The sequence below is a fragment of the Absiella sp. AM29-15 genome (assembly GCF_003434225.1).
Taxonomy (GTDB): Bacteria; Bacillota_I; Bacilli_A; order Erysipelotrichales; family Erysipelotrichaceae; genus Hoskinsella; species Hoskinsella hominis.
In genome coordinates, this window is the sequence record NZ_QVFL01000006.1 from 57,672 (window position 1) to 115,342 (window position 57,671).

A 57,671-nucleotide genomic window follows, 5' to 3' on the forward strand; every position below is an offset into this window, starting at 1 on the left:
TTTCGCATCGCATTTTCCAATGAGGCGTTTTCTTTCACAAATACAACGCCCATACTCATTGTCACATCTACGTTTTTTGCATCTTCATATTTTTTCTCATGCATTTCTTTTAATGCCCGCTCACATAGAAGTGCAATCTCTTCCTTATTGGTATTCTGGATAAACAATAAGAATTCATCTCCGCCAAGGCGTGCAACGATTCCTTCATGGAATACATGTTTTAATATCGATGCAGTTTCAATCAATACATGATCTCCCGCAAAATGACCAAATTCATCATTTACTTGTTTGAATTTATCTAGATCTGCCATAATGATGGCACCACCCTGTTTGGATAATGCATGATTGATTTCTTTAAATCCTCCAGCACGATTATAGATGCCTGTCAAAGAATCCGTCGTGCTTTCTTTATACAACTGTTCCTTTTCATTGATCTGCTGCTGGATATCTAAAATCTTGCCAATCGCATAAACTGGTCGATGTCCATAGTTTCCTATATCATAAATAATTTTAATTACCAGCTGATACCAGCGTTCACTGCCATCCAGCATACGTATCAAAACTTCTTCATGACGATCTAACGCATTTTCCAGATATTCTTCTAATACCGTCAATACCATATGTTCATTGGTTTCCTGTTTTGCGGATTCATCTTTGAAATGCTCAATCATTTCTTCATTTGCAATCTTTCCGATGCCTTCTTTACTGATTTTCATTGTATCTTTTTCAAAATCATATTCAAAGGTCATTTCTCCAGTGATTATCGATAACATCTGATATCGCTGATATTCCAATTCAATGGCACGCTGTACTTCAAAACGATGCCGGTAATACATAAAGATTGCGCCAACAATTCCCGCAATCAACAATAATGCGACAAAACTAACACCGGCGATATGCTCATTCAAAAAATCCTTTAAATGAAAGCTTTCTTCCACGTAGGCATTCTTATAAATATAGCGGTTTAATTTTTCACTGTCTATCGTACGTATCCCTTTATTTAAAATACTGATCAGACGGGAATCTGTATTTTTAGATACCCCGAATGCATATTGATTCAATAAATATTCCGGTACAGAAAAAGTACTGAGGTTGTCCAAATGCAGCTTGTTGGTATAATACGTCAGCTGATATGGATTGATATATGCATAATCAACTTCCCGCTCATTTAATGCTTCTAATAAATCTTCGATATTGTTGTAGCGTTTATCTTCGTTTGCTTCCGCAATTGCGGGTGTATTTAAATAGGTGGTCCCTTTGATTTTGTCCTTTAATTCATTAGGATCCAGATTTTTATTCATAACCAGCATGATATCACTTACTAGCCATGGAGAAGTAAATGTGACATCCAATGTTTCTGCCTGCGATGCATCAAATGGTAATCCCATCAAAACAGAGGCTTCTCTGTTTTTTATTTTATTTTTATATTCTTCATATGTTTTTACCATTTCATATTCAAATTTCATTCCCGTATTTTCAGAAATAAAATCCAGAATATCCTTGCCGATTCCTACCGCTTCTCCATTTTTAGAATCTTCAATCGGCGCATTGTTTTCAAGTACCAATACCTTGATGGTACCATTTTCTTTGATGAATTCTTTTTCTTTGCTGTTTAGATGAATCTCCCCACACATATTTTCAAAATAACGATTATACAGTGTGGTTGTCAATAATGGATTCATTTTAGAAAGATCTAGAATTGCCTGATTCAATTCCGTTACGATTTCTGTATTTCCTTTGGTCGTCGCAAAATAGAATGCATCCGGTGAAAAGCGTGAAATACTTCGATAGTCCTCCGTATTTTCTAAATCTGTAAGCAGATAGGCATCCGCTTCTTCATTTTCGATTTTTTTGATTAAATCCTCTGTATCTAATGCCTCAATCTTGGTATAGGTAAATCCATTCATCGCCGCAAACTGATCCAGCTTTTCAATTCGTGTTTTCGCATTTTTATTAACGGCAATCTTTAAATCCTTTTTGGTTGCTAATGATTCCAGATTGACAAGATCACTATCATCTTTGACCGCAATAATATTATATGCATAACCATATGGCTCACTTGGATAATCATACATTTTGGCGAGTGCATCATTGTAACGCATACAGCCCAGCAAATCAATTTCCCCATCTTCCAGCTGTTTTGTTAATGTGGTCAACTGTTCATTTAAATCTCCCTTTGCTTCTACAAACTCATATTCCCAATCATTGTATTGGGCAATCTGCATCAGATAATCATAAGTATATCCATAACGATTGCCATTTTCATCCTTCATCGTCAATCCTGACTGTATCGGATATCCTACTTTAATGACCCTTCGACTTGATGCATGCATTGGCAGCATAGAAATTGTCGGCAGCAACAAAATCAGCAGAATCAATATTGTATTGCGTATGTGCTTTTTAATTTTCATTGTATTGCATCCTCCTGATTATAATAAAAAGGCTGCCAAAACAGCAACAAAAAAAAGAACATTTTTTTTGCAACTGGCTATCCCCGTGGGACCCTGTAGTTTTGCGTCTCTATCTTGCGGTAGATTTGCCTATTTATATTTTCAAATTAATTATAACCTTTTTAGGAAAAAAAGGGAATATTTTTCCTACATTCGTAGAAAATATATTCCTTTTTATCCTTTATTTATCATTTTTTATCATCAATTCTATAATTTCTTCATCGGTTCCCTTCATTCCCTTACGGGCAAGCTCTCCTACACTTTCTATTGTGGCCTTGATTCCCTTTTGAACAATGCCTTCTCCACAATAAAACTGCTTACCGCATTGATACATATAACAGCCCATAATCCCCGCATCAACGGCACTGGCGATCTTTGCGGCACAGCTTGGTTTTGCCCCATCACAGATCATACCGCTTGTAATTGCTAACGCATTGACAATCGTATGCGTAATGTTTTCATAGTTGCCACCCAAAAGATATGCAATCCCAGCACCTGCGCCAGCACCTGCACTTACTGCCCCACAATATGCAGACAATCTGCCAATGAACTGTTTTTGATAGATTGTGGATAGATTACTGATCAATAATGCCCGATATAATTCTTCTTTGCTTTTTTGCAGCTCTTTCGCATATACAATAACCGGTAAAGAAGCACTCATGCCCTGATTGCCGCTTCCACTATTAATGATGACTGGCAATTCACAACCACTCATTCTTGCATCAGAACCGGCTGCAGCCATTGCTCTTGCCTTCACCTGTACACTGTCCCCATATACTTTCAACAGCATATTGGCAATACCTGCCCCATAGCCTTTTTCAATGCCTTCCTTTGCAATCGCTGTGTTGTAATCAATCTGACGCTGCAAAATATCTTTAACATCATCTAAATCAGCGGTTAATGCGAAATCATAGATATCCTCCATGGATAAGGAAGCGTATGCTTCATCTTTTTGTTCCTTGCCACAGATACTTTTTTCAAACAGGATTTCCTGATCTTTTTCAATCAATACCACATTGCTGTGCTCCTGTGCTACTTTTACTTTACAATAAGACTTTTCATTAGATACAATCACTTCTAGCTCTAATGCATTTTCACATTTTAAAGGATGTACACGAATGCATTTTTCCTTCATGAAGGTATCAATTGCTGCACGCTGTTCTTCGCTTACCTCGCTGATAACTTCAAGATTTTTACTCGCATCTCCTGCGATAATCCCCACCACTGCCGCTACTGGAATACCTTTTCTACCACCGGTATTTGGTACGATTACACTTTTTACATTCTTGATGATGTTGCCACTGGCATAAATATCCACGGCATCAATTTCCTGATTAAATTTTTCTTTCGCAAGTGCTGCCGCAAATGCGATGGCGATTGGCTCCGTACAGCCCATTGCAGGAACCAGTTCCTTCTTTAAAATACTTACATAATCCTGATATCGCTGATCTTTTTTATCCATAATTCTACTCCTCTTCTACCTTAGTATATTTTAACATGGCAGAAAAAAAAGATATAGCCTTCTATATCTTTTTTGTGGATTTTTTCATTCGTTTTAATTCATAGATTTCATCCGCACAGGCAGCGACTTCTTTAGAGTGCGTTACCATAATGATACAATGACCCTCTTTTGCCAAGGACTTAAATATTTCAAGAATCTCAGCCTGTGTTTCCATATCCAGATTGCCTGTTGGCTCATCTGCCAAAATCACTTTTGGCTCATAAGACAAGCATCGTGCGATGGCAACTCTTTGTTGTTGACCTCCGGATAGTTTCAATATTCTGCGATTCATTTCTTCTTCATCTAATCCAACTTTTTCCAGCAGCTCTCTTGCAATCATTTTGCGGTTTTCTTTCTTACCGGCAATTTCCATGGATAATACTACATTTTCTAAAGCGGTTAAATGCATTAACAAGTTATAGTTCTGAAAGATTACACCAACATATTGACTTCGATAATGATATGGATCCATATCTGTAATATCTTTTGCATCATATAAGATTTTGCCTGATGATGGTTTGGTCAGTAAACTCATCATGGAAAGCAGCGTTGTTTTCCCTGCACCGCTTTTTCCTACAATGGCATAAATTTTTCCCTGTTTAAAGGATAAGGATACATGTTCAATAACATTTGTTTTTCCTGTATACGTATAACTAACATCTTGTAATTGTAAGATTTCCATATGATACACCTACTCTCTATCTGATAAAATCTTTAAAGGTTCATAACGTAAGATGCTCATAATCGCAACACCGCCAGACACCATTGTCAACAATACCGCAATGCCACATACTTCCAATACCACGATGATATCTGTAGCACTGCTTACTTCACGAATATATTGTTTTCCCTGTGCCATCATATCCTTTGACATTTCTTTATGATCACCTGTATCTTCTGGCATATCTTTCCCAAAATTTCCAGGACGATCATTTTGTGTTATGGTAGTGTTTTCTAACAACATATTGGTAACTGGTACACTGATACACGCACCTATGCCACTTCCTATCAGCATGGATACCATTGTCACAACAAATATCTCCAATACAAACTGACAAGCAATTTTGCGCTTATTCATGCCTATAGCCGCAAGTACACCAATTTCATATTTGCGCTCACGGATATGATATATATGAAGAACCACCAGAATCAAGCCTGCAATCACAAGTACCACAACTAAGAAAATTGTCGCATATCCACTCAGGCTTTCCAAAGGTTGAAGACTTTGTTCATATTGATTCAGGTTTTGTGATTGTATCGTATAATCATCTGATAATCCAAGATCTCTTGCCTGTGCTTCAAAAGCTTCATATGCTTCTACATTTTCAAACAGATAAGTCCCTGATACACTTGCCTTTAAAGCTTTATCACTATCCGTTTTATTTGATGCTTCCACAATCGTATCTATGGTTGTTGTACTTGTATATATCTGATTTGCAGGATCACTTCTCATAAATCCTATATCACTACTTGTTTCATTTAAGCTATAAATTCCACTAATTTTCAATTCTGTTACATCTTTGGTATTATCTGGATTTATCAGTTTTATGGTATCTCCAACAGCCAAAGTGTTATATTCTGCTAATTCTTCAGAAATGATACATGTGTCTTGATCACTTTCCAGAAACATCGTGCCCTTAGTTATACTGGCATTGCCTTCCGCAAAATTCGTCATTGCCTCCTGGGTGCTATAGCCAATAAGTGAAAAATCTGCACTGCTCATTTCTTTACCGCCAAAATTCTTTCCCATATCCGCCATATGCTCATCACTTGATGATAGTGGCTCTATGCCTTCTGCATTCATTGACAAAGTTTCTATATAGTAAAAATCTTTTACGCTTTCAGCTTTCGCATATGTTTGTAACTCTTCTAAAGAAAGTGAATGGATATTTGACAACATTTCTTTAGGATTCACATCCTCTGGATTCTCTTTGTTTCCCTGTTTCATAACAGACATACGATCAATGCCAATCGTTGCGTTAATGGTAAGCTCATCTAAGCCGGCAGCTCTTTGTTTTGCTGCTGCTTGATGAATGGATAATGAAAGGCAACAAGATAATCCAATGACGAGTGCAATGATGCCAAGCAATATATTCTTTCCCATATTTCGGCAGATGTTTCGCCATGCATTCTTTATGATATACATAATATTCCTCCTTATGCTCACCCATTATATAGAAGGAATGTGATGAAAACATGAAGAATATATGAAAAAAATAGAGATTTCAATGAAACCTCTATTCAATCGGTACCTGATAGAATCTGCCTTCGACATATTCTGTCTTTGTGACATTGATAAAACTTGATGTATCAATTTCTCTGATTCGAGTCACCAGACCTTTGACGGAATTAGAATCCACAACTGTATACAGCATCGTTCTTGGCTGTCCATAATATGTACCAATGCCATCTAAACGCGTGACTCCATGATGGGTAGAATTCTGTATTTCTTCCACAACGATTTCCGGGTTGCTGGTAATAATGAAAATCGTCATTTGTTTATAACGTTTATGAACGGTATTGATGACCTGTGTACTACAGAACTGAAAGATGATGGAATATAAAGCTTTATTCCAGCCAAATAAATATCCTGCTGCCACAAGCATTACCGCATTCATTCCCAAGATGAAATTCCATGCCGGCTGACCAGTCTTTTTACTGATCCACATAGCGATAAAATCCGTACCTCCACTACTGGCATTGCCACGAAGTGCAATACCCAAAGCGATACCCTGCAAGATACCACCAAAAATCGTAATCAACAGGATATCCTCTGTGATATTGATACTTGGCATGATATCCGCAAATAGACCGGTTAAAAATATCATCAAACAGGAAAAAATCGTAAATTTCTTTCCTACCATTTTATAGCCGATAAATGCTGGAATGGCATTTAATAAATAATACACTGGTGAATATGGAATAGCGATATCAAGATATTGATCAAAGTATCGCTGAATAAAAACCGTTAAACCTGTAAAACCACCCGGAAACAAGCCCCCAGCATTAATAAATGTATTAATGTTTACTGCACATAGAAATGACGCAATCACCACTAAAACAAACGTGGAGATATCCTTTCTATTAAACGTATCCTTCATGTCTTAACTTCTCCTTTTTCTTGTAAGCATATTTATTATACACTCATTTATATTTAATTCTACCTATCTGTACATGTTTTCACTGTCATATTTTGTTTTTGTATATCATACACTGAAACGAAAGGATGCGATCAAATGAAAGAGTATTTATTTATTAAAAATCAGAACATTGATGCCATGCATACCCACTTTGCTTCTCTTGTGCATATGCAGGATATGTGGCTGTGTGGTTTTGAGGAAATCAGTTATGCACGTAAGAACTATGCCATCGTGGTAGATGGTGAGGTATATAACGAAAAACAAATCAAAGAAGAGTTACATGAAGCACAGTTTCCCCCTATTGCATCATTAGAAGAATTGTTTTTATATGCCTATTTACACTGGAAAGAAGATTTGATGAAGCATATCGAAGGAGCCTATGCCTTCGTGTTGTATCATGATCATCAAATACTAGCTGCTAAAGATCCTTTGGGACTTTCTGTTCTATATTATTATGAGGATGATCACCAGCTTGTCATCAGTAATCGTATTTCCCTCATGCTGGATAATGCTGCTATTACACCAAAGCTGAGTAAAGAAGGCGTTATGGACCTGTTTGCCTTTGGTCCAGGTATTCCTGAAAACAAAACGATTCTTGATGGCATCCATCAATTAGCCATGGGACAATATTTTACGTATAAAGATAAAGTAGCATTAAAAACATATTATCGTTTACGTGCGAAAAAACATGAAGATGATATTGATACGACCGCAAAACATGTCTATGAACTTGTGGAAGCCTCTATCAAACGACAGATGGACCAAGTGCATGCTTCTTTTTTAAGCGGTGGTTTAGACAGCAGTATCATCACAGCGGTATGTGCAAAGGAAACAGCAGACTGGCATACCTATTCCCTTGCCTATGAAGGCAATAAAGAAAACTTTAAAGGCAACATGTATCAGGTATCTTTAGATGATGATTATATCAAACAGATGTGTGAACGCTATCCTTTACAACATCAGGAATTGATGATTACACAGAAACAATTGCGTGATGAATTAAAAAATGCCATGCTGGCACGTGAATTTCCTGGCATGGCAGATATCGACAGTTCCCTATTATGGTTATGTGAACAGGTATCACAAAAAGAACGTGTGATTTTCAGTGGAGAATGCAGTGATGAAATCTTTGGCGGCTATCCTTGGTTTTATCGTAAAGAATTAAAAGATTTAGAAACATTTCCATGGCTAAGAAATGTAAATGATCGTATTTCCTTGTTGCATGAGGATATCAAGCACTTTGATTATCAGGGCTATATTAAGAAAAACTATGCGGATAGTATTGCGGATATGGATTATCTATCTGATGATAGTAAAGAAGACCGCCAAGCAAGGATTCACAGTGTTTTATGTCTGCACTGGTTCATGCAGACTTTGGTAGTACGTCAAATCACCATGGCAAATTGGGCAAACATCACGATACGAGCACCATTTGCGGATGTAAAAACATTGGAATATGTATACAATATCCCATGGGATATGAAGTTTTATAAACAAAATGAAAAAGGTATCCTACGTAAGGCATTTGAGAAACTGCTGCCAAAAGATGTTTGTTGGAGAAAGAAAAATCCTTTCCCTAAAACCCATAATCCCCTATACGCCGATCTGGTCGCTGATTTATTAAAGAAACGATATGATGATCCATCCTCTCCCCTTCATCGTTTATTTGATGACGCCACATTAAAAGAACTAATTGAAAGCAAAGGTGCATCTTATACCCTTCCATGGTATGGCCAGTTGATGAGTGGACCACAGCTGTTAGCTTATCTTTATCAGATTGATCAATGGATCTTAACGTATCATGTACAATTGGATTTTTAAAAAGAAAACAGATCATTGATCTGTTTTTTCTAGTTTTACCTCTTCGATTTCATGGAATCGCTGTATCATTTTATCCGTTGTGATCTGCATTAGTTTCATATCTTGATAACATTTATCAAAATCATGATAGATCGTCTGATAACGTTTCTCGAAACGTTCAAATTCCACCTGCAGCTTTTTTAATTCCTGCTGGATACTGATCATATTTTCATTACGTTCAATGCCCAGATAAATTGCTTTTATAGCGGTAATATAAGCCATCAGCGTCGTTGGTGACACTAAATATACCTTTTGTTCATAAGAATATTGAATGATTTCTTCACAATTACCATAAATATAGGAGAAAACGGCTTCCGCTGGCAGAAACATATAGGCAAATTCCGCCGTTTCTTCAGGCAGGATATATTTATCATGAATCGTTTTGATATGCTTTTTTACATCACTCACAAATACCCGATGTAGTCTTGCCTTTTCTTCCTTGCGTGTTTCTTCCATACAACGATTATAATTTTCCAAAGGAAACTTTGAGTCGATACATATCATGTGTAAAGGTGCTTTCGCAAAGACCACTGCATCCGCAATACTGCCATTGCTTAATTTATATTGTTTCGCAAAACGCTTTTGATCTAAACCAAATGCATTTTCTAACAGTGTATACAGCTCAATTTCCCCAAAGATTCCTCTCGTCTTTTTATCCGTCAATACGTTTTGGATACTGGCTATTGACATACTGACTTCTTTTAGATTCTTCTGGCTTTCATCCAGCTTTCCCATCTGTTCCATCACTTTGCCAAATGCCTGATTGGTAGAGGTATAGCCTTGTTGAAGATGATTATTTACATTCTTTTCAATAGAGAACAAACGTTGGGTGGTCGTTTCCCTTAAATCCATCATATCCGCTTTTAAAGAAGATGTCATTTCTTTTTGGAAATACTGCAGCTGTTCATTCATCTGTTTTTGAAGATTCCATAAACCAGCCTGTTGCTGTTTTTCACTTTCCGCTAATAATAAGCGCATTTCTTTTTTGTTGTTGGTGGATGGGCGCATCATAAAAAACATGACAATGATGACACCCACCAGTAATAAGACACATATCAATAAAAAATATTCCATAAAAAACCTCCAATTTGCCTATACAAATAAAAGTAAATTAATAGTAGCATAAAATCAAGAATCCTGCTTATAAAAATTATGTGAAATTACATAATTCCATCATTTCATAAGACTGTTTAAAAACATCTTACATATAGTCTGTTGGCGTTTAATGCCTCGGATATCTTTATGTAAGGTAATCGTTTTTCCATCTTCAAATAGGATACATACACTGTCTTTCTTTGTTTTCACGGAAATGATTGCACGATAATTCAACCAGATACATTCATCCTTTCGTATATCAGATAATGGAAATAAGATATCCTTTGTCTTCTCAGATAAAAGAATCGGTATTTTTTGATGAATACCACAAACCTTTTGACATGCCGCTTTTCTTCCTTCATAGCTACTGCCATATCGTAAGCACCAGCGATCAATCAATTTGACACTATGTGTGTCTTTGAAACAGTGTACACCCTTTTCACTTAAACAATATACATCCGGATATTTTTCATACAATAAATAGATCATTCACATCACCAAGTATGGTTATACCATAAATAGATGAAAAAATCATAAAAGTGTAAAATAATTATAGAAAATACGAAAAAAAGATGTTTTTTTTACATCTTTTCCTGTTTAAATTGATTTCCAGTCATTTTTACGCTGCTCACACAGTCCTGCTTTTTCTTTCATATCATCATACATTTGAAGCAGTTCCTGTTTTAAATCCTCACATGTTTTTTTGATTGCCCGTACATGAAGTTCTAAGATATCTTCAATATGTACATGGTGTGCTTTCAACAGTTTTACCAGTTCTGGCACTTGGGAAAAAGCAGATGTTTCTAATTGGTATGATGCAACCGGATACCCCATCTTCATATAGATGATGATATCTAATACCAGTTTATTGCCTACACCTTTTTCAGTTCTTGCGATGGTAAAGCGAACATGATCCATATCCTCATAAGCAATCATGACTCTTCGATCACGTGATGTTAATTTGTTTTTCACATAACGGAAATAGATTTCCTCTGAATCAAAGATCATCGCATATTGATCCTCAAAGCAACAATGAAAACCTCCAAGATAACTGCTGAAATGTGGAATCCGCTGATTGTTTAGATACACATCACATGGCAAAATCTTATGTTTTGCGATTTCGTTAATATCTAATATAAAGTTCATAGCTCCTCCTTGTCGTAAATCCACTTATAGCTTACCATACTATTGAAAAAGAAAAAAGAGGCATTTTGCCTCTTTCATAAAGCTTTACTAGCAGCAGCCTCCATCACAGCCACCGCCACAGCTTGAGCATCCACTCTGCTGTGCAGCATACTGCTGTTCGTATACCAATGTATCGATAACGAAACATTCGATTTCAACTTTTACATCCTTAGGAAGACGTGCAACCTGTACACAGCTTCTTGCTGGATATGGTTCTTCTAAATAAGAGCCATAAACTTCATTTAATTTATCGAAGTCATTTAAGTCTGCGATATAAATGGTTGTTTTCATAATGTGTTTGTAGCCAAGTCCCATATCAGCTAATACAGCACCGATATTTTTCATAACCTGGTGTGTCTGTTCTTCAATTGTTGTACCTACTACTTCACCAGTTTCTGGATCTAAAGGAATCTGTCCTGACAGATATACGAAATCACCTAACTTTGTAGCTGGTGAATAAGGTCCTAATGCTTTTGGTGCATTTTCTGGTTTTACTGCTTTAATAAAGATATTCATGTTCATTTCCTCCATTCATCTATTAATCCAGCAATTCTTCATCATCGTTATAGGATAGAATCGTAAGTTCAATTCTGGATGCCATTCCATCTTTTGTATCCAGTACTTTAATTTCAAAGTTCTCAAATTCTATTTCACGGCCCTTGCGAACCTTACGATGGTTATTCAGTTCATAAATCCATGCGGCAAATGTTCTGGCTTTGGTATCAGGAACATCCTGATCCTCCATATAAGTATCAAAGAAATCAATCAAGGAAACTTTTCCATCAATCTCAAAGGTATGTAAACCAATCTCTAATACATGATTTGGCAAAGGATCATATTCATCATAGATCTCTCCTACCAGTTCTTCCAAAACATCCTCCAGGGTAACGATACCAACGTAAACATGGGATGTCTGTGATTCTTCAACGATAGCGATATGCTCTCTTGATTTTTGTATATCTTCTAATACTGCAGGCAGCTTCTTACGCTGAGTCACAAATACCGGTGGCTGCATCAAATCTTTGATTACCACTTCTTTGCCCTCCAATAATGCATCTAATACATCACGTACACGCAGAATTCCCACAACCTGTGTTGTTTCATAGGATATGACTGGTAAACGTGAGAGTTTATGATCATGTAATGTTGTTTTTAACTGATCATACGTTGCATTGTCATATAAGAATACAACCTGATCTCTTGGCACCATGATATCACGAACGTTTTTATCATCAAATTCGATGACACTTTCAATCAGTTCACGTTCTTCCTGTTCCAAGACACCTTCCTGTTCAATCGTACTGACGATTTCCAGCAGTTCATCTTCTGTCGCAGTGACATTTTCGATTTGAAGCTTTTCTTCCCAATGCTGTTCAATCTTTTCAACCACAAAAGAAATCGGGCGTAACACCGTTACCAGAATGCTCAATGGCTTAGCCATCAATAAGGCGATATTTTCAGCTTTCGCTTTCGCAACGATTTTTGGTGTAATTTCACCAAACGCCAAGATCAATACCGTCATCACACCAGTTGCTACCGCAACACCAGCAGCTCCTTTGATCAGTTCTGTCGCAAGACTTGTCAAAATTGATGTCGCAAGAATATTCACCACGTTGTTTCCAATCAAAATCGTTGTGATTACAGCGGTAAAATTCTTTGCATTAGCATATGCAGTTTTCGCTTTTTTATTTCCGCTTTTCGCCATCTGTTTCAAACGTATGACATTCAAAGAGGAATACGCTGTTTCTGCTGAAGAAAAACATGCCGATAAGGCAATTAGTATTACAAGTAAAATCAATAGGCCTATATGCGATCCGTCCAAAAAAAACCACTCCCCATACATATTGTTTTGCGAATCATAAACAGGAAATCAAATTTCCCGCCTCAGTAGTATTATATACGAAAATCAAAAAAATTCAATGGATACGCACATTTTTAAAATACATCTTATGAAAAAAGGAAGGACCTTTTTTCCTTCCTTTCCTGAATCATTCTAATGGTACACCCATTAATCGTTTTATAATATGTTCGATCATGGTCGCATTGCGATATGTCAACAGGTATTGTTTGGTGAATGATTGTCCATGGTAATGGATTTCCAAACAAAATGATGGCACCTCATCATCCAGAATCAACGACATGATCATTTTTAATTCATTATAATAATATGCTTCTTCATCTATAATCATACGATCACTTTTAAAGCGAATATGAAAATTATCATCACGCTCACGCATCGTTCTCAATTCTTCTAACACATCTTCTCGAAACTGTATTCGGATATGGGATGGATAATCTTTGAAACGCTCTTTCATAACTCTTGCAAGTCGTAAGCGCTGTTTCAAGGCAACCTCCTGTTGTTTCTTAATCTTGCGATTCACGATTGCCGCAATCTGCGTCATGTTTTGTGGCTTGCGTAAACAATAAGCACGATGAACTTCCATTAAATCAATTGCATCACTTAAGGCGTTGTGATCTACCGCTCCATGTATATCATAAGCACTCTTTAAATCATCTAAGGAGAGTGTGGAGGATATCAGCTGTTCTTGAAACTTCACAGATGGTGATATTTCCTTTTGAAGATCTTTCATATCCTTAAAAAATTCCATATCCAGATCATAATAGCGACAATTCTGTATCAATGTCCTTCGATCATCTGGTCCAAAGCTGTAGAATCTCACATTATCCATATCCTTTTCATAGCGATGAATCCATCGCATAAAGATTTCCATCACTATTGGTAGTGCTTTGGCATGTTCAATTTGATGAGTATTCAAATGTGTCATACGATAAACCACAGAAGTTAACCGTACAAAATTCATTGGTCTAACAAGAGAATAAAACTGATCCAGTTCTTTCCCATTATCATCCAGCATCACAGCCCCAATCGATATGATTGCCTGTTGAAATTTCCCTTTAATTTTTACCGCATCAAATTCGGCATCTAAATAAATATGTAACATAATCGTACCTCTTAACATGCTACATTATAAAGGCAAATGCATAAAATGACAAGGCTGTTTATATTTACAGATATTGCATCACGAGGTATTCATGATCACAATATCAAAAATTGATATCATCTTTTAATTGCGAAAAAGCAGGTGTATCTCCACTATTTAAATAGATATATTCTTTTTCTGTCACATAACCTTGATGCCCATGCATGTTCATAAGCATACATGACTTTTTCTTGTTGTAAGATTTCACACAAATGCTAAAATCATGATATTACGCCTTACATAAACGCACCAGCACCAGCTGTGGATGGTTATGTATACGTAAAGGTGCCTTGCTATTGCCCAGTCCTCTGGATACAAACATGGTGGTATCACCCTTTACATAGCGTCCATTTGTATATTTGGGAAATATTCCCTGATTGGGAGCATACAGCCCACCTATCTTAGGCAAGCGAATCTGTCCACCATGTGCATGTCCGCAAAAACAGATATCAAAGCCACAGGCTGCATAAAAATCAAAATATTCCGGACGATGTGATAACAATATATGAAATTGATTGTCACTCATCTGTTTTAGAGTCTGAAGATTATGTTGAAAGCGCTGTGGTTCATGAATATAAAATTTTGGATCCTTTACACCAATCAAGGTAATGGCTTCTTCGTTTCTACTTAATTCCACCATGCTGTTGCCTAATACCTCAACTCCATATGCCAATAATCGTTCCTTTAGATATGGATAGATTTCACTTGTGGCTTCATGATTGCCTGGTACATAATATACAGGAGCAATCTTGACTGCTTCCTTTACAAAACGTAAGGCTGGCTGAATATTATTTTTACGACAGCGTCGTTTATCTATTAAATCACCACTAATCAAAATGATATCCGGACTTGCTAGTTGAATTTCCTTTATTAGTTTTTTCTGATGAAAGCCAAAGCGTGCATTATGCAGATCAGATACCTGCAAGATGCGAAAACCATGAAAACTTCCTGGCAGTTTTTCATTGTGATATACAAAAGAGCTGATATCCAGCTGATGATTTTGACGATATGCTGCACGTGCCAATAAAGCAGTTGCTACCGCACCACTTACCATTTGTATTGTTCTTTTTGTTTGTTTTTTCATTGTCGATCACGTCCGTTCTGTAGTAAGATGATACCATACATTCGATGTAAAAAAAAGAAAGGATTGATGAATTTATGAAACCGCATATTGCGATAATTGGTTCATGTACCACCGATGTCATTATAGAAATTCCCCACCTACCTGAAAAGGAAGAAGATATTCATATCCGCACACAAACATTTGCCCTTGGCGGTTGTGCCGGTAACGCTGCCTGTATGTTGGATCTGTTTCATGTAGATTATCATTTATGCACACCCATTGGTACTGGAATCTATGCTGATTTTGTACGAAAACAACTTAAAAAACGTCACCAGACTCCCTTTTTCCCGGATAGTGAAGAAGAAAACGGCTGCTGCTATTGTTTTGTAGAGGATGATGGAGAACGTAGTTTTTTAGCCCTGCATGGTGCGGAATACCATTTTCAGAAGCAGTGGTTTGATCAGCTGGCACAGGAAGAAATCGATACAGTTTATATCTGTGGTTTGGAAATTGAAGAAGAAAGTGGTATTTATATCATCGATTATTTAAAAGCACATCCTGATATCAAAATATATTTTGCCTGTGGTCCCCGCATTATGCATATTGAACAGGAAAAATTAGATACGTTGTTTTCCTTATCCTGTATCTTACACTTAAACAAGCAGGAGGCACTTGCTTTATCTGGAAAAGACAACATAGAAGATGCCGCAAAAGCTTTATATGCGAAAACGCATCAAAGTGTGATTATTACTCTTGGTAAAGATGGCTCCTATCTATATGAAAACGCACATGGCATCTATTTACCTGTACAGACAAAAATCCCAGTAGATACGATTGGTGCCGGAGATGGTCATATAGGCAGTATTATTGCATTGACTTCCCTTGGCTATGATATGGCAAGTGCTATTCAAATCGCCAATCATATCAGTCGTGCAATCATATCAAAAAAAGGCGCCTGTTTAACAAGTGATGAATTTGATGCCTGTATGAAAGAACTATCTCTGTTTCAATTCTGTTCGATAAACATATAGAAATCCAAAACCAAAGCATGCCAGTAAAAGTGTGCTTAAGATCCATAAAGATGGATCTTCTTTTTTTTCTTCTATCCTTCGAGGATTTAAACAGATCTGTAAGATATAAGTACGATCATAATTTCCCTGAGTGATGGAAAACTGCGTTGAAGTGTTCCCTTTGCTTAATGTATACGTGGCAAGTGGCAGATGCTTCATTTGACAATATCCTTTTTTATCACTGGTATAACTTTTTTGGAAATGATCAGATGTCAGTGTAAAGGTTGTATCCGCCATTGGCTTTTTTTCATCATTCAGCAATTGTATGGTAACATCTCCACATAATCTTTGATTGATGACATCTTTTAATACCATTGCTTTGCCTTCCTCATAAGAAAAACTTATATCTTCCTTATATATGTCATATCCATCCATGGTTGTTTTCTGTTTTAGATGATATACACCTGTTTCTAAATCCATCACTTTGACATTTCCCTGTTCATCACTTGTAATATCTTCTTTTATACAGATATCTTCCTGATACAAAGAAAAAACGGCACCTCTTACTGGCAGATGATCATTTGTATATACATGAAAGCTTACATCGATATGAGCACTATGTATGGGCATGATCAGATAAAAGAAACAACACAACATCATAAAAAGCTTTATTTTCATAACCTCACCCCCCATTTCATTATATGAATGACAATAAAAAATATTGTCATCTATAGGCAGATGTATCATTGCTTATTGTCATTGCCCCATATACTGTAAGGAAAGGGGGATCATGATGAATAACACGTTTGGTCCATTACAAGTTGGTAATGTTGGCATTGCGGTCAATAAAATGCAGGGATATTTGAATATCATGCAAGGAAGAGGTTTTACTAAAACACGTGTCAAAGAAGATGGCAAATACGGTGTTGATACCGCAGATGCTGTAAGAGAATGGCAGGCATATGCCAATCTACCCATCAATGGCAAGATTGGCTTAGATACATGGAACAGTATTGTTAATCAACTTCGTGAGCTTGGCATCATCACCAATATTCCAGTATATTCTCGTTCCTATTATTTAACGCAGGGCAATCAGGGACTGGATGTATTTAAAATGCAGGAGTATTTAAATGAAATTGCCGCAAAAAATAATTGTTTACGTCCGATTCCATTGGATGGAACCTTTGGTCCAAGAACAACAACGATGGTTCAGCAGTATCAGTATTTATATGATCTGACGATTGATGGTGTGATTGGAAAGAATACATGGGATTCTATTATCAACGAAAGAAACGCTTTATAAGTGGAAAGTCTGTGAAACAATCACAGACTTTTTTCGTAAGTTATGCTATAATAAAAGTAATATATAGAAGCAAGAGGTGTCATTATGGATTTACAGGAATTAGATCAACAAACAGAACAATTGGATGTTAAGGAAAGCGTTTCACAACTTTATGAAGAATTTATAACGCAGCCTTCCTTTCAAAACGCCATCATGGAAAAACTTCATGCATTGATGAAACAGATGAAAGAGCCAATCGATACGCAAAGCTATGTACATATTCAGTATATGGAAGGATGTCACTATGAAGCAAACGGCAATAAAAACGCTGCACGTTATTGTGCAATGCGTATATTGCATGTCAAAGAATGCCTGATGCATCCAAAATATAAACGATCCTCCATGATTGTTTATGAACCATATGCTATAGAGGGTGAAGAAGCAGCTTTTATGATGCGCTATACAGATTTTATTCAAGGGGTATATCAAAGTATTAATAAAAAACTGCTGTTGATTTCTTTTGGCATATCTACCGTTTTATTTGTGGTGATTGCCTTATTGTTTAAAGTAAATCCTATGATTGCAGTAGTAGAAGCATTATTGATCGGATTGATCAATTATCTGCTTCAGAAAAGAAAAATGCCACAAATGTTTCAAAAGAACCAGACAGATGCCAGTGGGAAGTACATTGACAATGATTTAGAAGAGTTTGAAACAAGATTCCGTTATTGATGTAACGATCAAGGAGGGATGACTGTATGGGACCTTGCAGGGAGAATGAATTGACAGAAAAAATCAAGATGCTGGAAAAAGAACTTGATTACTACAAGAATTACGACGCTTTAACAAACATCTACAGTAAACAATCGTTTTATGAACATGTCGGAGATATTTTAAAACAGGCATCCCCTTCACAATATGAATTGATTTGTGCAGATATTGAACATTTCAAATTGATCAATGATGTATATGGTACAGATTTAGGCGATATTTTATTGAACAGGATCTCCATAAAGCTGCAGGAAGCTTTTGGAAAAGAAGCCTGTTATGGAAGAATCGGTGCTGATATTTTCGCTATCTGTTTACCACGGGTACAAGGTGGAGATAAAGCCGCAGAAACAATCAATGAAATCTTTCACTCATTTTCAAAGGATATGGAAGTAATCCCAAGTATTGGTATCTATGATATCAAAGTATTGGATATTCCCGTATCATTGATGTGTGATCGGGCTATCCTTGCCGCAAAATCAGTCAAAGGCATTTATATGAAATACTATGCCTATTATGACAACAGCATGCGCAATGTTTTATTAGAGGAGCAAGAACTGATCAATGGCATTGATAAATCTTTAGAGAATGGTGAATTTGAGATATATTTTCAACCAAAGTGTAATATGAATACCAATAAGATCACTGGTGCTGAGGTACTGGTACGCTGGAATCATCCACAAAAAGGAATGATTTCTCCGAAAGATTTTATTCCTGTCTTTGAGAAAAACGGATTCATCAAAAAACTGGATCAGTTTGTTTGGGAAGAAAGTGCCAAATGGCTGCATAAACATGCAAAAGAACATAAAATCTTACCAATTTCCGTGAATATCAGTCGCATTGATATCTTTGGATTAGATGTACAGGATATCTTTCAAAATCTAGTCAAACGCTATGAACTGGATTCATCATGGATGCAGCTAGAAATCACAGAAAGTGCATATTCTAGTAGAAGCGATGAAATCATCTTTGTGATCAACCGCTTAATGAATCATGGATTTACTGTATTGATGGATGATTTTGGCAGCGGTTATTCTTCTTTGAATATTTTAAAAGATATCAATATAGATGTTTTAAAGATGGACATGCGTTTTCTTGATAAACAAGACCGTAAAAGTCAGGATATCATAGAGTCTGTTATTCGTATGGCAAAATGGCTGAATTTAAAAATCATTGCGGAAGGTGTAGAAAGCAAGGAACAAGTAGATTTTCTTTTGAAAATCGGCTGTTTGTATGCACAGGGTTTTTATTATTATAAACCTATGCCCATGGATGCCTTTGAAAAATTGCTGGAAAACCGCGATTTGGTAGATTTTGAAGATAATAAAATGATGCTTGCCAACGATATCTCCTTAATTAAGTTAAAGGATCTTTTTCATGATGATATCGTATCTGAAATTTTACTTAATAATATATTAGGCGCTGTGGCGATTTATCGCTTTGATGGTAACAATGTATATGTCCAAAAAGCCAATGAAGCATATTATAAGCTGCATAAGTTCTCTATGCATAATAAAAATATTCTGGAAGTCATGCATCCCGATGATCAGCAGTTGTTCATGGATGCCTTAAAACATTCTTTAAATCAAAGGGATTCTGGCACAGATACGACTGTGCGCTATTTATATAATGAACAGATTTTGTGGCTTCACGTTCGCCTGTTCTTCTTATCTGATACAGCAAATGGAAAAATTCTTTATGCTTCCATCAATGATGTCAGTGCTTATATGAATGCTTTAGAGGAACTGCAAATGTGTGAACAGAGTTTTCGTATTGCTATGGATACGGATAAAATCACAATATTTGAACTGGATATCGCCAGTCATATGGTCACATATTCTAAGCAGACACAACGTGCTTTTGGCCTTCATGATTGTGCTATGCCCGCTCCTGAAGGATTCATTAACCATGGTACAGTCTGCAAAGGCTATGAAGAGGTCTTTGCCAAAACATATGAAAAAATATATAAAGGTGAAGAACACGCATCCTGTGTCATCAAGGCGCGTATGGCAGACAAGAACATCGTATGGAATCGAATCACGATGACCGCTATTAAAAACAAGAGTGGGAAATCCATTAAAGCGGTTGGTGTCGTGGAACAGGTGGATTATTAAAAGCTTTTTGATTCATCATGTAACATAAATGATCTATGGACATATCGCATAAAATCGATACATGTAAATCTTTAAGATTCACAGGCATCCGCCTTGAGTTCATTGTAAGATTTTCATATACTAAATATCGAATGCATATGTCATACAATACAAAAAAAGATAAGCAGGTGAAGATTATGAAGCAAAAACTGAAGTCGGCCATTACACTATGCCTTGTTGCCATCATTATGATTTCTATGTGTCCTTTCGTTCATGCCCAACAACAAAAAGTGATCCGTGTCGGCTGGCCAATACAAAAGGGGTTAACAGAAAAAACAGAGGGTGGGTATAGTGGATATACCTATGATTATTTAAAAGAACTTGCCCAATACACTGGCTGGACATATGAGTTTGTCACAGTGGATGGCGATATAGATGAACAGTTGTCAAAGTTGTTGCAAATGCTGGAAAAAGGCGAAATCGATTTGATGGGTGCCATGTCCAATAATGAACAATCCGAAAAACTATATGACTTTCCAAGTGAGAATTATGGCAATGCCTATAGTGTATTAGCGGTAAATAAAAAGGAAGCAGAAATTGATGAATTTAACATTTCTGATCACAAATCCATTAAAGTCGCACTGTTGAAAAAAGCAACGAATCGAAATGACTTGTTTTTTCAATATGCCGATTTGAATGGCATCAATTATGAAATCGTATGGTGTGATGATGACGTTGATCAGGCAGAAAAAGTCAATGCACAAAAAGCCGATGCTTTATTGACGGTTAACTTATCCATTCCTGATGATATGCGCTCCATTATCAAGTTCTCCCCTGTTCCCTTCTACTTTGCAACAACCAAAGGCAATACGGAAGTAGTCAGTGAATTAAATCAAGCGATTACCTACATCAGTGAAGTGTATCCAACATTACAATCCGATTTATACAATCGTTATTTCAATAAACAAGATGGAGATATCTATCTGAACAGTAAGGAACAGGCTTATATTGAAGAACATCCAAAATTAAAAGTGCTTGTCCATGATGGCTTTGGGCCGATTGAATATCTGGATAAAAACAATAAAATACATGGAGTAGCTTATGACATTCTCAATGATATCACAGAGAATATCGGCGGCAGTCTAGAATATGTCTATGCGAAATCTTATGAAGATTATCTAGATAAAATAAATAAACATGAAGTCGATCTGGTACTTTCCGTTGATTATGAATATGATTACGCTTTAAAAGATACATTACTATTATCGACCCCTTATCTTGAAACAGAAAAAGTCATGGTTGTAAATGAAGATGTGAATGTACAGGACTTAGATAGCAAAATACAGGCGATTTATAAAGGTGAAAAAAACAATAATGATCCTAAACAGGCAGTTTATTTTGATTCGATTGAAGAAACATTAAATGCAGTAGAATCTGGCACCTGTGACTTTGCCTATTCCAACAGTTATGCGGCTTCCTATTATCAATATCGCAATCATTATGAACATACCATTATTTATCCAAAAACCATCAATGATACCGTTCGCTACAGTATTGGGATTGCAAATAAGAATGATAAAATACTTTCTACGATTATCAATAAAGGTATTCGTTCTATTGAACCTAATAGACTGGAAAAATATCTATATCAAAATGCTCAGCAAAACCATGAATTTATGTTGTCACAGTTCTTTAAAGAGAATCCTCTCTTCGTGGCAATGTTTGTTATTTCTTTCTGTGCCTTTATCTTTATTGTTTTATTCCTGTATTATAAAAACAAGATTCGACTTGGCAAACAATTGGAATTAGAAAATACCCGCTATCGCTATTTGTCTGATATGATGCGAGAAGTAACATTTACTTATAACTATATCCAAGATGAAATCACACTTTCCAAGGAAGGTCAGATCTTATTTGAAACAGATGAAACCATACAGCCATTCTCAAAATATCACTATAAAGTAAAGGTAAACAATGGAAAAGACTCCATCTATCAACTGCTTATGAGAAAAGAAGATATAGATGAAGAAATGAAATTATACTTCCCTCATCAGGATCCCCAATGGTATCATATCATCACAAAAGTGATTTATGACCAGAACAAACCAGTATCCATCATCGGACGTTTCCAGAATATCCATGATCAAAAATTAGAAAAAGATAAGTTGTTGGAAACTAGTCGTATCGATGGTCTAACAAAGGTATTAAATTCTAATACATTCAAAAAAGATATTTCTGATTTACTGGAAGCAAGTGATGAACAATATGCATTTGCCATTATTGATATTGATGATTTCAAAAATGTAAACGATACGTATGGTCATTATGAAGGTGATCAGGTATTGATTACTGTCGCAAATGCAATGAAAGAGATTTTCCAGGAAAATGCCTTTATCGGGCGTCTTGGCGGAGATGAGTTTAGTGTATTCTTAAAATATGAAACCAGAGAACGTCTGGAGGAATTAATAAAAATGTTATTCCAGGAATTAGCTTATCTCAACAAGAGCGCAAAAACACCAATTCCAACCTTAAGTATTGGCGTTTCTATCCGTCATAAAGAGGATAACCTAAGAACTCTTTATCAAAGAGCGGATTCCCTGCTTTATGAAGTAAAAAATGATGGAAAGAATAATTATAGAATTGAAGCTTAAAGGATTGTCAGCAAACAATCCTTTTTGTTTGATCCTGATATGAAAAAGAACCCATTACAATAGATTTGTAATAAGTCCTTATCGTTATTTACTGACTTGTTCTTTTGATACTTCCCCATTGCCGCTTACGTTTACGATAAGATATAAAAGAGAAGATTCTAACAAATGATAGATAAAAGCGAAAGAATATTGCCTCAAAAATACATGCTATTATTGCTTTTATAAGATCTGTAAAGTGCAGATGCATATGACTGGTATAAATACGTTGTAGAAACGCTGTCAACGTTAAAATACTTCCATAAAATGCATATAACAGGAAGAAAAATATCATAAATTTGACGTTGATCAATCCTGTATAAGAAGCTAAAAGTATCGTAAATATACCAAAAACTTCAATCACTGGTGATAACAGCTCATAAAACAAATAATACATATAAGAAATCAGACTGACAAAGCCAAAGCGCAGATTTACAAACATTGCTCGGTATTTTAACATACATTGAAAAAGCCCTAAATGCCAGCGTCGCCTTTGTTTGCCTACATCTCTTAAGTTATGCGGTGCCTGTGACCAGCAGATTGCATTGGATTCATAACACATTTTATAAGAAAGCTGATTATTCCTACAAAACACATGTAATTTCACAGCTAATTCCATATCTTCACCTAAAGTATCATGATCATATCCTCCAGCAGCAATTACGATATCTTTCTTAAATAAGCCAAAAGCTCCAGAAATAATCAGATTACCATTATACTCATTCATCAAAATACGTGATGCAAGAAAGGACCGGTCGTATTCTACAACCTGCATACTTAAAATGATATTCCAAGGCATGTGATAATCTTTAACACGTCCCTGTTCCATCTTTACACATTGTGCAATTCTAATAAGCCCCGCGACTGCAATGACATCCTCCTGTTCCAGTACCGGCTGCATAATTTTCTCTAAGGAATCCTTTTGCAGCATACTGTCCGCATCCATACAAACAAAATACGGAAATTCACTAGCATTGATACCCATATTTAAAGCATCGCCTTTACCGCCGTTTTCTTTTTTGATCAATGTTAGTTTTATATTTCCAATATGCTTTTCATATACCGCTTTTACAGGTGCACAAGACAGCCTTTTATGAATCGGCCGATCCACCTGCCTTAAATCATAGGCCTGGATCAATTCTTCTGAAGTATGATCTGTAGAACCATCATCAACCACAATGATTTCATATAATCGATAATCCAGTTCCAACAATGATTTTATAGAAGAAACAATTGTCACTTCCTCATTATATGCAGGAACCAGGATAGATACAGGTAGATAATATTTATGTTTAACTTCATTTCGTATCTTGCTCATACGATTTTTACGATATAATCTAGTACCGCCAATCAATACAGATAAAAACAGATAAGATGCATATCCAATCATATACAAGATATAAAATACACCAACAGCATCTAAGAAATGTTGGATTGCGATCATCAGATACCACCATCCTTTTCCTGCATGGTATAAAACAGCATATCCTTTGCGTAAGGATCATTCCCTTGTAAGATTTCCTCTATATCTATTTGATTTGCCATTTTTAATAAACTTGCTGCGGCATTCTTCCTAACATACCAGTTAGAACTGGATAATGCTTTCTTTAACACAGTTTTTGTTTCTAAGGATTGATATATATCCAAAGTTGTACATGCGACGATACAGCACTCAATTTCATAAGTACCCTTTGCACATTCTAAAATCACTGGATATGCACCCAAATGAACATATTTTCGATAATAACGAAGTATTGCCAGACGTACCTCAAGATTTGAAGAACTGTCTTTTAATACAGGATAAAATTCATCTCCAAAATTAGGAGAAACATAGCGAATATAATCAATGATTGCTGCCATCATTTCCGGTTTCCAATCATCATAATGCTGCCATAAGCGTCTTGCCAGTTCTTCATGATTTCCCTGAAACTTCAATAATCCATCACTGATTAGTTTTCCATGGTGAAATTCCCGCTGTTCACTGATAATGGAAAATGCTGCTTCTATTCCCATGATATCACCTAAACGATAAAGTGCTGATAAAGTATTTTCACGACAATAGATTGTAGAGCCATCCAAATAAGGCAGCAGCATCTTCGCAAGTCGTAATGTTTCTTTATTAATATCCTCATATAAATCAGCAATTACCCAGCAGAAATATGCCTGTTCCATTTCATTATGTTTTAAATATTCAATGGATAATTCCTTAAACATAGGAATCATTTTATACAAATAAGTATTTAACAAAGGCTCTTTTTTAAATCGGATACAGGCATCATGAAATGCAATTAAATACTGATTTTTCTTCAGATTGCGCTGCATCATTGCCGCATGCAGCTCATCAATTTCTCCGCCTAGATATAACTGCATTAGCTGAAAATACATTTGCCTTGCATAATTATCCGTATCAAAACGCTGCTTCTTGCTCATAAGCCAATCAAAAACTGCATATGCGATATGATACAAAATCAAAGAAAGACAAATGAATATATATACACCAATCAGGGTTGTAATATTCCATCCGATCATGGCTGTTTCCTCCATGCTTCTTTTACAATATCATAAGATTGTTTCTTTCGCTCATGCGTTTCTGCTTTGTTCCATCGTTTTAATGTGACATCTTGCATTGGAATTTGTTTATCATTGATGGTCCCTAGCCCAACATATAGCTTAGATATTGTTTTCGTTTCTACACCATAATGCTCATAATAGTCTTGATGAATTTCCAGATTGGCAGGATTAGAAAAATTTAGCAATTGCCAAGGTATACGAATTTCTATACCATCTTTTCCAATCATAAAGTCACTTAAAGAATAATAGTCCTTAGATTCTGGGTTGCCATTTCCATATATTAGTTTTCCTGTTTCTTTTACTTCTGAATATACTGGTTTAGAATTCGTCACATTTTCTCGTATTTTCATTTTCTTTTGAATCATATTGATTGCCACAAATGCTGAATCATCTTTTTTAGGAGGATAAATAAATGGATCTTCCCCATCGATCATACTCAAAAAATTTTCACGAAGTGACTCATAGCGGCTCTGTACAAGCATCTGCGCCTTTATACCTTCTAGTTCTAAAATAAAATCCGCAGGTCTTTCAAATGTTGTTTCATGATCCTTCCATATTCTACTACCGCTTTCTGAAGTAATATCTATTGGAAGTATTAAATGATCAGATAATTTATCTTGGTTGCCATGAATAAAGAAATAGATTCCTTGTTCATCCTGCTTCATAGATAATTTTAATCCATCGTTGATATAAACAACATCATCTTCCTCCCATTCTTCATGAATGCCATCGATATATACCTTACGTTTTTCTTTTCCAGGATCAAATGCCAGTAATCCATATCCATGATTCATAGATTGAATATCATCCCAATAAATTGATTCATCCACATTGACTGCATAATTGGTATTCCATGTACGATTGCCCCATTCATCCTGCCAATGATGAATGATTGCGCCAGCACAGCCACTTTCCATAAAATCATCATAGGTTTCCATTAATGCCTTTCCCTGTGCCTTTTCATCTAGTGATTCTTTTGTATCACTTCCACGGGCACTGGAAAATCCATAATTACTAATTAATACTGGTACATCATAATAAGCATTTAATAAATCCACATAACCATTCAGGTAATGGGATGGATTCATCTGTGAAATTTCATTCTTTAATGTTTTCTTTGTATCTTCAGAAAAATATGTCATGAAATCACTTGGAACTTCAAACATATGATAAGACGCAATAATACCAGACTTCAAAGCATCTGTTGGCAGAATATGTGAAACATCAATTTGAACTGTTTTAGATAACTGTCCAGCATAAAATCCATCATATGCGAATGGGTCATTACCTGGATCATTAATAAAACTAATCAAAGATTGTCTGCCATATTTTTCACCTTCATACCGTAATCCATCATCCATCAAAGACGCTAACAGCGCCTCAAATGCATTAGCATCTTTATCTGTTTTTACATAAGTACCAGAAAATTGTGTAGTATTATGATTATGATTGGTATATGCAACTGTGTTATTATTCCAAGAATCACCAATTTGATATCCTAAAACCCATGAAGATATATCTTTTCGATAGGTACCCAACCCACGCCCACGATTCAATAAAATATTTTTCTTTCCATGAACGATATCAATTGCACTTCGTAAGTCCTGTTTCAGGATATCATAAAATTCTGAATCATATGCATCAAATGGTGTATTGTTTCCATAATCACTTACTCGCACGCCTTGAAACAGATAGAGCGGTTGATCTTTATGACCCTGATTAAATTCATACAGTGCATTATAAAAGTCATCATCCATTAATGTAGAAACATGAATTGTATTAGCACCCATTTCATGAATATCTTTCATCCATCGCATATAATCTGCTTGATCTGCCGCATAATCAGAAAAACGATAATTTGGCATTGACGCTGACATTTGCACACCTTTTACTTGAAATAACTCTCCATTGACATAAATCTGATTATCTTTCGTTATCACATTAGAGTTTATTTCATCTATTTCATATACATGAAAAATCAAGCCTGATTGATATTGTACATATTGGTAAATGACAATGCCTGCCACGAGGATAAACACTGCCCATAAATATTTTTTCATAGCCTCATCCTCACTTTAATAATGAATCTTTATTTTTAGAATCATGACAATACTGATACAATGTATCAATATGTTCATCCAGCCATGTTCCTCGTTCATGGATATATGTTTTCATTTGCACAACCGCTTCTTCCCAGCTTTTCACATTTCTTTCATCAGGTGAAAGCTTTTCAGTTTTAGGCAATAAAGATGCATCAAAACTATATCCCCATACTTCAAAATTTTTATCAATTTCTGTTCCTAAAAAAGCACATACTTCATCAATATAAGAATATAAATAAGCTTCATCTAATACATTTTTGCGTAATTGTTCATAGCGATGGATTACTTTATTCACAAAATCTTCATCTTTTAAAAGCATGCGATACCAATACAAATCATGAAACTGCATCGTATCCGTTGGCTGCTTTAGAAAGAAATTATCCATGGCATTATTAAAATCCCATACTGGTCCCATTGTCAGCTTTCCTTTTCCATCCTTATAAAGATATGTTGATCTTCTGCCAAAATCACTGATTCCAAAAAATTCCATAAAGACATACATATCCACAAAGCTGTCAACATCAATATACGCACGATATCCATTTTGCTGATCCATAAAATCGTATGAATACAATGCTTTTTCAAATCGAGAGATATCATCCTCAATATATGTTTTCCATTCATCTTTTAAATTTTTCGTACCAGGATAAACTACCCCAAAACGAGTATTCGTATCCTGTGTCATAAAGGTATAATAACCAAAGGTGTCTAATGCTTTTTGATTTTTAGAATCACTATCCATACGGATAATATAACTGATATATAAATCATCATCACTATTCTTTTTGATATTGACACGCTGTTCACCACGTCGGATACTTTCCATCATCAAATATAGTCCCTGATAATTACCATCTACATATAAACGGCAAAAACGTACATCTGGTGTAAATGGCATTACCTGACCGATCACATTCATACAAAGATAATTACGCATCAATGTTTTATCTAAGAATGGTCCATGCAATACCCATTCACTTTCTTTTCCCATGCCCATAACATCCAAATCGTGATCTCCATCGTCTTGTACAAAACGGAGTAGATATCCTTTCTTTGAAAACAAACGTGAAGAATGTCCACGATAACGTACAAGCGATTTTGTGACCTGAGTTGGTTTGTTATTTATACGATTGATCATCGTTTCATCGTCATAAATGGACACTTCCATTTCACTCATCTTTTCTCCCAATTCATTTACCGTGTACCCACTCACATTTCCCTCTTGGTCAATAACTGGCTCTCCAGGAATCTTCTTTCCCTGTGTATCAATAGAAACAATAGGTAAGCGGGTAGCTTCATCATCCATGGGTTGTGCACTTGTAATCATACGATGTTGATGAACACGTGCAAATAATGCTTTTTGATCTAGTGAGGTAAACATGAACGATACAAATAATGCTCCTACCACAACCAAGATACAAATCACCTTATTCTTCATATGAATTACCCACTGATTTCATCTGATTGTGTCACAATATTTACATATTCCATGTTTTCCAAGTTATACAGTTTTTCTGTGATAGATAATTCCATCAATTGCGCATGTTGATAAGCTTTACGATCCATTTCATATATCATTTCGATACTGTCTGGAGTTGTGTTTTTCACACGTAATAATGCTTTTTTATCAAAATATTCAAATACAATACCTTCAATTTGGCGCTCATTAGATAATGCCCCGCGGATAATTAGAAGAATACGGTTTTCATTACGAATCCTGCCCATCAACAACAATACGATAAATACAACGGCACTTCCAATAGATGCAACAGTATAATCTCCTACACCACAACAAATACCCACAATGATTGTCCAGAAAATATACATGGTATCTCTTGAATCTTTGATAGCAGTACGAAAACGAACAATAGATAAAGCACCGACCATACCCAAAGAAAGTGCAATATTATTCCCAATAACGGTCATAACAGTTGCGGTTAAAATCGTTAATGTCATTAAAGAAACATTGAATTTTTTACTATAAGCAGTACCTGTATGGGTATACCAATAAGATACATAAATCACGATACTGATCAAAGCCGCAGATACGATATGATAAATGATTGTTTCTACGCTCAGTGTACCACTCTGTTCCAAAAACTGCATTAAAACATCTTTCATTCTTTCTTCCTCCTAAAATACAAAATGTTTACTGATTGTTCTTCCTAAACAATATTTACTGACTGATGTTTCTGTTTTATCTACTTCCTGTAAAATATCTTTGATATAGCTCAATAAAAAACCATTATATTTCACTTCTAATACCACAAGATATGGATCCAATACCTGAAAAGGGATCATATCTGAAAATATATCAAACTGTGTTTCTGAAGCTACTATATGATGATCAAAGGTAATACGAATATTATTTTCTTTAGCGATAAATGCTTTTCGCTGATATTCAATAGTGGATACAGGGCGATAAACATACTGATTCATCATCGCATAACATTCTAATGCGAATGAACTTCCCTCTTTTAACAATACTGAAGTATTGCCTTTAATCAGCTGTTTTGCGTCTGCTTCTTCTAGAATCAGAGAACGTTTTTTTTGATTGATTCCCTGCTTCTGTTTCATTTCCAGTTTGGCTTTTTTATCGCTAGCACCATAGTTTCTTAACCGAAGCTTACGGCGTATTTCAACTCCATCTTCTTTTTCTTGAAAATCACGATCATCAATGGAATCAAAATAAAGTGAACGAATGCAATATCCATCCTCTCCATTATGTGGATCCTGCATCATAATCTTTTCAAAGCGTCTGGATATACGGTAATATTGATCTAATGATATCAGATACTTTTTCTCCTGACGCAATACTTCATTCATCATCGTGAATCCCCACTCTCTTTCTGTCGTAATTTCTGATAGGACTGATATTCATGATATCCAATACCTAAAGAAACATGCGATTTTTTCTGTAATGCTGAAAAACTTTTTGATACAGCGAAAAGACCATCTTCCGCATAAGTTTGATTCTGGTCAAGTTCTTTCACACCGACATCCTGAAGTTCATATAACACACTGACTGCTTTATCATATGTACTTGCAAGGGCAACCTCACCTTCAATTTGCCCCCATTCATCCTGCTTCTGATAGTTCATAATTGCGATTTCATCACAATAAGGCATTAATTCTTCCAGTTGCTTTTTATAGCCTAGAGAATCATAAAAATAAGGAATACATGCGACAACCTGCAGATTATATTTTTGAGCATGTGTATACGCATATTGCATAAGCTCAACATAATCATCCAAGATTTCTTCCTGATCTTCATTCCATTCTTTTAATGCATATGGTTCTATATCTAACATAATGCCCGTGATTTTCCCTTGTGATAAGGAATGATTTAATAAATCTATCTGATCAATCATCTTCATAAGTGATGTTCCATTTTTTTCCAACACCCATTCTGGTTCTCCAATCATGGCATATAATTCTATTTTTTGTTTCTGACATTGTTTTCCTAATTCATCCCAAGCAGAGATTTCCCATGTATTAGGATATTGATATAATCGTTGAATTTTTTGATCAGATAATTGCTGAACTACTTCCTGTGCCGATTGTAAAGGCTCTTGTTTCCAGGACAGTATTGCATGTATACTACTTTCTTTGGTACTACATGCACTTAATCCAACCACAAATAAAATACATGATATTTTTTTAAAAAAGTTTTTTTGCATCTATTTCCTCCTCCCATTTTTATGCAAAATAGTAATTTAAAATCTATAAAAAACACTATGGTCTAGTTTTTTTCATAGATTAAGGAATAAAAACAAAATGGTTTAATAAAAAATAACCGTGTAAATAATATCATATTCATCTTATAAAATGTAAAAAAATGCGTAATTTTTTATACAAAAATACAAACAAAACATTTCAATTCTATCATCAATCTGTGAGTAGAAATATAATATAGAAAACCTTTCCAATAATGATAGTAGCATCTATTCTTTAGGAACAAGTAACCGTATCATCATATACTCACGTTATCCCCTACCATAATTTGACTGTTCATTCACATTGAAATGTTATTTTTTGATGAAATAAGCAATAAATATAAAAAATATTGATTATTCAGCCAAAATTTTCTTGACAACTTGCTCATTCAATCATATACTATAGCCAAGAGGTGATAAAAATGATGAGTGAACGTCAAAAGCTTATATTAAACCGATTACATAAGCAAGGAAGTGTCAATGTTGTTGATCTTGTGGAGCTTTGTCATACCAGTGAATCTACCATACGCCGTGACTTAGCGGAGCTTGATGAACAAGGTTTATTAAAAAGAGTACACGGTGGTGCTACTTTAATTCCTAAAGAAAGCAATACGACGGAAGACCCATTGAATGAGCGTCAAAATATACACATGGATGAAAAAGAACAGATTGGCAAGTATGCTGCCGCATTAATTGAAGCAAACGATGTTGTGTATATCGATGCTGGCTCTACAACATTATCATTGATCAATCATTTAAAAGAAAAGGATGCTCTTTATATTACAAATGGCCTTATGCAGGCACACATGCTTTCTTTAAAAGGTTATCATGTAATTTGTATAGGTGGCGAAATTCGTGGTATCACAGGAGCTTGTGTTGGTGCTAGGACACTTCAGGGAATATCTAAATATCATTTTACAAAAGGTTTTTTTGGGACAAATGGTGTAGATGTGGAGCATGGATTTACGACAGTAGATGGTGAAGAGGCTGCAATAAAAGAACATGCTATAAATCATTGCGCAATGCGTTATGTTTTATGTGATAAAAGTAAGTTTCAAATGGTTTGTCCTATAACGTTTGCTGATATTGATGATGCTATTATTATTACCACCCATTGTGATAATACTGAAATCAATCATTTAGGAACTATTGTGGAGGTAGAAAAACAATGATCTATACAATAACACTGAATCCATCTTTGGATTATATCATGCACATGAGTCATTTTGAAATAGGAGAAACTAATCGTTCTTTATATGAAGATATTTATCCCGGGGGTAAAGGATTTAACGTTTCAACAATTTTACATCGCTTAGGATTAGAAACAACAGCTTTAGGATTTGTTGCTGGCTTTACTGGAGAGGAAATCAAAAAACAATTAATAAAACGTGGATTTGAATGTAAATTATGTGAACTGGATCATGGCATTTCGCGCATTAATGTAAAAATGAAAGGTGAACAAGAAACAGAGATAAATGGCAGTGGTCCAGATATCACAAAAGACAAATTAGATGAAATGTTTCATCAGTTGGATGCACTAACCAGTGATGATTTATTGGTACTCGCTGGCAGTATCCCTTTATCCCTACCCGATGATATCTATGAACAAATCATGAAAAGACTTACAAATAAAAATATTAAAATTGTAGTAGATGCGACCAATAAACTTCTAACAAGAGTTTTGCCTTATCATCCTTTTCTGATTAAACCAAATAAACGTGAATTGGAAGAACTCTTCGGTATAGAGATACATGATCAAACAACCCTTATTACATACGCAAAAAAATTACAAAATCAAGGAGCTTGTAACGTATTAGTATCTTTAGGAAAAGATGGTGCCCTATTGATAAGTGAAGATCAACATATATACAAATGTGGCGCACCTCTGGGCACTTTGATCAATAGTGTTGGCAGTGGTGACAGTATGGTGGCTGGTTTTATTGCCGGATATCTAAAGCATCATTCTTATAAAGAAGCATTACGTCTGGGCAGTGCCTGTGGAAGTGCAACAGCTTTCAGTAAAGACCTTGCCTCATTGGATAAAATCAAAGAAATGTATCAACAAATTGAAAGTGAGGAAATTTTATGAAAATTCAGGACCTATTAAAAGATGTATCCGTCGATGTAAACGCCAAAGTATCAGACAAAGATGAAGCCATCACACACTTAATTGATTTGATGGACAATCAAAAAAATCTGACAGATAAGGAAACATATAAAAAGGGGATATATGCAAGAGAAGCATTAAGCACCACGGGGATTGGTGAAGGCATTGCAATTCCACATGCCCAGAATGAAGCTGTTACAGCTTGTGGATTAAGTGCCATGGTAGTAAAAGATGGTGTAGATTATGCATCCCTTGATGGACAGCCGGCTAAATTGTTCTTTATGATTGCCGTTCCTCAAACTGGTGGAAATGAGCATCTTGAAATCCTTGCAATGTTATCTACCATGTTAATGGATACACAGTTTAAAGACAGCTTGATCAATGCAGCATCAAAAGAAGAATTCTTAGCATTGATCAATCAAAAGGAAACAGAACAACACGCAAAAGAAGATCAAAAAGCAGAAGCTTCTAAAACTTTTACCGGTACCTATCGCTTATTAGCAGTTACGGCATGTCCTACAGGAATTGCTCATACCTATATGGCAGCGGAGGCGTTAGAAGAAAAAGCTAAAGAAATGGGAATCACAATAAAAGTAGAAACAGATGGCAGTGGAGGCACAAAGAATGCACCTAGTGCAAAAGAAATTGAAGAATGTGAAGCCATTATTGTCGCAGCTGATAAAAATATTGAAATGGCTCGTTTTAATGGAAAACCAGTCATTCAGGTAAAAGTTGCCGATGGTATCAATAAAGCAGAAGAATTAATCAATCAGGCACTCTCAGGCAATGCTCCGATTTACCACAGTGATCATGCAGTTACAGCACAGAGTGATGAAAGTGGAGAAAGTGTTGGCCGCCAGATATATAAGCATTTAATGAATGGTGTATCCCATATGCTGCCATTTGTTATTGGTGGTGGTATTCTGATTGCACTTGCCTTCCTGTTTGATGATTATACAATCGATCCAAGTAATTTTGGTAAAAACACAGAACTTGCGGCATTCTTCAAAACGGCTGGTGATACAGCATTTAACTTTATGCTTCCAGTACTATCTGGTTATATTGCGATGAGTATTGCAGATCGTCCAGGACTTGCGGTAGGATTTGTAGGTGGTGCACTTGCCAGTGCTGGCAATTCTGGTTTTCTAGGTGCCTTAGTAGCTGGGTTTGCAGCTGGTTATCTTGTCCATGGCTTACGCAAACTATTTGATCATTTACCAGATGCGTTTGAAGGCTTAAAACCTGTATTATTATATCCTTTCTTCGGAATTCTTTTGATGGCAGTGCTTATGGCATTTATTATTAATCCACCTGTAGCAGCTATCAACAATGGCCTGACAGATTTCTTAAATTCTATGGGAGGTTCCAGTAAGATTTTATTAGGAACACTTCTTGGTGCTATGATGGCCGTAGATATGGGTGGCCCTATCAACAAGGCAGCCTATGTATTCGGCACTGCATCTATCACAAGTGGCAATTATGATATTATGGCAGCTGTCATGATCGGTGGTATGGTCCCACCTCTTGCAATTGCACTTGCCACATTCTTCTTTAAGAATCGTTTCACAAAAAAAGAACAGCAAACAACACTAACAAATGTGATTATGGGCTTCTCTTTCATCACAGAAGGTGCTATACCATTTGCGGCATCTGATCCATTACATATCATACCTGGATGTGTCGTTGGTTCTGGTATCGCTGGTGCTTTATCTATGGCGTTTGGCTGTACATTGATGGCGCCTCATGGTGGTATCTTCGTCATCGGCGTGATTTCCAATCCATTTGGATATCTTGCAGCACTAATCATTGGTTCTATTGCAGGTATGTTGGTATTAAGCGTATTGAAGAAACCTTTGAAAAACAATTCATAAACTAAAAAAGATGGCTTATCATTCGATAGGTCATCTTTTACTATGTTATTGTGGAATTCAACGTATATGTACACGCTTCAAACATGCATGTAGCAAAATAGAAACATTTTGGCTTTTTCATCATGGAAAAGCAGAACCATGAAAAAAATGGAATTCAATAGTTAATTATCTATTGTAAATTCCACTTTTTTAACTTCATAGAAGATTTAAGAATGCTTCATATTCTGCGTTTTCTTTACTCATACCACTTTTTTGATATGCTTCTATTTGAGATATCATCTTATGATATTCACTTGGAATGATTTTTTTGAACATAGGCAAATAAACATCCCAATTCGCTAAAATATTTTGTGCTTTTTTTGAATCAGTTGCGGCAACATGCTCCATCAACATACTTTTTAACTTTGTCTGATCACTAGCAGAAATTGGTTCTACTTCCATATGATCCTGATATAGACATGTATTCAGTTTGTCTTGTTCATCCAGAATATAGGCAACGCCTCCACTCATTCCAGCACCAATATTTTTTCCAAAGGTACCAAGGATTACAACACATCCACCAGTCATATATTCTAACGCATGATCTCCTACACCTTCCACAACCACTGTAGCGCCAGAATTTCTAACACAGAAACGTTCTCCTGCGATTCCATTTATATAAACTTTTCCACTTGTTGCGCCATAGCATGCGACATTTCCGATAATGATGTTTTGATCAGCTTCAAAGGTTGCTTTTTTATCTACAGATACGATTAATTTTCCTCCAGATAAACCTTTGCCAAAGTAATCATTCGCATCTCCTGTAAGAGCAATGGTCAACCCTTTTGGAATAAATGCGCCAAAACTTTGTCCTCCTGAACCTTTCGCATGAATGATAAAAGTATCTTCTGCTAATGTATTGCCAAATGCTTTTGTGATGCGTGAACCAAACATAGCTCCAAAACTACGATCCTCATTATTGACATCTATCTGTATTTCATGAGTCTGTTTTTGTTCAAAATATGGCTGCATTTGAGGCCAAATCTGTGTTTCATCTTTGATATGGGATACATCAAGTCTGCATTTTTCTACTTGAGGAATATTGGCATCATCATGATTTAAGATTGCGTGAAAATCTAAATGGATATGTGGAGCATCAATTTCTTTAATGACTTCTTTATGTCCAATCATTTCTTCAACGCTTGTAAAGCCAAGTGCTGCCATATATTCACGCATTTCCTGTGCGATAAATTTCATAAAGTTTTCTACATATTCTGGCTTTCCTGTAAACCGTTTTCTTAATTTTGGATTTTGAGTTGCTATGCCAAATGGACAGGTATCCAGATTACAAACACGCATCATCTTACATCCCATCGCCACAAGAGGTCCTGTCGCAAACCCAAATTCTTCTGCGCCAAGTAAAGCTGCCATAATCACATCTTTTCCAGTCATCAGCTTTCCATCAGTTTCTAAAACCACCTGATGACGCAGTTCATTCATTTGTAATACCTGATGAACTTCAGATAGCCCTAATTCCCATGGCATTCCTGCATGATAAACTGAATTTTTTAACGCTGCGCCAGTTCCTCCATCATGCCCACTGATCAAGATGACATCTGCCCCCGCCTTTGCTACACCAGCTGCTATCGTACCAACACCTGTTTCTGATACGAGTTTGACAGAAATCCTTGCATCTTTATTCACACATTTTAAATCGTAAATCAACTGTGCTAAATCTTCAATAGAATATATATCGTGATGAGGTGGTGGAGAGATCAATTGTACCCCTGGTGTAGAATGTCTGGTTTTCGCGATCCAAGGATATACTTTTTTAGCAGGCAGCTGGCCTCCTTCTCCTGGTTTTGCGCCTTGTGCAATTTTAATTTGAATCTCTGTGGCATGATTTAAATAAGCACTGGTCACACCAAAGCGTCCACTTGCTATCTGCTTTATTGCTGAACATGTATTTACACCATCTTTTATGGTAAATCGTTCTTCATCTTCTCCCCCTTCCCCAGTATTGCTTTTTCCATGCAGCCTGTTCATTGCGATGGCCAATGTGACATGGGCTTCTTTTGAGATAGAGCCATAAGACATTGCGCCTGTCTTAAATCGTTGAACGATTGTTTCTACCGGTTCTACTTCATCAATGGAAACTGGTTTTCGTTTCGTATAATCAAAGGTCCATAATCCTCTGATATTGGTTGGTTTTAATTCTTCATCAATCATTTTTGTAAAACTTTTAAATTTATTATAATCATTGGTTTTTGTGGCTTCCTGTAACATCTGGATGGTCACAGGATTATATAGGTGTTGTTGTTTATCTGTGGAAGATTTTTGCATACCACAAGTATTTAGACTTTCATCTGAGGATAAGGATGTATCAAATACCTGTGTATGGCGTCTTTGCACCTCCTGTTCAATCTCTTTTAATGTAATACCACCGATTCTTGAAATTGTATCCGTAAAATATTCATCAATCACTTGCTGATTGATACCAATAGCTTCAAATACTTGTGCGCCCTGATAAGATTGTATCGTTGATATTCCCATTTTACTTGCTACCTTTACCACACCATGTAAAATCCCCTGATGATAATCTTCAATTGCCTGATGACAATCTTTTTTCAAGATACCTTTATTTACAAGCTCTTCAATAGTGTCATGCACAAGATATGGATAAATTGCACTTGCTCCATATCCTAATAAAGTCGCAAAATGATGAACTTCCCTTGGCTCTGCACTCTCTAAAATCATTGCTACCTGCATTCTTTTCTTGGTTTTGATCAAATGCTGCTGCATTGCAGATGTTGCAAGTAGACTGGGCATAGCGATATGATTTTCATCAACGCCACGATCACTTAAAATCAAAATGTTATTGTTATCTTTAATTGCCTTATCGGCTTTCATAAACAATTCTTCTATGGCAGTCTTTAAAGAAATGTTTTTATGATAAGTGATTGGTAATACGCATACCTGAAATCCAACCTGATGCATTTGCTTGATTTTGATTATATCACTCTTTGTCAGAATTGGATGATTGATTTTCAAAAGATGGATATTTTGTGGCAGCTCTTCTAACAGGTTTCCTTCTTTCCCAAGATATACACAAGTACTTGTGACGATTTCCTCACGGATGGCATCCATTGCAGGATTGGTCACCTGTGCAAAGCGTTGCTTAAAATAATCAAACAACAGATGATGCTGGGGAGATAACACTGCTAACGGTGTATCATTTCCCATGGCGATTACAGGTTCACTGCCTGTTTTCGCAAATGGCAGTATATACTTCATGATATCTTCAAAAGAATAATCAAAAAACTTCTGTAATTTTTGTAGTTGCGTAGTATCCATTGTATTTTCCGGCAGTTTTGGTACTGCTATATCTTTTAAAGCAATCACATGTTCTTTAATCCATGCGGCATAAGGATGACGTTTTGCATATTGTTGTTTGATTTCTTCATCTCTAATCAAAATCCCTTTTTTTGTATCAACCAGCAGCATCTTGCCAGGACGTAAACGATTTTTTTCTACAATATCTTCAATTGGAATATCTAACACTCCAACTTCACTGCTTAATATTAGCGTATCATCTTTTGTAATATAGTAGCGACTTGGTCTTAACCCGTTACGATCAAGAATTGCTCCTGCAACTTCACCATCACTAAACAAAATACTTGCAGGTCCATCCCATGGCTCCATACGGCATGCATTATATTGGAAATACGCACGCATCTCTTCTGATAACTGCGTATCATTCTCCCATGGCTCTGGGATACACAACAAAACAGCTTCAGGAAGTGGAATACCCGCCATTACTAGAAATTCTATTGTGTTATCTAACATAGCAGAATCTGAACCATGTTTATCCACGATTGGTAAAATATGATTCATATCCTTTTGAAAGTAATGGGATGCCATTGTTTCTTCCCGACTCATCATTTTATTCACATTGCCACGTATGGTATTGATTTCTCCATTATGTACGATCATACGATTGGGATGTGCACGCTGCCAGCTAGGAAATGTATTTGTAGAAAAACGAGAGTGTACCAAAGCAATGGCAGATATAAAATCTGAATCATGAAAATCCTGATAAAATTCACGTAACTGTCCTACCAGAAACATTCCTTTATATACAATGGTACGACATGACAAAGAGCAAATATATGTGTTTGGACTGCTTTTTTCAAAGATGCGCCGAATCACATATAGCTTACGATCAAAATCCATATCTGTTTTAAAATAATCTTCCCTTTTGATAAATGCCTGATAGATATTCGGCATAGCTGCCCTGGCTTTTTCATGTAAGATTTCATCATGTACAGGAACTTTACGCCATCCTAATAAATGAAGCCCTTCGTTTTCTAGTATACAGGCAAATTCTTCTTGTGCTTTTTTACATTCCCCTGCATCATTTGGCAAGAAGAACATCCCCACGCCATATCTTTCTGTGCATGTCGCATCAAATACTTTCTGAAAAAAACCGTGTGGAATCTGAAGTAAGATTCCTACACCATCTCCCACTTGTCCACTGGCATCTTTTCCTGCACGATGTTCTAAGTGCTCCACAATGGTTAAGGCATCTTCCACCACTTGATGACTTTTTATGCCTTTCATTTGAATAATGGCACCAATGCCACAATTATCATGTTCTAAAGAAGGCTCATATAAGCCTTGTGTTTTCATTTGTTTTCCTTCTTTCATTCCATATCCACCTTTCTATCAAAACCCCAGATGTGCAATCATTCTTAACATCGCTTCATATACTTTGTCATGATCCTGGAATGCACTTAAACGAAAATAGCCTTCTCCCTGTTTACCGAAGCCAACGCCCGGTGTCCCAACAATTTGACATTTATCTAATAAATAATCAAAGAATTCCCATGACGTAAATCCTTTTGGACACGCCATCCAGATATATGGCGATATCTTTCCACCTGTATGCCATATTCCTAAATCTTTTAATGTCTTGGTTATCATTTCTGTATTTTCTAAATAATACGTAATGGCTTCTTGTATCTGTTGTTGGCCAACTGGTGTGAAAACAGCCTGTGCTCCACGTTGTACAATATAAGAAACACCATTGAATTTCGTTGACTGACGACGAAGCCATAAATCATGTAATAACACATGATCTTTTTCTAAGGCTAAAGGGACAATCGTATACCCACATCGTACACCGGTAAAACCAGCCGTCTTTGATAGTGAACAAAATTCGATTGCACATTGCTTCGCACCTTCAATTTCATAAATACTGGAAGGATATGCCTGCGTTAAGAATGCTTCATATGCGGCATCATAGAAAATAATCGCCGAATGATCATTCGCCCAATCAACCCATGCCTGTAACTGGTTTCTGTTATATGCCGCACCGGTTGGATTATTTGGTGAACACAAATAAACAATGTCCCCATTTAGATCCTCCTGTGGCATAGGCAAAAAGCCATTTTCTTTTGTTCCATGAATAAAGATAATTTTCCTGCCTGCCATTTGGTTTGTATCAACGTATACTGGATAAACGGGATCTGGAATGATGATGGTATTATCAATGGAAAAGATATCCAGCATATTTCCTAAGTCGCTCTTTGCTCCATCGCTGATAAAGATTTCTGCATTATCCAATGTTACATTCTTTTTTTCATAATACTTGCGTATTGCATCACGCAAAAATAGATATCCCTGTTCTTCGCCATATCCATGAAAGCTTTTTTTATCTGCCATATCATCAACCCCGTGGTGCATTGCTTCAATTACTACGGGGGCTAAAGGTAGGGTAACATCTCCTATTCCCAAAGAAATCACATCCACATCAGGATGTTTTTTTAAATACGCTTCTTTACGCTTTTGTACCTCAGAAAAAAGATAATTTTTTTGTAATGTTAGAAAATTTTCATTGATATTCATACAGTTACCTCCATTTTTCCTTCAAATACTTCTACACAATCGCCTCTCATCAGCATACCTTCACTTGTATCTGTGATATATAGCCTGCCTCCTGTTAAACGGACTTCGATTTCTTTATTTTTCTCTAAACGATGGGTACGCACTGCTGCCGCAACAACTGCACATGCTCCCGTTCCACATGCTTGTGTTTCACCACTTCCTCTTTCCCAGACACGCATACATATTGTATGATCATCTATGATCTGTACAAACTCTGTATTGATACGATTGGGAAAACTGGTATGATATTCAAAAAAAGGTCCAATTTTCTTTAGCGGAAGATCATGAATATCCTGATGCATAAATATGATGGCATGTGGATTTCCCATGGATACACAACTGACGGTATACGTTTCATTTTGAATTTTCATCGGCTCATCCAATATGATTTTTTTTGTGGAAATTACTGGGATCTTTTCTGCCTCAAAACAAGGCTTTCCCATTTCTACAGTAACAGATGTGACCTGCTGATCCTGAATGTGAAGATGAAGCTTTTTGATTCCACTCTTGGTTTCTATTGTGATATCTTGTTTATCACATATATGATGTTCATATACATATTTTCCTACACAGCGAATCGCATTGCCACACATAGCCCCTTCACTGCCATCTGCATTAAACATGCGCATGCGGGCATCAGCGACATCACTTTTCTCTATACATACAATGCCATCCCCGCCAATACCTTTATGGCGATCTGACAATTGATATGCTAATTTATCTATGTTTGTAAGCTTTTGATCAAAACATGGAAGGTAGATATAATCATTTCCACACCCATGCATTTTTATAAAATGAAGCATTTCTTTTTGCATTCTTCTATTCTCCTCTCACAGAAAAAAGACGCCCAACAAAAGATACCATAAGCATAAGTATCTAATATTGAACGTCTTTGTTCGCACATTACTTTACAATAAGAATATCGAAACGTCAATAGTTTTTTGAAAATCATGAAAGAAAATGCAAATTTATTTTTTTCTTTCATTTTTCTTAAAACTTTTCTTGACAAAAGTACTTCCCTATGCAATAATCACTCTCGTAAAGCAAAGGTGCTGTTGGATCAAATTCCATCAGCGCCTTTGTTTTTTTATTGAAAGGAGTGTTTATACACATGAGTGAATTAATTGTACCTAAAGCATATCAACCAAAACTGACCCTTTATGATACACAAACAGCCATTGGTATTTTAAGGCATACATTTGAGAAAGGGTTACAGGATGCATTACATTTAAAACGTGTTTCTGCCCCTTTGATTGTATCTCCGGATACAGGCATCAACGATGACTTAAATGGTGTCGAACGTCCAGTATCCTTTGATATCAAAGAAGATACATCCACAGGACAGATTGTACATTCTCTTGCGAAATGGAAACGTATGGCATTATATCAATATGGGTTTAGCGTAGGTGAAGGTCTGTATACCGATATGAATGCAATCAGAAGAGATGAAGTTATGGACAATCTTCATTCCATCTATGTTGATCAATGGGATTGGGAACAAATCATTGATTCAAAAGACAGGAATATAGAAACATTAAAAGAATATGTAAAGAAAATAGTTGCAGTTATCTGTGATACACAAACAGCGATGAAAACTTTATATCCTACATTAACAACGACTCTAAGCAAAGATGTAAGCTTTATAACAAGCCAGCAGCTAGAGGATATGTATCCAAGCTTAACGCCAAAACAACGAGAAGATGCCTATTTGAAAAAGCATAAAACTGCTTTTATTATGCAAATTGGTGATGTATTAGCATCAGGCAATAAACATGATGGCAGAGCTCCTGATTATGATGACTGGAAATTAAATGGAGATATTTTATTTTGGAATGAAACACTCCAACAAGCATTTGAGGTATCCTCTATGGGCATTCGTGTAGACAAAACAGCATTAATGGAACAGTTAAAAAAAGCAGGTTGTGAAGAACGAATGGCACTTCCATTCCATACGCTCTTATTAGAGGATGTATTACCTAGTACCATAGGTGGTGGTATTGGGCAATCCCGTATCTGTATGCTTCTGTTAGAAAAAGCACATATTGGTGAAGTACAGGTATCTTTATGGGATGATCAAACAATAAAAGGCTGTAAAGAGGCAAACATTCCCTTACTATAACTCACATTTTTTACATTTATTTCAGAAAATATTTCATTTTATACTTGACAATCTATCTAAATCAGCATATTCTATTACCATACAAACGGCAAAGGTGCTGATATGGAAACAAACTCCTATCAGCACCTTTTTCATTTGTTAAGAAACAAGGAGGAATTGTATGAATAACATCAGTGAATTATTCAGTTCTATGGTATTTAATGATACCGTGATGAAAGAAAAGCTGCCAAAAGCTACATACAAAGCTTATCATCAATGTTTATATGAAGATAAGACATTAGATGAAGAAAGCGCAAATGTCATTGCGAATGCCATGAAAGACTGGGCAATTGAAAAAGGCGCAACACACTATACACACTGGTTTCAGCCAATGACAGGTGTCACAGCAGAGAAACATGAAGCCTTTATTACACCGGAAGGCAATGATAAAATTATTATGGAATTCAGTGGTAAAGAACTGATTCAGGGTGAACCCGATGCCTCCAGCTTTCCAAGTGGAGGGTTACGTGCAACATTTGAAGCAAGAGGATACACTGCGTGGGATCCAACAAGTTATGCCTTTATCAAGGATAATGTATTATGTATCCCTACGATTTTCTGTTCCTATAATGGAGAATCTTTAGATAAGAAAACTCCGTTATTGAGAAGCCAGGAAGTGATTGATCACGCTGCCAGAAGGGTATTAAAACTATTTGGCAATCAGGTTCATCGTGTAATTACTACGGTAGGTCCTGAACAGGAATATTTCTTAATTGAAAAAGATCTGTTCTTTAAACGAAAAGATCTGGTTTATACTGGTAGAACATTATTTGGCAACAAACCGGCAAAGACACAGGAATTAGATGATCATTACTTTGGTGTCATTAAACCAAAAGTAAAAGAATTTATGGATGATCTAAATGAACAATTATGGAAATTAGGTATTTTGGCGAAAACACAACACAACGAAGTAGCACCATCCCAGCATGAACTTGCGCCAATCTTTACATTAGTCAATGTCGCAAGTGATCATAACCAGCTGACGATGGAGATATTGAAAAAAACAGCCTATCGTCATGATCTGGTCTGCTTACTACATGAAAAACCATTTGAAGGCGTGAATGGCAGTGGAAAACACAACAACTGGTCTATTGCGAGCGATACAGGAGAAAACCTGCTGGCACCTGGTCATACACCTAGTAAAAATGCTCAGTTCCTATTATTTTTGTGCGCTGTGATCAAAGCGGTTGATGAATATCAGGATTTGTTAAGGATCTCTGTATCCAGTGCTGGAAATGATCATCGTTTAGGTGCCAACGAAGCACCACCTGCAATCATTTCCATCTTCTTAGGTGATGAATTAAGCAATATTTTATCTTCTATTGAACAAGGTGTTCCTTATCGTGATAAAGATAAAGCTGTTATGAAAATCGGTATTCATACCCTGCCAGAATTCAAGCAGGATACCACTGATCGTAATCGTACATCATCTTTCGCCTTTACAGGCAATAAATTTGAATTCCGTATGTTAGGAAGCAATAAAGACATTGCCTGTACCAATGTCATATTAAATACAGCTGTCGCAGAAGAACTTTGTCAGTTTGCCGATCAACTTGAACAAGCAGAAGATTTTCAAACTGCCTTGCATGCGTTGATCAAACAGACCATCCATCAACATAAACGCATCATTTTCAATGGAGATGGATACACAGATGCATGGGTCAAAGAAGCTGAAAAGCGTGGATTATTAAATTTGAAGACAACAGCAGATGCCCTGCCTCATTATATTGATGAAAAAAACTTGCGATTATTTGAAAAACACAAAGTCTATACACGAGTCGAAGTGGCAGCCCGTTATGAAATCGGATTATCTAATTACAATCAGGTCATCCGTATTGAATCCTTAACAATGTCTAGAATTGCGAAAACTCAGATTTTACCAGCTGTTTTAAAATACAGTAAAGATTTATCCGATGAGGTCCTTCAAAAACGTATGGTTTCAAAAGATATAGACACAAGCAGTGAAGAAGCGATTATAAAACAATTAAGCAGTTATATAAAAGATTTATATCATGGGTATACTGCATTGGATGAAGCAATTGCACATCGTGATGAGCTTACATCAAATCAGGAAATCGCCAATTATAATCGGGATGTCATCCTGCCAGCCATGGCTGTCCTTCGAGAAGGTGCGGATGCATTAGAGCGTATTTGTGCTAAATCTTACTGGCCATTCCCAACTTATGGCGACTTATTATACAGCTTTTAGTTATCAAGAATTACACATAAACTTCCCTTAATATTTAAATAAAACACATCGTAATGATGTGTTTTTACTTTTTTGGTTTTCTTTCTATAATAGATTGATAATCATATAAATCTGTCACATATGCCCCATTAAAACATGCGCAACATAATTTCTCGGTATGAAACGCTTCCTTCATATCATGAATATCCAAAAAGCGAAGAGAATCAGCACCTAAATACGCACATAATTCATCTACATTCATGCGCGCCGATATCAATTCTTCATAAGACGATGTATCCACACCATATATACATGGAAAACAGATAGGTGGACTTGCGATTCTAACATGTACCTGATGAGCACCTGCCTCTTTCAGTAATTGTATGATTCGTTTACTGGTAGTCCCACGAACGATACTATCATCAATTAAAACAATATTTTTATCAGCTACAATCGAACGTACAGCGGATAACTTCATCTTGACACCACGTTCTCTTTGTTCCTGGGTTGGCTTGATAAATGTTCTCCCTACATAACGATTCTTGATCAATCCAAGTTCAAAAGGTATACGGCTTTGCTCTGCATATCCAATAGCAGCAGAAGTAGAAGAATCAGGAACCCCAACAACGATATCCGCCTGGATATCTTTATCACGTTTTGCCATAATCATACCAGATCGCTTTCTGGCATTATGTACGTTGATACCATCCAGTTCACTATCTGGTCTTGAAAAATAAACATATTCCATTGCACACATATGGTGATCACAAGCCGTTGTATAATGTGTACGAATCATGCCTTTTGGTGTAAATCCAATAATTTCACCAGGTGCTACATCATCAATATAATCCGCATTCGTCACTTGAAATGCACATGTTTCTGAGCTGACACAGACACCTTCATTCAATGAGGCAAATGACAAAGGGCGTAGTCCTTTTGCATCACGGATTGCATAAAGGCTGTCTTTTGTTAATACCAATACCGCAAATGCACCTTCGATCTGGGAAAACGCCTCCTTAATCTTCTCTAAAAACGTACCATTTGCTTTTTGTATCAGATGCAGAATAATTTCACTGTCGCTGCTGCCCTGAAAAATACTACCTTCTGCTTCCAGTTTTTTTCTTAAATTGTGCGCATTAATGATTTGTCCATTATGACAGACCGCAAATCCATCCTTCAACAGCTTTGCATACAAAGGCTGAACATTTTCCAGCTCACTGCCACCTGCTGTCGCATAACGTACATGGCCAATTGCATGAATTCCCTGTAGATCTTTTAAATGTTCTTCATGAAATACTTCACTCACCAATCCACGACGTTTTCTTATTTTCATATGCATGCCATCACTTGTTACGATTCCTGCGCCTTCCTGTCCACGATGCTGTAACGCATGTAAGCCATAATATGTAAGAAATGCCGCATCTTTATCCTTATATACTCCAAAAACGCCACATTCCTCATGCAGTACATCTTCATTCCATTCTTCCATTTTCTCATCTCCTATGATATCTTCGTATGACAGCATTTGCAATCTGTAATCTTGTCTGTTGTGTGTCCATTGCCTTCTTTTCAAGAAAACGATGGGCATCCTGTTCACTCATCTTCCCATTCTCCATTAATAGGCACTTTGCCCGGTTAATGGTTTTAATTTCTTCTATACGATGATTTAATTTTCCATTATCCTTACGTATCTTTTCCAGTTTTCGATGTGTCAATATCGCAAATTTCAATACCTGATACAAAGCAGTGGGATGTACAGGCTTAGGAATGGCCATAATACCAGCCTTTTCCATACGTCCTTGAATAAGTTCAATCTCACTATTTTGTATCAACGCCAATATACTTGCATCACTTTTTTCACTTATATCAAAACATAAAGCGTATCCTTTTTCGTCTAACAGGGGATAATTAATGATAATCAAGTCGTATGAATTTTCCAGAAAAAGACGACGTGCTTTAGAAGCATTTGTACAAAAAGTCATACTTACATCTTCTTCAATTGATAAAAACTTGCGTAAATAATCACTTAGTTTATTACTATTGGAAACAATCAGTATCCGTATCATTTTTCTATCACCCCTTTTTCATAGCATATGTCTAGCGACAATACCAGTCGATGATATCTTGTGGTAGAATATTTTTGACAAAGGAGCTCTCTCTTGTAATTTTCTTTGCGTCCGCTAATGTATTTGGCAGCTGTTGCAACAATTCATGATGTTCAAATATATCGCCTTTGGCTTCCTCTACATGCATGTGTTGTTTAATTCCATCCATACCTGCTTCCACCAAAAGTGTAAAAGCCAGATAAGGATTACACATAGGATCAGGCGAACGTAGTTCGATTCTGGTATGATGCTGATCAGCTGCTGGAATACGTATTAAAGCAGATCGGTTATTCCTGCTGTATGCAATATATTTGGGTGCCTTATCTTTTCCAAGACGATCATAAGATTCCTCCATAGGATTTAAAAAGGCTGTAATTTCTCGTATATGATATAAAATACCAGCGATAAATGCATGCAATGTATCTTCAGAAACTACGAATAAATTTTCTCCGTTTTGATATAAGGAAAGATTAAGGTGTAATCCATTCCCCGCAGCCCCTGCCATTGGTTTTGGTGAAAAATCCGCCTTTAAACCATTTTGTAATGCAACAACATCTACGACGTTCTTAAATGTCATCAGATTATCACAGGCACTCATAATTTCATCAAATTTAAAGTCAATTTCATTTTGCCCAGGTCCATGTTCATGATGACTGCTTTCAGGGATGATATCCATTTCTTCAAGCTCTAGACAGATTTCTCGACGCACATTTTCACCTTTATCCAAAGGTGCGATATCACAATATCCAGCGTGATCATAAGGTACTTTTGTAGGATTTCCATCATCGTCCCGTAAAAACAAATAAAATTCGCATTCTGTACCCGCCATGAATTCATAACCTGATTCCTGGTATTTGCTTAATGTACGATATAAAATCTTACGACAATCTAATTCAAATGCTTCACCATTTAAATAACGGATATCGCAATACATGCGTACCACTCTGCCGCTTTGAGGTCGCCATGGCAAAATTGCCAGAGTAGAAATATCAGGAACCAAAAATAAATCTGAATCCGCAATACTCTTAAATCCATCAATCGCAGATGCGTCAAAACTCATACCTGTTGTTAATGCCCTAGACAATTCATTAGGCATAATGGAAATATTTTTTTGCCTTCCAAGTAAATCAAAAAAAGCCAGTCGAATGAATTTCACATCATATTCTTCAATAAAATCCATCATATCGTTTTCTGTAGTAACCATAAGCATTTCTCCTTTTTTACGAAAAAAAGGCGTCAAAGAAATACGAAAACACTTTATGTTTCCTCTTTTGAACGCCTTTGTTCGATACACTAATTTTACAGAATTATGCTTTCTGTGTCAAATTTTTTTTACTACTTTTTTACAATCCTATGACCAAACTATTTTCCTATTTACAGCTTTATCTGAACGAATGCAACACATGATGCGAAAGAAGAGAAATCAAACATATTCGTTTCAAACGTTGATAATATTCTCCTAATAATACAAAAAGCCTGAACTATTCAGGCTTTTATTAAATACTTAATTGTATTGTGTACTATACTATTCGACACCAATTATCGGTGTATTTTACTTACTTTCACCCATCTTAAAAATAGTTGATAAATAGGCGATTATTCTAAATAGTGACTTTACCTATACTATATAACATTTTAGAATTTTTTGGGGTTTTAAACTCCAAATAAACTCCAGAACATGAGCATTCAATCCATGAATTTAATTTCTTAGATAACATTCAATTTTTGTAAAATGCCTTCTACATCTGTAAACATTAACTTGATACCTTTTCTATAATAGAACGATAATAGTTTATTAGCTTTTGATTTTAAACTACGTTTCAATTTTTCAGAGAGTTCAATAGGTTTTTTTGTATTTTTATCAATATACACATTTTTAAAATATCCTTCAGTTACTGGAAACATATTTTGTAGCAAGAATGCTTTTTTCTCTCCTAAGACATACCCAAACTCAATAGTATCACATCGACCATATTTTTGAATATTCTTATCGTATACTTTCTGATATTTTTCAACTTGATGAGAGAATGGAATTACCCAGTAATAATTGCCCTGATCTATCTTAATTGCACAGAAAGAAGGACGTCCATGTTCTCCCATTTCATCACTTGGCTTATTGATTGGTAATGTACTATCTTGTACCAAATCAAAAAATGACTGTTTTATAAAATATAGATTTCCTAATTGAATCATTAAATCTTACTCCTACATAAAATGCCCCTTAGTGGGGCATTTTGAACATTCGTCTTTTATATCCCGTACACGAATTAACGGATAATATTTGAATGCTGGCCTTTTATATCCCGCGGACCAGCTAGCGGATAATATTTGAACATTTCTGTTCACTTAATAATATGTCCAGATATAAATGTATATACACATATATCTTTCATTTATATTTTAATGAATATTTGTACTTTAGTCAATAGCTTTACTGTTTTTATAAATCTCAATATATACTATTTAGAATTCACCTTAAACCGTAACCGTCAATTATCTCACTATATGTTAATAGTTCTATTGTTCATTAGACCATAGTTTTTTTACTGATAATGGATAATTTATATATGCTCTTGATCCACTCATAAAGAATACAAGTTTATTTTCCTTTACCAATCTTCTAACAACATATTCTTTAATATTTGTCATCTCTGCAAATTCTCTAATTGATACAATTTCTTTAGTCATCTAAAACACCTACTTTCTTTCATCTATTCCAAAGAATTTCCATCGATTTTGCGTAATCAATGTAAAATTTTTGAGTTGTCTTAATAAAGACAAGTTTATGATCAATTATTAACTTACGTATAGCTTTAACGCTTAATCCTGTTCTTAAACTAAATTCTTTTATAGTTAATATATTTTTGTTTTCAATTTCTTCCATATTTTTTGCTCCTTTCAATGATTATATAAATCATATTTGCGTAATTTTCTTCTAAGTTGAACCAATCCTCTATTAATTGATTTTCGTATTGCGGATTCACTGCAGCCTTCTATATTAGCTATTTCTGTTTTTGTATAATTGAAAAAATAAACTTCATAAATCCTATTAGCTTGTTTTAAAGTAAGTTGATTTAATGAAGAATATAATAATTCTCTCAATTCATCATAATATAACTTATCTAGTTCTGATTTAATATCAACTAATTCCTCTTCAAAACAAAAATATTCATTATATTCTTGTTTCTTGTTCTTCCGCAATAATGCATATACATCATCAGTAACAACTACTAATTTATCCTTATGATATATATCTGGATATAAATACTTTAAGTTAATTTTTTTCATAATCTTGGATACATACTAAATAGAAATATTGGAAATAACAGTATAACTTTATTAAAGTAAAAATCTTCCTAAAAAATATAGTAAATAATTTCCCCATAACTCGTTTTGATGTTCTTCAAAATCAATGTTTTTCTTTTTAATTATTTTCATATCTTTCACCTCACCTACATCTTATTCTTTATTTTAAAGATTAACAAATGTACAAATTCATACTTTTATTGAAGTTTATACATTTGACATCAATTTTGTTTCCTTTGTTTATTCAATCCTAAACTTATTAGAATACGTCTATCTAGCAGTTTCATAAATCTTGGCGAAACACTACCTATATATTTAATGATCCTACTTTTATCAATGACTTTTATTTGTTCCATCATTACAATCGAAGGATATTTCAATCCTACTGTAGTCGGAATACTATAATGGGTAGGTAGATGATGCTTCTCATAAACCTTACTTGTAAGACAAGCTACAATAATCGTTGGACTATATTTATTACCTTTATTGTTTTGAACAACCAATACTGGTCTTACGCCACCTTGCTCTGAACCATACCCCTCACTTAAATCTACTAAATAAATTTGTCCCCTTTTGATTTTCATATAGGTTACCTCCTATGTAAAACCAGACTCAAAATGAATCTGGTTAATTTATCATATGAATCGTTGTTTTCCATTTTTCCCTGAGTACCTGAAAACATTAAGGATACTATTAGACAAGCATTAGCATTGCTTTCACAGGAATTTCACCTTCGTGTGGTAACTCACACAACTGCATTACAGGAGTATCATTATACCTAATAAATATCATTGCAAATTATTTGCCAAATAATTTTTTTAGCACAATATTAATCGCTCGCATATCACTGGTCATGGCGGATTGTCTAAACGGCTCATTTATTAGGAATGTATCTAATAGCTGTTATTTTGTTTTCAAGGATCAGTGAAACCTACTTTTTAAGTGGGCTCACTATATATGCCACGAAAACGTAATTTTTTGTCACTTCTTTAGAGAATTTTTCACTTTTTTTATTTTTCGGTAAATGCTTCTCACAGAAATATCCAACATTTGAGAAATTTCATTGATATTGTATCCAATAATTTTGAGTTCTATTATTTTTAGAATCATTGGATCTACTCTTTTCAAATATTCATATAAAGACTCATTTTCAATTTGATCTAATATATTCTCTATATTTTTAATTTCTATTTTGTCATATACCGGCTGAGTAATGAAGAAAATATCTTTTGTAACATTTTGATGTCTTTTAAATGATCTCTCAGCATTAAATTGTGCCATATCAAATTTGCGTAAATCTGAAATTATTTTTTCATCAACATTATGCTTTCTTAATATTTTTTCTTCATTATCTTTCCATTGTTTCCAAAGATTGTACTCTTTCTTATAGTCGTAACTCATATGATACCTCCACTTTAAACTAATAAAATGGGCAGATATGGCGGATCACGACAATGAACAATATCCATCATAATCAAGTTAATTGAGAAATCATATACTCTTTTATTGAAATCAACTGTACATGATGAACATGACAAAACATTTCAAATTCATCTACTATATCTCTATAAATTGAAATTCTTGAAGGACAATACACTAAAACAATATTGATTTCTTTTTTACGTATTGCGTTAATCAAAAAATTCATTTTAAATGAGTCAAGCCATTTACCTTCTGATATTTCTTTAATTACACCAACAATATTCATATTGTTTTTTAAAGCATAATCTTCTAGTGCAGCAGCTTGATAATCCAATAAAATCCTTGAACCACCTTCTCTAACGCGACAATAAATCCAAGCTTTTATTTGTTTTTGCATGATAATTACCTCCCTCTTTAACACAAAAGCCTTTCACCCATATATGTGAAAGTTATTCGTCAAGTGGTAGAAATTTTTTTAACTTTTTTTGAATTATTTTCTGCAATTGCTTTTTATGATAAATAATGGTTGAATTTTTTACTCCTAGTATTTTTGCAACATCTCTTATTGACTTATTTTCAATAAAGATAAGATTCGCTATTGTTCTATTCGGTTCATTTAATAAAGATATTTCATTTAAAACTTTCATATATAAATCATGTACAACAATTTTATCTATCAATTCTGTTTCATTCTTAGACACAAAAAAAGTAGCTAAATCAATATCTTCAAAATACAAGACTGATTTAGCCACTTCCATATGATGTATATATCTCATTTGATCATAACTACTTCTAATAGTTTTGAACACCTCCTCACTTACTTCAACATACTCACTATTCACTTTTATGTAATACTTTCTATGTTCTTCATTATCATTTACCTTAAAACTATTTTTATTGTAATCATATTTATAATCTTTCATTGCTATTTCCTCCTCATATTTTATAAAAAATAAAAATAAGAAATAGGAGGTCCACGATTATGAATCATAACTCATCTCTCCCCACAGTTATGAAATTAACACTATTATAATTAAGAACCATAATAAATATTTGCATATATATTCTATAATTATGATTCTATTTTATGTTATTAAAATTGCTATTACTAAAAAAGAATGGCATTTAACCATTCTCTTCTATAATGTAAAACTCCATAAATTATTGATTTGATGAGCAATCTGTTCATACGTCCATAATTTATAACTTCGTTGTTTACTATTTGGATCGTTGATTTGTATTTTCCCATCTTTAATACCTGTTAAAACAATGAAATGTCCTGTTGTTGTAAAATCTCCTGGTCGCATACTACAAATTATTGGACTTCCTGATCTTAAGATAGAATAAATCGTATCCTTAGAAAGAGAAATTTCTTCTCCAGTCACTCCAAAATAAGCAGCACCTTCTGTCATTAATGACCAACTACTACCACTTCCTTCAACATAATAGCCATTATTATCAGCAAACTTAGCAACGGTATAAGGTGTAATTGTATTATCTCCCGTGAGTCCAGCAATAACCATAGATAAAGCAGTAGGTCCACATCCGCTCACTGCAATTGAACTATTTCCGTAGTCTACATATCCCCATCGTTGATCCCATTGCAATAACAAAGGAATATCTCCTTTTGTAACTTCTCCTATATTATCAGAGTACAGTTTTCCCTTTTTCTCTGGATAATCAATTACAAATTCCAACATTTCAATGTTTTTCGATAACATTTCTAATAATTCTTCTGGATATTCTCCATAATTTAGTAATATATTTTCTATTCTATGATCTTGAGAAATCATGGATTTAAGCTTTCTAAATATTTCAGTATCAGGCAAATTTGAAAAGTCTTTTTCATTAGAATCAATAGTTGTATCCAAAATTGGTGAATCTATATTTGAATCATCTACATTTTTATCAGGAGATATAATACGAGAAATTATTAGTGTTGAACCACAGATTAAAACCAATAAAATGATTAATGCAAATAATCTATGTAAGATTATTTTTTTCTTTCTTTTTATCATTGATGACTCACATCCATAAGTTTACCATTTTTAATCTCAATTACCTTATCTGCTTCATCAGCTAACAAATTACTATGAGTAACTACAATAACACACTTCTTTAATTCGTGAGCACTTTTCTTTAAGAGTCCAATTATTTCTTCAGCAGTGTTTTCATCAAGATTTCCAGTCGGCTCATCCGCAAGCAATACCTTTGCATCACTCGCTAATGCGCGTGCAATTGCCACACGTTGTTGTTGTCCTCCGGATAGTTGCATAACATTACGTTTCATATCATGTTTATCGATTCCTACCTCCTGTAAAAGTAGAACAGCATTTCTATTTCCACCTAATCGCACATTTTCTTCAGGCGTTAAATAATCAATAAGATTGTAATTCTGGAATACCAACGAAATATTATGTTTTCTATGTTCTGTCAGTTTATTTTTAGTTACTGGCATACCATCATATAAAATCATTCCATCAATCGGAGTGTCCAAACCTGCTAATAAAGATAGAAACGTAGTCTTACCAGAACCACTTGGTCCAACAATCGCATAAAAAACTCCTTCTTCAAACTGCATAGAGACTTCATCCAATATCTTCTTACTTTTATTTGTCTTATAATAATAACTCACATTTATAATTTCTAACATATTTATTTTCTCCTTAACTAACTCATTTCACTTAATATTTCTTTTGGTTTCTTTTTCATGATCAATATACCTGCAACATTTACAGTTAAAACTTCTAAGATTAAAATTGTTGCAAAAGATGTTCCATATATAGAAGGTGTAATCTTTACTTCAGTACCTTTTACACTTTGACCTGCATTTTCATCATATCCACTGACTTGTCCTTGCTGCATAATTTGTTGTTCTTCCATTTGTTGCACCTGATTATCAACAATATAATTAACTGCTATTTTTGATACAGGAATAGAAGCAATTGCTGATATTGAAAGTGCCACTATGCCTACAAGTAGTGCTTCTATCAAGATTTGTTTAATAATATTAAATTTTGTTAAACCCAATGACATATAAATTGCCACTTCTTTTGAACGAGTCTTAATCCAAAATATAAAAATTAAAGTTAATATTATAAAACTTGCTATCGTTATAACAATAATCATCATATTACTTGTCTCTTCCAATGTATTAAAGTTTGATGACATTGTATCTAAATTTCCTTTATCATCAAGCAAATCATATCTTTCCCAATTAATATCTGTATCTAAAATTCTTTCTTTCACTTCTTCATATTGATTAACATCATCTACCTTAAAAGTTGCCGTCATAAATAAGGGATCATCTTTATGACCACTTGGCTTTTCTGGAAATCTTAAATCTGTAAAAATCGTATTTTCACTTCGATAAGTATCCCCTGTAATTGTTGCGGGAATTGGTTTACTTGTTTTATAAATACCAATAATATTAGCAGTATAAACCTCAGATTTGTTTAGATCGTGTGAGTCATTAAATTGAATACTGTCTCCAACATTAAGTTGATTTAATTTAGCAAGTTCTTCAGAGATAATGCATACATCTTTATCTTCATTTGTAATATGTCTACCTTCAATTAATTCTACATTTCCATTAACAAAGTTTTTATCCATATTAGAACTATAATTGCCAATTAAATGAACACCTTTTAAATCATAACTTTGATCTGCATTTTTATCTTCGATTCTTTTAAAATTATATGGATTTACTGCAGTATCTAAGGTTGTTATATTAAATTTCGAAATTCCATCAACTTCACTGATTTTCATTACATCTTCATAAAAAACTGTTTCAAATTCATTATCAGTCCCAGTTAGCCATTGTCCTGATTCGGTTTGTTTTTGCCAATATCCATCTATTTCTCCTTCTTTTTCTCCAAGTTTTTCAGACAGTTCTAAAAGCCTTTCTCGTCGATTATTCATATTTAATTCTAATTGATAACTAGCACCTATAGCTTGTCGAGCGTTATCTTGTAAATTGACATTGGTATTTTTAGTTGCAAAACCAACAACCATAAATACACCAATAAACGTAACAACACAAAGTAACAAAATACTTTTCATTGGTTTTCTAAACATTGAACGTATTGCTCTATTAAAATCGCTCACATCTATCCCTCCATTTTAGATAATATTTCTTTTGGATTAGTTTTTAATACCGGTATTTGTGCAACTAGCAAAGCAATTGTAATTGTTATTGTTCCTATTCCTATCTGCATAAAAATATCATTTAATGTTAATTTCAAATGAATAGAAACATTTTCTACCATAGGCATGAATGTTGTAAGTGTATCTAGAAAAATAAATGTTAATCCACTTGCCACTATACTTCCTATGATAAATAATATAAATGACTCTAAAAATGTTTGAAGATATATGTGAAATTTAGAAATTCCTAAACTTATCATAACAGCCATTTCTTTATATCTTGCACGTATCCACATACTCAATATTAATGTAGTAATCACACAAGAAGTAATGATCGTAATTATTTGAATAAGACTAGCAATCCTTTGCACTTGATCAATTGGAATTTTAATTTGCTGGTATAAAGTATCTGTGTTTGTTACCACATACTCTTTGCAAATATCACTTACTTTCGTTTGCATTGTTTGAATAAGATCTGGATTGTCCACATATGCATATACTTCTGTATAAACTGGATTATCATTAATTTTATTCATTAATTCTTGTGAAATATAAATTTGATTTTCTATTCTATCTTTTGAAGCAATCATTTTTGGTTGATTTTCTTCATCATTCGACATAAAAATACCAACAATTTTAACTACTATATCTTCTTTAATTGTTAATATGTCTCCTATAGCTAAGCCATTAACCTCAGCAAAAGTATGATTAACAATAACTTCATCCCCATGTAAATTTTGTATTTTACCCTCTGATAATTTATATTTTCCTTCTTCAAACAAACTATCTTTGGATAAATCATCATATGCAATAATATTAAGTAAATTTTTATCAGATGTATCATTTACTGCTTTCAAAGTATCCATAGACATAATGATACTACTTCGTTTATTGATAAAATTTATATTATTTAACTCT

The 57,671-nt window shown here is 35.0% G+C and carries 49 protein-coding genes and 1 riboswitch (2 of these 50 cut by a window edge); of the genes, 11 read left to right on the forward strand and 38 right to left on the reverse strand.

Going from position 1 to position 57,671, the window contains the following annotated elements:
* The 5 genes from DW761_RS07735 to DW761_RS07755 form a co-directional block, all read right to left on the reverse strand.
* Window positions 1-2,411: the 5' portion of a diguanylate cyclase domain-containing protein gene (locus tag DW761_RS07735; protein ID WP_117517312.1), read on the reverse strand. It extends 73 nt beyond the left edge of the window; only the first 2,411 of its 2,484 coding nucleotides appear in the window; its start codon is at window positions 2,409-2,411; its stop codon lies beyond the left edge, outside the window.
* Window positions 2,412-2,476: 65 nt separating this feature from the next.
* Window positions 2,477-2,551: riboswitch (cyclic di-GMP riboswitch) on the reverse strand.
* Between the two features lie 80 nt (window positions 2,552-2,631).
* Window positions 2,632-3,912, reverse strand: coding sequence for a serine dehydratase subunit alpha family protein (locus tag DW761_RS07740; RefSeq protein ID WP_117517314.1), 1,281 nt, complete (start codon window positions 3,910-3,912; stop codon window positions 2,632-2,634).
* 61 nt (window positions 3,913-3,973) lie between these two features.
* A complete protein-coding gene (locus DW761_RS07745) occupies window positions 3,974-4,633 on the reverse strand; it encodes an ABC transporter ATP-binding protein (protein WP_117517316.1) in 660 nt (219 codons plus the stop codon).
* Window positions 4,634-4,642: 9 nt separating this feature from the next.
* A complete protein-coding gene (locus DW761_RS07750) occupies window positions 4,643-6,097 on the reverse strand; it encodes an ABC transporter permease (RefSeq protein ID WP_117517318.1) in 1,455 nt (484 codons plus the stop codon).
* A gap of 91 nt (window positions 6,098-6,188) precedes the next feature.
* Window positions 6,189-7,052 carry a YitT family protein gene (locus DW761_RS07755; RefSeq protein ID WP_117453558.1) on the reverse strand — a complete coding sequence of 288 codons (864 nt, stop codon included), beginning with the start codon at window positions 7,050-7,052 and terminating at the stop codon, window positions 6,189-6,191.
* Between the two features lie 135 nt (window positions 7,053-7,187).
* Between DW761_RS07755 and asnB the strand changes: the two genes are divergently transcribed.
* Entirely contained in the window at window positions 7,188-8,912 is a 1,725-nt protein-coding gene (gene asnB, locus DW761_RS07760; RefSeq protein WP_117517320.1) for an asparagine synthase (glutamine-hydrolyzing), read from the forward strand.
* 12 nt (window positions 8,913-8,924) lie between these two features.
* On the opposite strand, the gene DW761_RS07765 is transcribed toward asnB, so the two are convergent.
* The 7 genes from DW761_RS07765 to DW761_RS07795 form a co-directional block, all read right to left on the reverse strand.
* The gene (locus DW761_RS07765) at window positions 8,925-10,025 is read right to left on the reverse strand and encodes a DNA recombination protein RmuC (RefSeq protein ID WP_117517322.1); all 1,101 of its coding nucleotides are present in this window, start codon (window positions 10,023-10,025) and stop codon (window positions 8,925-8,927) included.
* A 99-nt stretch (window positions 10,026-10,124) separates the two neighbouring features.
* Complete coding sequence (locus DW761_RS07770) at window positions 10,125-10,535, reverse strand: competence protein ComK (RefSeq protein WP_117453555.1); 411 nt, start codon at window positions 10,533-10,535, stop codon at window positions 10,125-10,127.
* A gap of 108 nt (window positions 10,536-10,643) precedes the next feature.
* Window positions 10,644-11,192, reverse strand: a complete 549-nt coding sequence (locus DW761_RS07775) for a hypothetical protein (protein WP_117517325.1) — start codon at window positions 11,190-11,192, stop codon at window positions 10,644-10,646.
* 87 nt (window positions 11,193-11,279) lie between these two features.
* The gene (locus tag DW761_RS07780; RefSeq protein WP_117453553.1) at window positions 11,280-11,747 is read right to left on the reverse strand and encodes a RidA family protein; all 468 of its coding nucleotides are present in this window, start codon (window positions 11,745-11,747) and stop codon (window positions 11,280-11,282) included.
* Between the two features lie 22 nt (window positions 11,748-11,769).
* Window positions 11,770-13,053, reverse strand: coding sequence for a hemolysin family protein (locus DW761_RS07785; protein WP_117517327.1), 1,284 nt, complete (start codon window positions 13,051-13,053; stop codon window positions 11,770-11,772).
* Window positions 13,054-13,219: 166 nt separating this feature from the next.
* Entirely contained in the window at window positions 13,220-14,194 is a 975-nt protein-coding gene (locus DW761_RS07790; protein ID WP_158552266.1) for an exonuclease domain-containing protein, read from the reverse strand.
* Between the two features lie 268 nt (window positions 14,195-14,462).
* Window positions 14,463-15,317 (reverse strand): metallophosphoesterase, encoded by an 855-nt coding sequence (locus tag DW761_RS07795; RefSeq protein WP_117517329.1) that lies wholly within the window; start codon window positions 15,315-15,317, stop codon window positions 14,463-14,465.
* Between the two features lie 74 nt (window positions 15,318-15,391).
* Between DW761_RS07795 and DW761_RS07800 the strand changes: the two genes are divergently transcribed.
* Window positions 15,392-16,327: a carbohydrate kinase family protein gene (locus DW761_RS07800; protein ID WP_117517331.1), complete on the forward strand. Its 936-nt coding sequence runs from the start codon at window positions 15,392-15,394 to the stop codon at window positions 16,325-16,327.
* Here DW761_RS07800 and DW761_RS07805 read toward each other — a convergent pair.
* Window positions 16,292-16,984, reverse strand: a complete 693-nt coding sequence (locus DW761_RS07805; protein WP_117517333.1) for an MSCRAMM family protein — start codon at window positions 16,982-16,984, stop codon at window positions 16,292-16,294. The two genes, DW761_RS07800 and DW761_RS07805, sit on opposite strands and share 36 nt — an antisense overlap.
* A 115-nt stretch (window positions 16,985-17,099) precedes the next feature.
* Between DW761_RS07805 and DW761_RS07810 the strand changes: the two genes are divergently transcribed.
* The 4 genes from DW761_RS07810 (at window position 17,100) to DW761_RS07825 (ending at window position 23,100) form a co-directional block, all read left to right on the forward strand.
* Complete coding sequence (locus DW761_RS07810) at window positions 17,100-17,609, forward strand: peptidoglycan-binding domain-containing protein (protein ID WP_233509588.1); 510 nt, start codon at window positions 17,100-17,102, stop codon at window positions 17,607-17,609.
* 84 nt (window positions 17,610-17,693) lie between these two features.
* Window positions 17,694-18,320 (forward strand): phage holin family protein, encoded by a 627-nt coding sequence (locus DW761_RS07815; protein ID WP_117517335.1) that lies wholly within the window; start codon window positions 17,694-17,696, stop codon window positions 18,318-18,320.
* Window positions 18,321-18,346: 26 nt separating this feature from the next.
* Window positions 18,347-20,470 carry an EAL domain-containing protein gene (locus tag DW761_RS07820; protein ID WP_117517337.1) on the forward strand — a complete coding sequence of 708 codons (2,124 nt, stop codon included), beginning with the start codon at window positions 18,347-18,349 and terminating at the stop codon, window positions 20,468-20,470.
* A gap of 176 nt (window positions 20,471-20,646) precedes the next feature.
* On the forward strand, window positions 20,647-23,100 hold the full coding sequence (locus tag DW761_RS07825) for a GGDEF domain-containing protein (protein WP_117517339.1): 2,454 nt from the start codon (window positions 20,647-20,649) through the stop codon (window positions 23,098-23,100).
* An 88-nt stretch (window positions 23,101-23,188) separates the two neighbouring features.
* Here DW761_RS07825 and DW761_RS07830 read toward each other — a convergent pair whose 3' ends face one another.
* From DW761_RS07830 to DW761_RS07860, 7 genes are read right to left on the reverse strand one after another with little or no spacing between them, the layout of a single operon-like run.
* Window positions 23,189-24,580, reverse strand: a complete 1,392-nt coding sequence (locus DW761_RS07830) for a glycosyltransferase family 2 protein (RefSeq protein ID WP_117453543.1) — start codon at window positions 24,578-24,580, stop codon at window positions 23,189-23,191.
* A complete protein-coding gene (locus DW761_RS07835; RefSeq protein ID WP_117453542.1) occupies window positions 24,580-25,665 on the reverse strand; it encodes a hypothetical protein in 1,086 nt (361 codons plus the stop codon). The genes DW761_RS07830 and DW761_RS07835 overlap by 1 nt, the downstream gene beginning before the upstream one ends.
* Window positions 25,662-27,767: a hypothetical protein gene (locus DW761_RS07840; protein ID WP_117453541.1), complete on the reverse strand. Its 2,106-nt coding sequence runs from the start codon at window positions 27,765-27,767 to the stop codon at window positions 25,662-25,664. Before DW761_RS07840 ends, DW761_RS07835 begins: the two co-directional genes overlap by 4 nt.
* 10 nt (window positions 27,768-27,777) lie before the next feature.
* A complete protein-coding gene (locus DW761_RS07845; protein ID WP_117453540.1) occupies window positions 27,778-29,247 on the reverse strand; it encodes a CotH kinase family protein in 1,470 nt (489 codons plus the stop codon).
* Window positions 29,248-29,252: 5 nt separating this feature from the next.
* A complete protein-coding gene (locus DW761_RS07850; RefSeq protein ID WP_117453539.1) occupies window positions 29,253-29,930 on the reverse strand; it encodes a DUF4956 domain-containing protein in 678 nt (225 codons plus the stop codon).
* 12 nt (window positions 29,931-29,942) lie between these two features.
* Window positions 29,943-30,638 carry a polyphosphate polymerase domain-containing protein gene (locus DW761_RS07855; protein ID WP_199485611.1) on the reverse strand — a complete coding sequence of 232 codons (696 nt, stop codon included), beginning with the start codon at window positions 30,636-30,638 and terminating at the stop codon, window positions 29,943-29,945.
* The gene (locus DW761_RS07860) at window positions 30,635-31,489 is read right to left on the reverse strand and encodes a hypothetical protein (RefSeq protein WP_117517341.1); all 855 of its coding nucleotides are present in this window, start codon (window positions 31,487-31,489) and stop codon (window positions 30,635-30,637) included. Before DW761_RS07860 ends, DW761_RS07855 begins: the two co-directional genes overlap by 4 nt.
* 461 nt (window positions 31,490-31,950) lie before the next feature.
* On the opposite strand from DW761_RS07860, the gene DW761_RS07865 reads away from it, so the two are divergent.
* The 3 genes from DW761_RS07865 to DW761_RS07875 are packed head-to-tail and all read left to right on the forward strand — an operon-like array spanning window position 31,951 to window position 35,503.
* On the forward strand, window positions 31,951-32,697 hold the full coding sequence (locus DW761_RS07865) for a DeoR/GlpR family DNA-binding transcription regulator (protein ID WP_199483584.1): 747 nt from the start codon (window positions 31,951-31,953) through the stop codon (window positions 32,695-32,697).
* Complete coding sequence (pfkB, locus tag DW761_RS07870) at window positions 32,694-33,614, forward strand: 1-phosphofructokinase (RefSeq protein ID WP_117453536.1); 921 nt, start codon at window positions 32,694-32,696, stop codon at window positions 33,612-33,614. The genes DW761_RS07865 and pfkB overlap by 4 nt, the downstream gene beginning before the upstream one ends.
* Complete coding sequence (locus DW761_RS07875) at window positions 33,611-35,503, forward strand: PTS fructose transporter subunit IIABC (protein ID WP_117517343.1); 1,893 nt, start codon at window positions 33,611-33,613, stop codon at window positions 35,501-35,503. Before pfkB ends, DW761_RS07875 begins: the two co-directional genes overlap by 4 nt.
* Before the next feature lie 195 nt (window positions 35,504-35,698).
* On the opposite strand, the gene gltB is transcribed toward DW761_RS07875, so the two are convergent.
* From gltB to dapF, 3 genes are read right to left on the reverse strand one after another with little or no spacing between them, the layout of a single operon-like run.
* A complete protein-coding gene (gltB, locus tag DW761_RS07880) occupies window positions 35,699-40,189 on the reverse strand; it encodes a glutamate synthase large subunit (RefSeq protein WP_117517345.1) in 4,491 nt (1,496 codons plus the stop codon).
* 18 nt (window positions 40,190-40,207) lie between these two features.
* Window positions 40,208-41,389: an LL-diaminopimelate aminotransferase gene (locus tag DW761_RS07885; protein WP_117517347.1), complete on the reverse strand. Its 1,182-nt coding sequence runs from the start codon at window positions 41,387-41,389 to the stop codon at window positions 40,208-40,210.
* Complete coding sequence (gene dapF / locus DW761_RS07890) at window positions 41,386-42,243, reverse strand: diaminopimelate epimerase (RefSeq protein ID WP_199485612.1); 858 nt, start codon at window positions 42,241-42,243, stop codon at window positions 41,386-41,388. The genes DW761_RS07885 and dapF overlap by 4 nt, the downstream gene beginning before the upstream one ends.
* 296 nt (window positions 42,244-42,539) lie before the next feature.
* On the opposite strand from dapF, the gene asnA reads away from it, so the two are divergent.
* Together asnA and DW761_RS07900 are read left to right on the forward strand one after the other, a co-directional pair.
* Entirely contained in the window at window positions 42,540-43,547 is a 1,008-nt protein-coding gene (asnA, locus tag DW761_RS07895) for an aspartate--ammonia ligase (protein ID WP_117517349.1), read from the forward strand.
* Window positions 43,548-43,707: 160 nt separating this feature from the next.
* Window positions 43,708-45,795, forward strand: a complete 2,088-nt coding sequence (locus DW761_RS07900; RefSeq protein ID WP_117453531.1) for a glutamine synthetase III — start codon at window positions 43,708-43,710, stop codon at window positions 45,793-45,795.
* A 64-nt stretch (window positions 45,796-45,859) separates the two neighbouring features.
* On the opposite strand, the gene purF is transcribed toward DW761_RS07900, so the two are convergent.
* The 15 genes from purF to DW761_RS07965 all read right to left on the reverse strand — a co-directional run.
* Window positions 45,860-47,263, reverse strand: a complete 1,404-nt coding sequence (gene purF / locus DW761_RS07905; RefSeq protein ID WP_117453530.1) for an amidophosphoribosyltransferase — start codon at window positions 47,261-47,263, stop codon at window positions 45,860-45,862.
* A 4-nt stretch (window positions 47,264-47,267) separates the two neighbouring features.
* The gene (locus DW761_RS07910) at window positions 47,268-47,840 is read right to left on the reverse strand and encodes an ANTAR domain-containing response regulator (protein ID WP_117517350.1); all 573 of its coding nucleotides are present in this window, start codon (window positions 47,838-47,840) and stop codon (window positions 47,268-47,270) included.
* A gap of 31 nt (window positions 47,841-47,871) precedes the next feature.
* Complete coding sequence (locus DW761_RS07915; RefSeq protein ID WP_117517352.1) at window positions 47,872-49,083, reverse strand: glutamine synthetase family protein; 1,212 nt, start codon at window positions 49,081-49,083, stop codon at window positions 47,872-47,874.
* Between the two features lie 503 nt (window positions 49,084-49,586).
* On the reverse strand, window positions 49,587-50,072 hold the full coding sequence (gene cptIN / locus DW761_RS07920; protein WP_117517354.1) for a type III toxin-antitoxin system CptIN family toxin: 486 nt from the start codon (window positions 50,070-50,072) through the stop codon (window positions 49,587-49,589).
* A gap of 324 nt (window positions 50,073-50,396) precedes the next feature.
* Complete coding sequence (locus tag DW761_RS20985) at window positions 50,397-50,567, reverse strand: hypothetical protein (RefSeq protein WP_154410912.1); 171 nt, start codon at window positions 50,565-50,567, stop codon at window positions 50,397-50,399.
* 19 nt (window positions 50,568-50,586) lie between these two features.
* Window positions 50,587-50,763 (reverse strand): hypothetical protein, encoded by a 177-nt coding sequence (locus DW761_RS20990; RefSeq protein ID WP_154410911.1) that lies wholly within the window; start codon window positions 50,761-50,763, stop codon window positions 50,587-50,589.
* Between the two features lie 14 nt (window positions 50,764-50,777).
* Window positions 50,778-51,167, reverse strand: coding sequence for an RNA polymerase sigma factor (locus DW761_RS07925; protein WP_117517356.1), 390 nt, complete (start codon window positions 51,165-51,167; stop codon window positions 50,778-50,780).
* A 239-nt stretch (window positions 51,168-51,406) separates the two neighbouring features.
* A complete protein-coding gene (locus DW761_RS07930; protein WP_117517358.1) occupies window positions 51,407-51,769 on the reverse strand; it encodes a type II toxin-antitoxin system PemK/MazF family toxin in 363 nt (120 codons plus the stop codon).
* A 397-nt stretch (window positions 51,770-52,166) separates the two neighbouring features.
* The gene (locus tag DW761_RS07935; protein WP_117517360.1) at window positions 52,167-52,586 is read right to left on the reverse strand and encodes an ECF-type sigma factor; all 420 of its coding nucleotides are present in this window, start codon (window positions 52,584-52,586) and stop codon (window positions 52,167-52,169) included.
* Window positions 52,587-52,659: 73 nt separating this feature from the next.
* A complete protein-coding gene (locus DW761_RS07940; protein ID WP_117517363.1) occupies window positions 52,660-53,004 on the reverse strand; it encodes a recombinase family protein in 345 nt (114 codons plus the stop codon).
* Between the two features lie 52 nt (window positions 53,005-53,056).
* Window positions 53,057-53,530 (reverse strand): hypothetical protein, encoded by a 474-nt coding sequence (locus DW761_RS07945; RefSeq protein WP_117517365.1) that lies wholly within the window; start codon window positions 53,528-53,530, stop codon window positions 53,057-53,059.
* 216 nt (window positions 53,531-53,746) lie between these two features.
* Window positions 53,747-54,625, reverse strand: coding sequence for a C39 family peptidase (locus tag DW761_RS07950; protein WP_117517367.1), 879 nt, complete (start codon window positions 54,623-54,625; stop codon window positions 53,747-53,749).
* On the reverse strand, window positions 54,622-55,266 hold the full coding sequence (locus DW761_RS07955) for an ABC transporter ATP-binding protein (RefSeq protein ID WP_199413574.1): 645 nt from the start codon (window positions 55,264-55,266) through the stop codon (window positions 54,622-54,624). Before DW761_RS07955 ends, DW761_RS07950 begins: the two co-directional genes overlap by 4 nt.
* A gap of 11 nt (window positions 55,267-55,277) precedes the next feature.
* Window positions 55,278-56,714 carry an ABC transporter permease gene (locus tag DW761_RS07960; protein WP_117517371.1) on the reverse strand — a complete coding sequence of 479 codons (1,437 nt, stop codon included), beginning with the start codon at window positions 56,712-56,714 and terminating at the stop codon, window positions 55,278-55,280.
* Window positions 56,715-56,716: 2 nt separating this feature from the next.
* Window positions 56,717-57,671 carry the 3' portion of an ABC transporter permease gene (locus DW761_RS07965; RefSeq protein ID WP_233513057.1) on the reverse strand. It continues 140 nt past the right edge of the window, so only the last 955 of its 1,095 coding nucleotides appear in the window; its start codon lies off the right edge, out of view; its stop codon occupies window positions 56,717-56,719.

Bases quoted from the DNA above. Each gene is read 5' to 3' on its own strand.
- DW761_RS07740 (WP_117517314.1), bottom strand. From the start codon at position 3,912: ATGGATAAAAAAGATCAGCGATATCAGGATTATGTAAGTATTTTAAAG.
- DW761_RS07745 (WP_117517316.1), bottom strand. From the start codon at position 4,633: ATGGAAATCTTACAATTACAAGATGTTAGTTATACGTATACAGGAAAA.
- DW761_RS07750 (WP_117517318.1), bottom strand. From the start codon at position 6,097: ATGTATATCATAAAGAATGCATGGCGAAACATCTGCCGAAATATGGGA.
- DW761_RS07755 (WP_117453558.1), bottom strand. From the start codon at position 7,052: ATGAAGGATACGTTTAATAGAAAGGATATCTCCACGTTTGTTTTAGTG.
- asnB (WP_117517320.1), top strand. From the start codon at position 7,188: ATGAAAGAGTATTTATTTATTAAAAATCAGAACATTGATGCCATGCAT.
- DW761_RS07765 (WP_117517322.1), bottom strand. From the start codon at position 10,025: ATGGAATATTTTTTATTGATATGTGTCTTATTACTGGTGGGTGTCATC.
- DW761_RS07770 (WP_117453555.1), bottom strand. From the start codon at position 10,535: ATGATCTATTTATTGTATGAAAAATATCCGGATGTATATTGTTTAAGT.
- DW761_RS07775 (WP_117517325.1), bottom strand. From the start codon at position 11,192: ATGAACTTTATATTAGATATTAACGAAATCGCAAAACATAAGATTTTG.
- DW761_RS07780 (WP_117453553.1), bottom strand. From the start codon at position 11,747: ATGAATATCTTTATTAAAGCAGTAAAACCAGAAAATGCACCAAAAGCA.
- DW761_RS07790 (WP_158552266.1), bottom strand. From the start codon at position 14,194: ATGTTACATATTTATTTAGATGCCGAATTTGATGCGGTAAAAATTAAA.
- DW761_RS07795 (WP_117517329.1), bottom strand. From the start codon at position 15,317: ATGAAAAAACAAACAAAAAGAACAATACAAATGGTAAGTGGTGCGGTA.
- DW761_RS07800 (WP_117517331.1), top strand. From the start codon at position 15,392: ATGAAACCGCATATTGCGATAATTGGTTCATGTACCACCGATGTCATT.
- DW761_RS07805 (WP_117517333.1), bottom strand. From the start codon at position 16,984: ATGAAAATAAAGCTTTTTATGATGTTGTGTTGTTTCTTTTATCTGATC.
- DW761_RS07810 (WP_233509588.1), top strand. From the start codon at position 17,100: ATGAATAACACGTTTGGTCCATTACAAGTTGGTAATGTTGGCATTGCG.
- DW761_RS07815 (WP_117517335.1), top strand. From the start codon at position 17,694: ATGGATTTACAGGAATTAGATCAACAAACAGAACAATTGGATGTTAAG.
- DW761_RS07820 (WP_117517337.1), top strand. From the start codon at position 18,347: ATGGGACCTTGCAGGGAGAATGAATTGACAGAAAAAATCAAGATGCTG.
- DW761_RS07825 (WP_117517339.1), top strand. From the start codon at position 20,647: ATGAAGCAAAAACTGAAGTCGGCCATTACACTATGCCTTGTTGCCATC.
- DW761_RS07830 (WP_117453543.1), bottom strand. From the start codon at position 24,580: ATGATCGCAATCCAACATTTCTTAGATGCTGTTGGTGTATTTTATATC.
- DW761_RS07835 (WP_117453542.1), bottom strand. From the start codon at position 25,665: ATGATCGGATGGAATATTACAACCCTGATTGGTGTATATATATTCATT.
- DW761_RS07840 (WP_117453541.1), bottom strand. From the start codon at position 27,767: ATGAAAAAATATTTATGGGCAGTGTTTATCCTCGTGGCAGGCATTGTC.
- DW761_RS07845 (WP_117453540.1), bottom strand. From the start codon at position 29,247: ATGAAGAATAAGGTGATTTGTATCTTGGTTGTGGTAGGAGCATTATTT.
- DW761_RS07850 (WP_117453539.1), bottom strand. From the start codon at position 29,930: ATGAAAGATGTTTTAATGCAGTTTTTGGAACAGAGTGGTACACTGAGC.
- DW761_RS07855 (WP_199485611.1), bottom strand. From the start codon at position 30,638: ATGATGAATGAAGTATTGCGTCAGGAGAAAAAGTATCTGATATCATTA.
- DW761_RS07860 (WP_117517341.1), bottom strand. From the start codon at position 31,489: ATGCAAAAAAACTTTTTTAAAAAAATATCATGTATTTTATTTGTGGTT.
- DW761_RS07865 (WP_199483584.1), top strand. From the start codon at position 31,951: ATGAGTGAACGTCAAAAGCTTATATTAAACCGATTACATAAGCAAGGA.
- pfkB (WP_117453536.1), top strand. From the start codon at position 32,694: ATGATCTATACAATAACACTGAATCCATCTTTGGATTATATCATGCAC.
- DW761_RS07875 (WP_117517343.1), top strand. From the start codon at position 33,611: ATGAAAATTCAGGACCTATTAAAAGATGTATCCGTCGATGTAAACGCC.
- gltB (WP_117517345.1), bottom strand. From the start codon at position 40,189: ATGAAAGAAGGAAAACAAATGAAAACACAAGGCTTATATGAGCCTTCT.
- DW761_RS07885 (WP_117517347.1), bottom strand. From the start codon at position 41,389: ATGAATATCAATGAAAATTTTCTAACATTACAAAAAAATTATCTTTTT.
- dapF (WP_199485612.1), bottom strand. From the start codon at position 42,243: ATGCAAAAAGAAATGCTTCATTTTATAAAAATGCATGGGTGTGGAAAT.
- asnA (WP_117517349.1), top strand. From the start codon at position 42,540: ATGAGTGAATTAATTGTACCTAAAGCATATCAACCAAAACTGACCCTT.
- DW761_RS07900 (WP_117453531.1), top strand. From the start codon at position 43,708: ATGAATAACATCAGTGAATTATTCAGTTCTATGGTATTTAATGATACC.
- purF (WP_117453530.1), bottom strand. From the start codon at position 47,263: ATGGAAGAATGGAATGAAGATGTACTGCATGAGGAATGTGGCGTTTTT.
- DW761_RS07910 (WP_117517350.1), bottom strand. From the start codon at position 47,840: ATGATACGGATACTGATTGTTTCCAATAGTAATAAACTAAGTGATTAT.
- DW761_RS07915 (WP_117517352.1), bottom strand. From the start codon at position 49,083: ATGGTTACTACAGAAAACGATATGATGGATTTTATTGAAGAATATGAT.
- cptIN (WP_117517354.1), bottom strand. From the start codon at position 50,072: ATGATTCAATTAGGAAATCTATATTTTATAAAACAGTCATTTTTTGAT.
- DW761_RS20985 (WP_154410912.1), bottom strand. From the start codon at position 50,567: ATGACTAAAGAAATTGTATCAATTAGAGAATTTGCAGAGATGACAAAT.
- DW761_RS20990 (WP_154410911.1), bottom strand. From the start codon at position 50,763: ATGGAAGAAATTGAAAACAAAAATATATTAACTATAAAAGAATTTAGT.
- DW761_RS07925 (WP_117517356.1), bottom strand. From the start codon at position 51,167: ATGAAAAAAATTAACTTAAAGTATTTATATCCAGATATATATCATAAG.
- DW761_RS07930 (WP_117517358.1), bottom strand. From the start codon at position 51,769: ATGAAAATCAAAAGGGGACAAATTTATTTAGTAGATTTAAGTGAGGGG.
- DW761_RS07935 (WP_117517360.1), bottom strand. From the start codon at position 52,586: ATGAGTTACGACTATAAGAAAGAGTACAATCTTTGGAAACAATGGAAA.
- DW761_RS07940 (WP_117517363.1), bottom strand. From the start codon at position 53,004: ATGCAAAAACAAATAAAAGCTTGGATTTATTGTCGCGTTAGAGAAGGT.
- DW761_RS07945 (WP_117517365.1), bottom strand. From the start codon at position 53,530: ATGAAAGATTATAAATATGATTACAATAAAAATAGTTTTAAGGTAAAT.
- DW761_RS07950 (WP_117517367.1), bottom strand. From the start codon at position 54,625: ATGATAAAAAGAAAGAAAAAAATAATCTTACATAGATTATTTGCATTA.